Below are 57671 nucleotides of genomic sequence, written 5' to 3'. Positions count from 1 at the left end.
AACGATTCTGGAAAAAAGTCTAACCAAACTGGAAGGAAAGGCAAAAGAAGAAAGATCTTCTCTAGTTAATTCGTACCAAACGGATAGCCTCGCCCTATTGGAATACAATCGAATTAGAATACGAAATAAAGGAGTGCCTGCTCTAGTTTAGGACCGCTTCTTCCTTTAGGATTTTCCAGGATCAGGCTTTCTTAATTCATAACGAAATGCTCTCGAAATCCTTAGATCGATCTTAGGATAACATTAAGTTATTATAACTATCCTAAGATCGAATCCAGATTGGATCTGGCGGAACTGGTTCCCAATACTTGAATTCTGTCCGACTCCACAAGGAAAGTCCCTTTCTTTCCGGACCAGGCCAGATTCAACATAGCCTTTGCCACAGTCTTTCCCTGAATGGATCTATATTTTCGAATCGGCCCGAAGAGCAAAGGATTGATAAGAATCGCGAGGACCTGGCCGATCTTTTCGCCTAATCGGAACTCCTTTCTGTCCCCATCCAAAAGCGATGGCCTAAAAATTCCCAAAGAAGAAAAACCGATCTTACGAATTTCCGTCTCGGCTTCCCCTTTCACCCTATTATAAAATATGAGAGAATGAGGATCCGATCCCAGAGCCGTGACGATATGAAAAGAATCCGCACCCGCATTTTTAGCAGCCTTTGCGTAAGAAACCGCATACTCGTAGTCCACTTTACGAAAATTCTCCTTGGAGCCGGCTTGAGAGATCGTAGTTCCTAAACAACAAAACGCATCCGTGATTCCGGCGGGAAGAGCGGGAAAACGATCCCAATCAATAAGGATCGTTTCCAATTTGGGGTGAGACCATTCCAGGGGTCTTCTCACAAGAACATAGACTTTGGACCAGGTAGGATCTATCAATAATTCCTGGAGTAATTCCCCTCCGACGAGCCCCGTAGCGCCGGCAATAATTCCGATTCGATTATTCATTTCCCATCATCCTGTATATAGCCTCGGGACCTCGGATCTTATCAAAGGTTCCATTTGTTTCGTAACAGACGAATAGAATCCGTAAGCCGATTCCCGCATTTCCTTTTACAAAACAATAAGAAACGATTGAAGTCAAATTGGAAAGGAGTATTTTGAGCGACTATGCCCATTGAACAATATCTACCGAAATTTCTTTGTAATATACTGAACACGACGGATCGCAAGCATATGAACGATTCGGTTCGGAAGGTACTCGAAAACGAGGAACTCCTGGGTGCTTATGTTTCCAATGTGTTTCGCTATATTCTACTTCTTTTCTTCGCTCTGCAAATCGCCGCCAATTGGAAAAGCGGAAGTATGCTTGCCAACGGAATAGGAATCGCATTCTTCGCATTGATCACCGTGGGTCATTCCGTCGTCATTCGCACTTGTCCCACCTGGGCGATTAAAGTATACGCGTATCTGGCCCTATTCGCCGATTTCATAATCATAACGGCAATACTGTTATATTATAGTCTGCACCAGAACACTTTCGACTTGGGATTCGCGATCAAGAATCCAATGATGAATTTCTTTCTATTTCCCCTCGCCTTTTCCTTGATACAATTTCGCCTTCGATTCGTACTTTTGAGCATCGTGCTCTTTTACTCGATCTATTTCGGAATACTCGGATACGCAGTCGCTTTCGATCGGATCAATTTCGCGAAGGACTGGGGGGACTACGTGATGGGTCCGAACGTTCTACTCTCCGATATCCTATTCGGTAGACCCGTTATATATCTGATCTTAGGTTTCTTCTTCTGTTTCGGAATCCTTAGGACGCTTATCATGATACGAAGAATAGGAGAAGGAGAAGCGCAACGTTCCCTTCTATCCAGATATTTCTCTCCCGGAATGGTGGAGGAAATGATGTCCAATCCCGACGTTTTAGAAGGTAGAAGACAGACAGCCACCATACTCTTCACGGATATCCGTAATTTCACCGCGTTGTCCGAAAATATGGATCCTCTGGAACTGAGCCGTTTTCTTTCTTCCATTAGAGAAACATTAACCGATTGCGTTTTTGAATTCGGAGGAACCCTGGACAAATACATCGGGGACGCGGTTATGGCCACATTCGGAACTCCCTATCCATCGGAAGATCCCGCTTCGGATGCAATTCGAGCCTTGCAATGCGGGCAACGTATGTTGGAAAAATTAGGAGAATTCAATAAGGCAAGAGAAGAAAGAGGCCTGGAACCGGTAAGAATCGGAATAGGAATCCATACCGGAGAAGTATTTTCCGGAAACATAGAAACCAGCCAAAGAGCGGAATTTACAGTGATCGGAGACGCAGTCAATACTGCTTCCCGAATCGAATCCTTGACCAAGAATTTCGGAAAAGAGCTTTTGGTGTCCGAAGACACCTGGAAATTAGCGGGAGCCAATTTCAGGGGAGAAACCCTTCCTCCAGTCCAGGTAAAAGGAAAGGAAAAACTCGTTACGGTAGTCGCGGTAGGAGCCTAATTGGATCTTAAAAATGAAATCCAAAAGTTTAAAGGACTTCGGTGGTTCTTTTTAGCCACCGATATCGGGTTTATTCTCTACTGGGCCATCACTTTGGTGCATGCCATTCCGGAAGAATATCTTTTCAAGGATTACGATAATCCGATCCTGTCCGCTTGGAACTGGTCCTTTCTACCCCTGGATCTATTCATATCTTTTACCGGACTGACTAGCCTTTACTTTTCCAAAACGGGAAAAAAAGAATGGAGAGCCTTGGCGCTCGTTTCCTTGGCTCTTACATTCGCTTCCGGCCTCCAGGCTCTCGCCTTCTGGACGATTCGATCCGACTATAATTGGAGCTGGTGGATCGCGAACGGATACCTACTAATCTATCCCTTATTCTATTTTCCTAAACTTATCCGACATTAGTCAACCGGCCTCGATCCGGAACGTATCCACCACTCTGTGCATGCGAATCGTTTGCCCGCTAAGCATCAGGCTCATCTTCTGTAGGTCTTCCAATAGATTTCCGATTCGAACGGCTCCGTCCTCCAACTCGCCGAAAAAGTCCCGCATTCTATTAAGTTCCGCATAACGTTTTTCCATATCCCCCGCGACGGATTCGCTTAAGCCCGCCACCCATTGTATGGACTCCTCCAATTCTCCCGATTTGGAAGAATAGGAAAGAACGGACTCCAAAGCGTTTTTCATATTTTTGGAAAGTTCGGGGACCTTGCCCAGGATGGATTTAAAGGAATCCACTGTGACGGAAAGAGAGGATAAGGAACCGTTTACAGTATCCCAGATTTCTCTCAAATATTTATTCGCCTGCTTGGCGTTACTGGAGGTCTTTTCGGCCAAAACGGATATCTGTTCGGCGACTACGGCAAAACCTTTATCACCTCCTCTCGCGGATTCGATGGACGCATTGATGGACAACATGCCGAGCTGCTCTGCGATCTTTTGCAGAATCACTACGAGCTCCTCGACTTTCTTCGCGGAACCGTTCAGGCCTTGCATACTCTTCACTGTGTTTTCCAGAGTTTTTTCGCCCGCAAACGCGATATCTTGGATGGAATTCGCGATCATACCGGAAGAACGGATTTCTTGCTGGAGTTCCTTCATTCCTTCGGACATTTCTTCCGACATTCTTCTCATTTCTCCGGATCTCTTTCTTTCCTCTCGGACCAGATCCAGGACCGCCTTTAAGGATGACTCCAAGAGATCGGAGGTATTCCTTACGGTTTCCGTCCTTTCCTTCTGCTTTTGGATCTCCTTCGTGATATTTAGTGTGGAGGTGTCCAATAACTCGGATTCGCTTTCTATCTTATCCGAATTCTCCTTAACTACGGAAATGATTTGAGTCAGACTCAAGAGAAGCCGATTGAAAAGCTCGGCTACGGCTCCCGATTCCATACCGCGATCGACTTCGATCCTTTTTCGTAGGTCCTTGGAATCCGCAACGTATTTCATGGCGTTCATTAGATCCAACCATACAGTCTTGGCCCCATGTTCGGATTCGTTCAGACCGATTTCCTCTTCTTCTGAACTCACCCGAATGGAAATCGTGAATTTCATTAAGAAAAATAGTACGAGCCCCATAGAAAAGGCCCAAACGGCGCATACTGCAACTCCGACCAATTGCACCTGCCACTGATCCAAACTTCTTAAGGATTCGTCCTTGGCAAAGATGCAAACCGCAATCGTTCCCCAGATTCCTCCCATACCGTGAACTGGGAAGGCACCGACAACGTCGTCCAACTTGAGCCAATTTTCCATCGCATAAACGGTGAACTCCACAAGCAGGCCCGAAATAAATCCCACTATAAGAGAAGATGCGGGACTCAAGACGTCGCAACCCGCTGTGATGGCAACGAGCCCTCCCAACACTCCGTTGATCGCTCCTCCCACATGAGGCAATCCCTTCGTAATATAATCGAAGGCGATCGCGGAACAACAACCTGCACAGGCAGCCAAACTAGTATTAACTATAATGCGAGGAACGTCGTCCGTGAGAGAAAGAGTACTGCCGCCGTTGAACCCGAACCAACCGAACCAAAGGATAAAAGTTCCTAAAACGGAGAAAGGTAGATTGTGACCGTACAATTCCCTAGGTTTACCGGAAGAATCGAAGCGATCTTTTCTAGGACCTAAAACGATGACTCCAGCCAAGGATACCCAAGCACCCACGGAATGGACTACGGAACTTCCCGCAAAATCGTGAAAGCCTGCCTGCCCGAGCCATCCCCCTCCCCAAGTCCAATGCCCGAATACGGGATAAATGATAAGAGATACGAATAAGGAACAGATCAAATAAGCCTGAAATCGGATCCTCTCCGCTACAGCACCCGATACGATGGTTGCAGCAGTTCCCATAAAAGTGACCTGGAATAGGAAGAAAGCGAATTCTTTTCCGGTTTCCAAGCCCTCGAGTAGGAACAAATCCTTCCCTATCCAACCGTTCCAGGAGGTTCCGTACATGAAACCGTAACCTAGAAGGAAGAAGCAAATCGTTCCGACCACGTAATCCAAAAGATTTTTGATCGCTACGTTGATGGAGTTCTTGGAGCGTACCAGGCCCGATTCCAAGAGAAGAAAGCCCGCTTGCATGAAAAACACGAGAGCGGAAGCGAATGTGATCCAAAGTACGTCCACATTCTTTGCCAAAGCCTTTGCGGCGGGTAAAACGGAATCCAAATAAACCCCCAGGTCTCGCGGGCAGAGTAAAAGGAATTTCCACCTTGAGAAGGAAAAAAAGAAATCGTGCTTAAGAATTTCGAATCCGGACTCGAATAACGCAAGCGGTAATAATGTCCAATAACGTACTTGTTTAAGAGAAAAGCCTATTCCTTAAATGGTGTGAATTCTTTCCATCCCCCAAATGGGGGAAACAAATACGTTAGGATCCGTTAGTTAGTATGGAGCATTCGGAAATTCATCAAAGAGGAGAACGAAAAGGAGAGAAGGCAGGAATCCTTCCGAAGTCGATGGAGAGCTCCGGAAGAATCGAAGAATTCAGGTGGGAACTATTTTGCTATTTTACTCCTGCCTTTTGGAGTTCTTTGTCCAACTGTCCGGTGATTGTGCAGAAGTACATTCTCCAATCGCTGACAAAGGACTTAAACGGGTAGATGAAGGTGGCAGGACGATTCTTTTCCAGAAAAAAGTGACCGATCCAAGCGAAGAAATATCCGCTAAATAGGGCCGCCAATAAGTACCAAGCGTTCAGAAAAACCAGGGAAGAAATGATAAAAATCAAAGCGCAGGTCGTTCCTATGAAATGAAACACACGATTCATTTTATTCGAATGTTCTCTCAGATAGAAGGGCCAGAATTCCTGTAATGTTTCGTATTTTTTGTTTTCGGACATTGTCATCCTCCGGATTACAGAATATACCAAGGAGAAGATTTCGCAAGCCTTTCTCTTTCAAATCAAATAACGTTCGTTATGCAAAAAGACCCGGCTCCTTCTTCCCTTCTAAGGAATGGATAAAATCCAGATAGGGCTTGAGTTTAAATTTCTTGGCCGCGGATTCCGAAGACATGTAACGGACCGTCCCGAAAATTTCCCTTTCCGGAAACCAGGGTCGATCGAAGGCCCCGAAACACCATAAAATCCCGGTATAGGAATTCGGATCCCGACCGTCGTACGCGTATTTGTGATTCAGATCTTCTAATATGGAAAAAGCTTCCTCGGGAGAACGAGTCCATTCTATCACCTTTTTTCCCCAAAGCATTCTTAAGTAATTCTGCATGGAGCCGGTTAGAACTAATTCCTTCTGGGCGGCGTTCCAAATAGGATCGTGGGTTCTGGCGTTTTCCAACTCTTCCTTGGAATAAACGTATTTTCTAGGATCCGATTTATGAAATTCTAATGTCTTCTTAGCCCAATCGGGTAGAATGGAAAGATCCTTTCGAAAGTCGGGAGACTTATGGAAGAATAGAAAACCCAATTCTCTCCAAGTTAATAGTTCGTCCAAAAAGGAATTCACATTTGGATTCGGATGGAAGAATCCTTCGTTCTTTCCTCTCTGAGAATGGTTGATCGTTTCGGGAGTCCAGGTAACCCTAGGATCCGATTGTAGTGCCACAAGAGTCAATTCTTCGGAAGAAATCATCCCGAAATGCAGATAGGGAGAAAGCGACGAAGACCGGGAAGTCTCCGGAGGGCGGGGTTCGCTCCTTTCTTCCGAATAAAAGGGGAGGCCCTCTTTTAAGAATTTCGCCATAAGTCGAAGCGCCTCTTTTCTACCTCCGATCCGATTTGTATAAGGTACTACATCAGGACACCTGGATTTCATCCGGGCCAAAACGGAATCTATGTCTTTCCGATCTGTAGAAAATAGATATTCCGGAGGTTTTAGAGCATCGGAAGAAGGGATTCCTTTGGAATTCGGTTTCGGATCGGAATGAAATGCAAAGGATTCCAAAAACCGGTCGTGTAACCTTGGCCTAAGTACCCTGGCATACACGTAAGAGGCCTCGTAAGCGGTAAGGGGTACTACTGAATTCGAGTCCACCAGAAGAAACTTGCAATCCAAGGTGCGGGATAGTTCTTCCGCATGCGCCGGGAGAAAGAAACAGGGAAAATCGTCCGTAACGACGAGGGCCGAACGACTTAAGGTAGAAGGTACTACATTCTTCAAAGAGACCTCTTCGGTCTCTATGAATGCCCAGTAGGTGAAGCCCTTTTTTTTGGCTTCCTCCGCAGTATCGCAAATTCCTTCCAAAAGAAAACGATGGAGCCTAGGGGAACTCCATTCGAAGTCCATCCTTACGGATTCGAAAATCACCAGAGGCTTTCCAAACTTCTTAGCCAAATGGATGGAATAATCCAGACTGTGATTCCATGCCAGTCGTCGGTTCGCCCGGATCCAATACAGTACGAATTCTCCTTCTTCCCGAACCGGCTTCTTATTTCCCTCTCTCACTCGAATCAAATTCTTCTCTGAAAACAAAGCCTATCCCTTCTCATCCAATGTAGTACCTTCTACCCAAGACTTATACCTATAACCCCAGGGGCCCGTCCCGAGTGATTTATGCCTAGGCATAAATCGTACCGAGGAGGAGGCGATTAGACTCCCCAATCTGAAAATCGGGAAATGAAAAATTCCCTACCGAACCGGGTTTTTAAGGCGGGAATTAGCACTCTCCGCTTGAAAGTGCTTGACCGCCTACCCCTGTTTCGTTTTTCCTGGAACTTAAATTCAAGCACTCATATACTACAAGTGCTAAGAGACTCTAAGAGGAGAAAGTCATGGCGATTAAACCATTGGGCGACCGTGTTTTGGTTGAACCTAAACAAGAAGCCGAAGAAAAAATCGGCAGCATCTTCGTTCCTGATACGGCTAAAGAAAAACCGCAAGAGGGAAAAGTTGTAGAGGTAGGAAGCGGACGTTATGAAGACGGAAAGCTTGTGCCCCTGGAAGTTAAACCCGGTGACGTCGTTCTATACGGCAAATATTCCGGAACTGAAATCAAATCCGACGGTAAAGAATACTTAATCATCCGCGAAAGCGACATTCTTGCCATCGTGAAAAAGTAATCGGCCGAGGAAAGAAAAATGGCAAAAGTTATAGAATACGACGAAACAGCGAGACGTAAACTCCTAGAAGGCGTCAACAAACTGGCGAACGCTGTAAAAGTAACCTTAGGTCCTAAGGGAAGAAACGTAGTCATCGACAAGAAATTCGGTTCTCCCACGATCACCAAAGACGGGGTTACCGTCGCAAAAGAAATCGAATTAGAAGACGCTATCGAGAACATGGGCGCTCAAATGGTGAAAGAAGTTTCCACCAAGACGAATGACGTTGCGGGAGATGGAACCACTACGGCAACCATTCTCGCTCAATCTATCGTTAACGAAGGATTGAAGAACGTTACCGCCGGTGCAAACCCTATGGCACTTAAACACGGTATCGATAAAGCGGTCAATGCAGCGGTAGAAAGTATCAAAAAACGTTCCGTAAAGATCGAAAACAAAAAAGACATCGCTAACGTTGCGACCATCTCCGCAAACAACGACAAGGATATAGGAAATCTGATCGCAGATGCTATGGACAAAGTCGGAAAAGACGGAGTCATCACCGTAGAGGAAGCAAAATCCATCGAAACCACTTTAGACGTGGTAGAAGGGATGCAATTCGACCGTGGATACGTTTCTCCTTATATGGTAACCGATCCTGAAGCGATGATCGCGACTTTAAGCGATCCTTATATTCTGATCTACGACAAGAAGATCTCTTCCATGAGAGACCTTCTTCCCGTGTTGGAAAAAGTGGCTCAAGCAGGAAGACCTTTAGTCATTATCGCAGAAGAAGTGGAAGGAGAAGCGTTGGCTACTATCGTAGTAAACACTCTCCGTAAAACTATCTCTTGCGTGGCTGTTAAAGCTCCTGGATTCGGAGATCGTCGTAAAGCGATGTTGGAAGATATCGCAATCCTTACCGGTGGCCAAGTGATTTCCGAAGACCTCGGGATGAAACTGGAAAACGCAACAGTTCAACAACTGGGACGTGCTAAAAAAGTAACCGTCGATAAGGAAAACACCACCATCATCGAAGGACAAGGCGCTTCCAAAGATATCCAAGGCCGTGTAGGTCAGATCAAAAAACAAATCGACGACACCACTTCCGAATATGATCGCGAAAAACTCCAAGAGCGTTTAGCGAAACTCGCGGGGGGAGTCGCGGTGATTCACGTAGGTGCGGCTACCGAAGTGGAAATGAAAGAGAAAAAACACCGTGTGGAAGATGCACTTTCAGCTACTCGCGCAGCAGTAGAGGAAGGAATCGTTCCAGGTGGTGGATTAACTCTACTAAAAGCTCAAGAAGCAGTTGCAGCTCTTAAATTAGAGGGCGACGAGGCTACTGGAGCAAAAATCATCTTCCGCGCATTAGAAGAACCGATCCGTATGATCACTTCTAACGCAGGTCTGGAAGGATCCGTGATCGTAGAACAAGCCAAAGGTAAGAAAGGAAACGAAGGTTTCAACGCACTTACAATGGTTTGGGAAGACCTACTACAAGCCGGAGTCGTTGACCCTGCGAAAGTAGTTCGTTCTGCACTACAAAACGCTGCTTCTATCGGATCAATGTTGTTAACTACGGAAGTTACAATCACCGACAAACCTGAAAAAGACGGCGGCGGAATGCCTCCTATGGGTGGAATGGGCGGTATGGGAGGAATGGGCGGCATGATGTAATGTTGCCCTCTTCCTTTCGGAAAAGTAAAAGCCGGGGAATTTTTCCTCGGCTTTTTTATTTTTAGAATATTATTCTATTTTAAATCCCAGAATCCTACTGAACTGGGTTCCGTCTTTTCTCGTTGTCCTGCTATATAATATGTTCAGAATGGAATATCTGCTGTAGCTAGTTCTCGTCTCGTATTCCCAATCCCATAGAAGACCTCCCATAACCGGAAGAGCTAGGATTCCCATCGAATGCAGTCCCATCGCCGTCGGAGTCTGTTTATAATAGAACAATCCCGGACCCACGAGCATCAAATCCTCTTCCTTAGAAATTCTCTGGTTCCTATAATAAAGAAGACCAAGGCCCAGCATATCGAATCTTCCGTCTTTCTCGGAAGAGAAATATCCGAGTATCGGAGGCACTAAGGCCGCAGTTCCATCCGCGTCCCTATGATAATAGTAGACTGGAAGGAAATTCGCGAGAGTATCCCCCGGAGAGGAACGGTATCTCAACCAAAGAAAATTCGCGTCGGAATAATCGGGACGCCCCTCGTATCCTCCGAGTATTCCGCCCAAAATCGCCACTTGCGTCCTGGATTCCTCGAGTTCCGTATGGATCAATCCTAGGAATAGATTCAAGTTCCTACGCTTACGTTTCGACTCGTAACTTGTATCCACAAGACCTGCGAATCCCCAACGATTCTCCTCGGAGTCGGAATAACCGTAGACCCCCAAAGCGAACCAGAAAGAATAATCGACTTCTTTCTTTCTAAACACCAAAGGTAGAACGCCCCAAGAATTGGAATTGGTATCGTTTTGCCAGAAGGCAAGAGGAAATATTCCGAATGTTCTGGAATTCGCCTCCGCAAAATGGAAGAATGGCCCGAGGATAAGTCTGGAGCTCTTGGTAACGGATTCGCTCGAGTAATCCGCAAATATTAAGAAATTAAGATGAGTTTTGGACTGGTTCGCCAACGATTCCCTACCTAACCAGAAAAGAGGGAAAATATAATACTGCGACTCCGATCTCAAACCGCTTTGGGTCGGATAAGTCTCCGATTTTCCGGACGCGAAAAGGAAAGCCGAAAACTCGGTCTTGTCCACTTTTCCTTCCTTGGTATCTTCCCTACTTTTATAAGTTATCAATTCCAGAAAACTCAGCTCACGATTCACGATTCCAAGAGGAGAAACACTCTTTTCATAATACAAAGTGGGAATCGGTAAAAACCAAAAAACAGTATCGGTTTGGTAGGAATTATGATTGGAACGAGTAAACACTCCCAGAGGATTCACGGAAAGAGAATTGGAATTTCCTCCCACATATTCCGTTTTGTCGTAATAAAAAGGAATCCCCCAAACCGTTCTGGTCTGGAAATTTTTCGATTTCGTATCCGTAATCGAAACGAAAGGATACAAAGCGAACGATTCTTCGGTCTCCGATTTTGTTCCGTTTAAAAGGCCCAGAACATTCCAACTACTACTTTCTCCTTCACGAGAAGAATGGTACAGAATCGGAATCGTCCTAGAACTTCTCAACTCCTTCTCTCCTTCTTTTTCCAAACTGGAGAAATAGAAAGGAACGACCTGGAATGATTCCTTCGTTCTGCTTCCCACATGGAAATCGTAAGAAGAAATCAGCCCGAGGAAACTAGTCTCGCCGGAGTATTCCGTCCTTTCCCTATAAAATCCTAATAGGAAGAATGTGGACTCTTTAGGGCTCCTCTCCCAATACAAACCGGGAATCAAATAAAAATCCAGCTTGGTTGCATTCTCCTCCGGCTCCCCTCCCCTTAAGAATCGATAGGAATAATAGAACGGAGACAGAAAACTAGTCACCGAAGTTCCGTTCGATTCTTTACGGCTTTCGTATTTTGCCAACGGAGTGTAAACGGTCCGAATCTCTGTGATCCCTTGGGGAGAATTCTCCGTTTGGGAAATTTTATAAAAGAACGGAAGAAAAGCGAAGGAATCCTCCGAATCGGAACTGACGGAATTCAAGAATCCTAATATATTCAAAGAGCGTTTATCTTTCTCCCGACTCCAGCTGAATAGGATCGGCACGGTCGAATATTGGCTCAAGATCTTATTCCCATCCGTCTCCTTACCGTAGAAATAGAACGGAAACATTCTAAAAGAGCTCTCGCTGCGAGTTCCCGTCCTAGTCTCGGAAGAGCTAACTAGTCCCAGAAAAGTAGTATAATTAGAGACTTCCGTTCTTTCCGAATAATAACCCAAAAGGAAGAATTTACTCGAAACGGAATCCCTTTGCCAAAACGCCCAAGGAATCGGAAGAAAATCGAATTTTTGGGCTTCTTCTTCCGATTGCCCCGCCTTTCTCTCCCTGGAAAAATAATAAAGCGGAGAAATGAATTCGGAAGAGGAAGTTCCGTCCAAACGATTCGCGTGTTTGTATCGGGATAGAAGAGTATAGACTTCTCCGTATGAGAATACTCCGCTCGCGGTCTTAGTGACCGTGGAATTTCTGAGATAAAAGGGAAGGAACATATCCGTTCCTTTCTTCCAGGTCCCCTCGTCCGTGGTAGTGGTCTCATAATTATAATGAATCAGAGGTAAAGCTATACTATGAAAGGAACTCGTGGTCACGCTCCCTTCGGTGTTTAAATTTCTATAATATAACAGAGAAAGAGTGCGAGTGCCCGCCTTTGTCTCCTCGTGAGAAACCAGAGGAAAGAATCTAAATCCCCAAGAATCCGGGGAATAATACAAACGAGTAAGAGGCCAAAGAACGGAATAATCCCTAGTTTCCCCTTGTTTGCTTCTTAAGAATCCGAGCAAAAGATAGGATTCCAGATAATCCTCCGACTGGCTTTGTCTTCCGTAAAACGGAAAGACTAGCAAATAGGATTCGTCCGCGATGCGGCTATAAAAGAAAAACGGAGCCGCATACACCTTATTGTCGGAAGTTTTGGACCAAGAGAACCAACTCAAAGGCAAAAGACGCAAATGACGTCTATCGTCCCCCTCTTCGTAACTGAAAATTCCAAATAAAGCGCTGACACCCCAGAAAGAACGGACATTCTCCCGCAAAAGTCTATGATATCGATTGATTCCGACCTTCTCTTCCTGCTTTACTCCGGAAGAAACCGCCGGGACGGGACTCTCCTTCGTAGGCTCCTCTTCCGGATGATTTTCCCTCCACCAAAGCAATTGGTCCTTGGGAATAGCAGTCCTCTTGGATATGCTAAAAAGATTATAGAAGATTCCCAGGTCCGTATCGATGAAATATTCCTTATCATTGGACCCGACACCGGCGGACCCTCCGAAATTACCCAGGGATTGGGAATAAGAATATGCTAAAACCAATTGTAAGGACTTATCCGCTTCCTCGTAATTCAGGTAAAAAGGAAGAAGTATGTCTCCCTTGCTCCTGGGGGTATTCCAATTCCAATATAAGGGGAACCAAGTAGTGAAATCCTCCTTACGTACCTTGTCCACATTCGAGAACCACAACAGAGGCCAGATCCAAGTATTATCTTTCTCCGGAGATCTATTCCAATAATGGAATATTCCGAAATGCCTATAGTGCTTCTCGTCATATCCTAAACGAAAGAAAAACGGAATAAACAAGCGATAGCTGTCTTTTTTATAGAAGTATAAGGGAAAGGCGTAGCTATACTCGGCGTCCCCTTCCTTGCCGAAACCTCTCCCTGCGATCCCCAGGAAGTTCCAATAGGAACCTCTGTCATCCGAGCCGGAAAAATAAAACGGATAAACCCTACGAGTGGATTCTTTTTTTGACTCGAAGGTCTCGTAAAGGAAGTATAAGGAATAATCCTTTTCGGAAGAATGATACGAATAGTAAAGCGGAGCGACCGTCTTCGTTTCCGAGGAATTTATCGCACGATAGAAAAAGGGAAAAAGAAGATAACTTCTCTCCTCTTCGTTCCTGGTATAGGACCAGAACGGAAAGATAGTCACCCGACGATAATCTCCGGACTTGGAATCCTTTTTGAGATACGTATTCGCAACCCAAAGTCGATCTTCATCCCAATAGGTAAGAAGCGCCGGGAGTAGAGTGTATTCGTTCTCCGTTCGATTTCCTTTTATCAGAAAAGGAAGTAGTGAAAAATAATCGTTGGACTTATAAAACAGTAAGGGAAAAAAGACCGCACGATCCAGTTCTCCGGATTTATTATAGGACCAATACGAATTCAGAATATAATTCTTGGAGGAAAGTCCATCCGAATTCCTATAAAAGGCCGGAGCAAACGTGGTGTTCTCCGATCCGGTATGGGACCTATAGAAAAGGGGAAAAAACAGAAAACTCCAGTCCCCGTTCTTATCGGAAGAATAGAGCATGTTTAAAGCATAAGTGCGAGTGCGATAGGAATCGTCGTAATGATAGAATGGAAACGGAAATAGACCGAATTTTTCCCTGCTCGTATCGAAATATACGGGAAAAATATGAAAGTATTCCTTAGATTTATAATATAGTAACGGAAAGAAGATCCCTCGATCAAACTCTCCCTCCTGATTCCAAGAAAGGTACGTATTTACGAAAAGAGTTCTAGAAGACTTTCCTTCCGTATCCCTATACCAAATAGGCCCGAAATTCGTATATCCGTCTCCTTTTTGCGAATGAGCGAATAAGGGGAAGAATAGAAAACTCCAATTCCCGTTCTTTTCCGCTTCCCAATAAGAATTCAAGAAATAGGTAACCGCACGATCCTCGGTTATGTTTCTATAGAATAGGGGCGCAACCGTAGTCCTCTCTGAAAGTTTTACGTTTCTATAAAACAGAGGAAAGAACAGAAAAGTGGATTCTTTCCAATCCTTAGAATAATAGGTATTTAAAATATAAAATTGGGAACTGGTGGCGGTTCTATAATAATAGAAAGGAGCCGGAAGAATCCCGAATTTTTCCTTACCTAAATCGAAGTAAGCGGGAAATAGAACGAATTTCTCCCCCTTTTCGTGGAATAGAAACGGAAAGAAATAGGAAGACTTATAATCCCCTTTCGCATCCGAATTCCAACCTCCGAGAACGAGTAGATTCGTATTCGTTCCCGCGTCCTTTTCGAATTTTCTATAAAAAAGGACCGGAATAAAGGACCTATATCTTTTTAACTCTCCGTTCTCTCGGATACTATTTCTAAAGTAAGGAAGAAAGTAACTGAACCTTTCCTCTTCCGTATTATCCACGGTCACTCGGTCCTTCCAAACCTGGCCGAATAAGGGAGTCAAAAAGGATCCTTCCCGACTGGAATCGTTGGAATCGTAATACCAAAGAGGAAAAAAACTTAAATGCCTACGATTGTTTCCGGACCCCCAAAAGAGAAACGGAAAGATAGCACCATAGGAAGAGTCCCGATCCTTCCCTGAATGAAAGAGTAGAAATTGAGTCCAATTCGTTTCGGGCGAGCGCTTCTGGAAGAATAGAAACGGAACCGCATATCGGAACGTAGTCTCTTGACCGTTTAGTACCGAATTCTCGCCTCCGAATAAAGGAAGAAAGGACGGAAATCGAACGGACTCCTCGGAGAAATTCGCTCCCGTTTGGTACTGTCGATAGTGCAAAAGGGAAAATTGAAAGCCGGAGACTCCGCTCGCCTCTTCTATCCTTTGGGAGTAAAAAAACGGAACGAGATAATGCCGATAAGAATCGCTTTCTTTGGCCCAAAGCCGATTGTAAAAGGGAAAGAATGAGACTTCTTTAAACCTAGGATAATTCGTGTAAGAAAATAATGCTAGAGTCTGGACGGAAAAATGCGGTCCCCAACTTTCCACGCTAGCGAAGGGAGGAAATCGAAAGGCATACTTATCTTCCTTTTCGCTTCCTAAGATGGGCTTTCTTTCCGACGTTAGATCGTCGAAATAATTCTTAGATTGGGAGAATATGCCGGAATTGAAGAGTAGAACGGCAAGTAGTCCGATAATCCGAACCGACCGAGAAAAAGAGAAGGAATATTTGCACGAAGTCTTAATCATCTATCTCTAATATCTTGAGTCTACTTTTCTCGCCCCGCACTAAGCGTACCCGCGACTGTGGGAGGTCCAACTCGGCCGCCACAGCCCGAATTAGAGCGTTATTGGCCTTTCCCTCCAGGGCAGGTTCTCTTACCGCGACGATCCAAATTCCATCCTCTCCCTTTTGCACGAAAGGTTTCTTGGAATTCGGCTTTATCCTAACTTGGATTCTCATCGTTTCCGAAAATGTCGGACAAATCTATCTTTTACGAAAAATTTTTCCAGTGATTAATCTTATCTCTTCCAGTCCGAAAAGCAGACTCGATCCGAAAAAAATCGCAGCCGCGGGCAGAATCGCAAGGATTAGGCAGATTCTGGAGGAATTGGCATAACTAAAGCCCTTGTCCTCGAAGAAAGAGAGCGCCGCCGGATAAACCAAAAATCGAAACACGACCAGAAATCCCCCCATGAGAAAAAGGGGACCGAGTAACCGAAGGACCTTTCCGATGAATCCTCTCCAAGGAAAATGAATGGAATGTTTCTTAACGTTAGAGGAAAGGACGGACCAGGTGACCAGGGTGGAGACGGCGGAGGAGAGAGCGATCGCCGAATGTTCCAAATAAGGTACTAAAAGATAATTTAATATTACGTTCAGACAAAACGTGAATGCTTGGACGAGAAGAGGGGTCGTAGTATCCTGAAAGGCGTAAAATGTGGAAATGAGTACCTTATTCATACTATAAAAAGGGACGGCCACCGAATAAAAAATCAAAGGCAGCGCCGCGGTTTCCGTCGCTATATGATCCCATTTACCTCCGTAATAGATGGAGTCCAGAATCGGAGAGGCAAGTATCCCGATACCCAAAGCCGCTGGAGCCGTCAAAAAGGAAGCGAAGCCTAAAACTCCGAGCATTTCTCCCGGGACTTCCGATTGTCGATTCTCCCGCAAAGCCCCGAGTAATGCAGGTAACGTGGTAGTGGCAAGGGCCACACCGATGATCCCGGTAGGCAACTGAACGAGCCTTTGGGAATAATCCAAACTCACCACCGCTCCTAATCCCGGATGATTGTTTTGGACCCAGTTGGCCCAAAAAATGTCTATTAAAAGACCCAATTGGTAGAATCCCCCGCCTATCGCGGCAGGAAGCATTAAACGAAAAATCTTAGCGATAGCGGGATGCTTATAATTCCAGGAAAAGATCGGCCCTTCTCCGTTTCCGGAAACGTATCTGGCCTGCACTATCAATTGGATCACTCCTCCGCTTACGATTCCGAAGCAGAGGACTCTGGCTTTGGTTACCATATCCCAATCTACGAAAGGGAATACTCCCAGAAATATCGTAAGGTAACTCAGATTCAGGATGATAGGAGAAAGAGAAGGAACGAAGAATCGATTCTTTACGTTCGAGATCGCCATATAAATGGAGGAAAGACTGGAGGTAATGATGAGAAAAAAAAGAATATAAGTGAACTCTATCACTAATCCGGAATATTCTAAACTTCCCCCCACAATGATCGGAAGCGCCCAAGGAGAGAATGTGAATACGAGGGCCACCAAAGCGGCGAGAACCACGAAAAGAAAACTCAAGACTGCGCCACTCATTCTTCTCGCGGCTTCCTCCCCCTCTTTGCCGAATTGGGAATACAAAGGCATAAAGGATTGGGAGAGGGTCCCTTCCGCAAGAAGGTTGCGGAACATATTCGGCAGACGATAAGCCACCGAAAAAGCGGAGGCTACCATACCGGTTCCGAAGGAGACCGCCATGAAATGGTCTCTGAAGAGACCTAAAATGCGGGATAAAAGCGTATAAAAGGAAAGAGCGAAACTTCTTTTTGCGGCTTGGGACAAGAGATCCTACACGACCGGTTCTACCGGAAAGAAACTAATCGAGTAGCTTCTCCAAGTAGCGAACTCCGCCTGTCCTACTCACGTCAAACTGAATTCCGCAACTAGGACATTGGTGTCGACCGATGCTCTTGATCCTCAAACGAGAACGGCAAGATTCGCAAAATAGAATCTTTTCCTGGAAGACTGCCTTCTCCCGTTCCACGGAAGCTTCCAAGGAATTGCTCTTGAGTCTCTCGGTCTCTTTGGAAGAGTCTTCCCTCCCCGATTCGGAAAGAGGAACCGAGCTGAGTTCCGGCACATAGACGTCGGAGTCCGGAGCCTTCGGAACGGAAGAAGCGTAGAATTGAACCGGTTTAGTCTTTCTTAACTGAGAGATACTTTGATAGCTCGGTTCCGGTTTTGTCCTAAGATCTTCCACTTTCAAAGAGGAGAGCCAGACTTCCGCTTCTTTCTCTTCGGAAAAGAATCCTTGTGCTTGGTCCAAACCGAATAATCCTAGAACGAGTCTATTTTCTTCATTCCAACGATAGAATGCTATATTCCCACCGTGCTTATCGAAAAATACTCGAAGCTCGTTTAAGGCGGAAATTCCTTCTTCTTCCAAGTATTCGATTCCGGAAGCGTCCAAGAGAAAGAGTCTATCTCCTTCTTCCCATTTGGCTTTGATAAAACGTACCAAATCGAAGGAAGCGTAGGAGTCCAGGACTCCTCCGGGAGCCACCTTCGCGATTTTTCCGAGTTTAGAAGTTCGAATTTCCAAGAAAAATTATCCTAAGTAGATTGCGTCCAGTACTTCCGCCTTTTCCTTATGGGCTTCCGCTAAAGGAACCGCATGCGGGACCGGCATAGCCTTCTCCAATACTTCGTTACGAGCGGGAACCGATCTATCCGGAACGGAAGTCATTTCCTGTCCTTGCCAACGAACTGGCCCTTGAGTCGTAGCGAAATCCACCTTCTCCCAAAGAGGAGGGTTTGCAGGAGGCACCACGTATTCTCCGGAAGGAGTAAAGGAAGTGCGAATGCTTTTTATAAGTAAATGAGCGAATCCTAATATTAACGCGCAAATAAGCGCGACGATGGCGTTATTCTGCAAATTCCAAAGAAAAAGTTCCGATTGCACTCTAACGAAATGCGCGAAATTTCCCCTTTCGTAAATCATATGCAAAGAAGCGACTCGTTCCAATTTGTTTTCCTGATAGACCGCCATAGAAAGTAGGACCTCCGGTTGGAGTATCTCAGGAAAATAAGGAGAAATCGCCTTCAGGAATTTTTCATTCTCCGAAACGGGTTGCTTATCCAATAGTACGGGAACTCCGATCTGCCATTTTCTCAAACGATGGGCGGATGTATAACTAGCGGACTGGAATTTTTCCTCAGGCTTTCTCTTGGCCCTAGGAGTTTCCAGGAATTTTTCGTTGGAGGAGGCAAGCACGATCCCTGAGTCATCCACGATCGAGAGTTCGGTGATTTTAAATCCTTCTTTATCCGCGGAAGTAACCGCCACCAAACGATGGAATGCGAAATTGAGATCGGCGACTTTTTCGGGACTCAGTTTTCCTTCGCTGGATTTGGAGATCGCTCCGATCGTATCCCTGGCTCTCTGGTCGGATAGATCTCGGATCTGTTCGAAAGCCGCCAAGGAGGATTCCAGATAGGACCAGGCGGTGGCACCCACGGCGATCCCTTCGCAAATCAAAAGCGCCAGGAAGAAGAATAGTATATGTTTGAAAATCTGCACCTGAGAACCTCTCTTCTATTGAGAATCGGCCGATTTCGCTCATTCTCTAAAGAACAAAATCCGGGAAGAATAGGTTCTTAAACTACGCTCGGATGAAAATTTTCTCGGATCCGATCGGAGAATATACGGATCCACTCCTTCTTCTTCTCTTCTCCGGAAGGTAGGCCTAGCTTTGCCACGGAAGTCATGGATCTCCAATCCCCTCCGCAAGGATGGATGCATTGGAATGCGGAAAAATCGTTGGATACATTGAGAGCGATTCCGTAACTCGTGAACCAGGATTTGAATAATACTCCGATAGAGAGAATTTTCAGTCTTGGATCCGAGGCTAGATACAAACCGGGAGCCTCCGGATTCTTCACAAGTTCTAGATTCCAAACCTCTTGGAATGCCTGCTTGGCCGAACCGAGAACGGAATCCAGAAATTCCGAAATTCCTAAATTTCTTTTTTTCAAATCCAAATGAAGATACACCACGATCTGGCCCGGTTCGTGAGCGGTGAAGTCCCCTCCTCTCTTGATATAATGCAATGAAATCCCTTTTTCCGTTAGGAATTCCTGGTTTCGGAGTAGGTTTCCGATATTGTAATTGATCCCTCCGGTAATCGTAAGAGGGTGTTCTAAAAATAGAATCGATTCCCTCCTTCTCGCCCTAGATTTTTCTTGGAAGAGAACGTATCTTTCGTAAGGAACGGGAGTCTTAAAAGAAAAAGCCTTCACTAGAGGAAAGGGTCCATGGAAAAGCTGCTCGAAGTCATCTCCTTTATCCTCCAAAGATCTCCCCGAGGGAGAAATCGTCAGGAACTGGCCAAATTGATCTATTTGGCGGACGGTCTATTCTTCCAAAAATACGCCAAAGTGATTACGGAACAAAAATACATCCATTTAGAAGATTCTCCTTACCCTATGGAATTGAATCAGGCGTTACTTCATCTGAAGGAAAACCGTCTAATTGATGTGACTCCCAAATTGACGGAACAGGGGATTTCCGGATATCTACTGACTTGGGTGGGCCCCGCTCATGAAGACGAGATCGACCTGAACCGTCAGGAAAAAAGAATCCTACGAAAGATCTTGGAAAATTTTAAGGGAAGCGTTTACGACGAGAATCGGGTGTATCCGAATCTCTACGAAAACTATGTCATTACACCGCTTTTCTCGGAAATTAAGTTTAGTAAGGAAACGATTAATACCAAAATCCATTTCTTTAAGAGAAAAACGCTTTTGAATATCTCGGGCAAAATATTTAAGGTACTTTTTAGCGAGTAACCGGGTTTGAAATAATGGTCATTACTGTTTGCAAAGGCAAAATCCACAGAGCTACGGTCACGGACGCGGATCTCAATTACGAAGGAAGTCTGACGGTCGACATGGATTTGGTAGATGCTGCCGGAATGTATCCTTACGAAAAAGTCTCCGTTGTGAACGTAAATAACGGCGCTCGCTTCGAAACCTATCTGATCGAAGGCAAAAGGGGCTCGGGAGAAATCTGCCTGAACGGAGCGGCCGCTCGACTGGGAATGAAGGGAGACAAAGTCATCATTATCTCCTACGGATCCTTGGAAGAGAAAGATCTTCCTAAGGGATATAAACCCCAGGTTGTTCTAGTCGACGACAAGAACCATATTAAGAAATAAACTGCCATCCAGGATAGATTCTCCTAAAATCCCGTTCTCGAAGCGGTTTTGCCTCAATCCTAGCCTTGGAAACCGGCTGGACGAAATACCGAGCCTAAGCTACACTAAGTTTCCCCGGCATTAGGATATCCGGGAGAATTTCCTTTTTTCGTTAAAAACGAAAAAGCCGGGCTAAGTTTCCGGGTCGTTTTGTCGATATTCAATAGGAAGAACCGTACTGGGATCATTACACGCATGAAATCCGTCACTAAATACTCTTTCATCCTACTATTCCTGCTTTTGGGGACCACAGCGTCCGGCCAAAACAACGCGGAACGAGACGGAAAGCAATCCGGCTCTGAGGGCGTGGAGTTTTACCCTCTCGCCTATTACGACGATCGCCTACTGGTTAAGGATGTGTCCTTCTTCCGTAGACACTCCGACAACGGAAAAGGCGAGTTCATGGACGTGCTGGTAGAATTGGAAAACCGTGATTTCGACGCGGCAAACTTCGCCGTCTACATTCTTGCGGTAAACGAGACCTCCAAGGCGAAAGTCGACGACCATAGGGATCTGGTTCCCTTTCCTAAGTGGAGAAATTACGACGTAGAGGAAGATACCAGAGTGGTAAACTTCCATAACCTAGTTCCGGTCAAATTAGACAATAAGGCCGTCTGGGGAGAAAAACGTTACGGAGAGGTCAAGAAAGGCTACGACGATAGGATTGCTAAGGGTGAGAAAGTCAAGATGCCGAATCCTAGTCTAAATGAACTCATGCATTATCTGACCAATAATCCTAAAGATGCTCTTCCTATCGTTCTATACGGAGAAGAAGGCCCTCCAAAGGATAAGGTTCTGATCAGCAATTACGTCGCTCAGACTCCGGAAGATTTGCAGAAGCAAAAGCACGATTCCTTGAGCAAACATACTTATACGATCTACAACGCGAAATACAAGACGTCCATCTTCTCCCACCATTACACGGAATATCGTCCCGGTTATTTCACGTTCAATAAGGTTGTGGTTTTGATCTTCAACCCTCAAAAGGAAAAGAACAAATTGGTCTATCGCAAGATCATAGACATTAACGGATTGAAATTAGTGAACTAAAAATATGGACTCGCTTTCGCTCCGAATATTGAAAAAGGACTCTTAAGAGTCCTTTTTTGTTTTTAAGGGATCAGGCGCTTAGAGTGACGACTAAGCTTAAGTCGAAGGTGGACGACGATAGCGATCGATGCTGCCCGGAACGAACCGGGTGGTCCATAGGCCTCGATCGATATTTTTTTCAACCCACCCTTTTCCGTGATCCCACCTTCCGTCCGAAAGGAAATCAAAGAAGTAGGACGAATTCATATACCGATAGGAATCCATGATATCTAAAATATCTCGGCTTCCCGGTTCCTCAGGGCCCTCTTCGTAGAAGAAGTCTTTATCCATCCATCTATACCATGATTCGTCCTAGCGAAATGTCCATCTTAATTTAGCTAATGAGAAAATAATCTAGGCGATTCATCCCTCCTCTCCAGCAGCCTTGGACCCAGGTTCAGCCGAATTTCCCTCCCTCACCGGAGGGATAGGATAGATAAAGGGAAGGTATCCCTGATTTTTCTCAGAATTCTCCTCTTTCCTCCGGAAACGAGAACGAGTCTTAAGTCCTGTCCGGAAATTTCGGAATTTCTCCGCTTCTTCCAATAGTCCGTTTAGACGATTCTCCAGGAAAAACTTCAGTTCCTCCTGCAAATCCCCTTCTTCCCCTTCCGGCAATCTTCCCGTATTTTTAGGATCTTCTTCCATGTTTCCGGCTCCTTAGATAGTGTAGCGATAGGCCCGGACAAATCGATTCCCCGAGACTAGGGGGTGCTTGCGTTTTTTTTCTTGCGACGAAGGCCTTCGCGCCTAATTTTGAGGGAATGCTGAACGTTCCAGAGCTTGCAGAAACTCTCGCTTCCGGAAAAGAGATCGATCTAGAATACAGATTTATCTCGGACGAGGACCACCAACAGATTTACTTACTTTTACTCCAGGCTCTAGGGAATTTGGACCGACTCTTTCTGACCGAGGTGGTTTCTACCGTATTGAAAGAGCTCCTCATGAATGCCAATAAGGCCAACGCGAAACGGATTTTTTTTCTCTCCGAAGGTCTGAATATCAACGAGCCATCCCATTATAACAAGGGGATGCGTAGATTCCTGGAGGAGATCATTCATAAATGGGACGACCAGGAAAAGGTACTCAAGGGTTCTAATTTAAGCGTCCGTCTCCGAGCAAAGATCATGAACCAGAACCTGATCTTTTTAGTAGAAAACGATGCGATTCTACTTCCACAAGAGATGGAAAGAATCAAAGCGAGATTGGAATCCGCAAGTAAGTTCAACGACCTTTCCGACGCCTTCCTTTCCATGTCGGATAGCCAAGAGAGTGCGGGATTAGGGTTAGTTTTAATCCAACTTCTACTTAAAAATTCGGGGATAGGTTCGGACAAATTCAAGATAGAATCTGACGGAAAGATAACTCGGGCAACTCTAGTGATCCCCAAGCAGATCGTTCCTCTGGATGTCACAACCAAACTCAAAGACAAGATCCTTGCGGAAGTGGAAGGACTTCCTCCTCTTCCCAATACACTCACAAGAATTATCAATCTTTGTAATAATCCGGACTCCGATCTTGGAGTCATTGCGAATGAAATAGAGAAAAATCCGGCGCTCAGCGCGGACCTATTGAAACTTTCCAACTCCGCCGGATTTGCGAGTAGGAATAAAGTGAATACCATCGTCCAAGCTGTCAAGGTGGTAGGGCTAAAGAACGTTCGAAATCTTCTCTATGTTTCCGGAGTTAGAAAAATTATGGAGGGAAGATACACCAAACTCCAAGAAGTTTGGAATCACTCCAATTTAACCAGCTATATAGCAAGGCAAATCTCTCAAAGAGCCGGGTTAGGAAAACTCTCGGACATCGCAGCAGTCGGCGCTCTTTTACACGATTTGGGAAAATTCATCCTACTCTCTTTAGATCCGAATTTGTTCAAGCGATTGGCATCCTATCAAAAACATAGGGACCTTTCCAACTCGACTATCCTAGAGGAAATCTCAACGGGGATCTCTCATCCTAGTCTAGGCGCAATGCTTGCTAGAAAATGGGATTTTCCTCCGGATTTAGTGCATATGATAGAGTTCCATCATCGGGCCTTCATGGCGACTAATACCATATATGCGGATCTGGTGGATTCCGTATATTTGGCGAATATGATGTGCGATTATCTAGAAAAGAAAGTCAGTTATTATGCGGTGGATTCCAGTATTCTGAAAAAATTCCAATTGGACGATAAACGCAAGTTCGAAGAGACCTGTGAGAAGCTCGCAAAGGCTTACGAGATCACGAATGAAGAAAACTGAAACCACTCCTCTTTTAAGTCTTCATGGAATCAAATTCTATAGTTCCGGAAACGCGATCTTGGACGGAATCGATTTGGATATTCGGTCCGGCGAGCATTGGGTCCTATTAGGAAGAAACGGAGCCGGAAAAACTACCTTAGTCAATCTGATCTACGGTTCCATCTGGCCCACCGCGGGTAGAATCAATCTTTTCGGCGAAACCTTCGGAGAAACTCCGTTGCAAGTTCTCCGGAACAAGATAGGGATTCTGGATTCTTCCCAACAAGAGAGCGCTTTGCAAAAAAGTCTGACCGTTTACGAGGTTCTTTTGACAGGCTTCTTTCATACTATCGGATTCTATAGGGAATCGGATCCTTGGGAAGAAAAAGAGGCGGAGAGAATTCTGGAAGAACACGGATTCGGAGCCAAGAGAAACCAACTTTTTCGTACTCTTTCTTCCGGAGAAAAGAAGAAGGTACTCTTTCTAAGAGCCATGTGTACTTCTCCAGAGTTCGTCATTCTGGACGAACCTTGTTCCGGATTGGATCTGACCGCCAGAGAGGAGTTCATCGATTTCCTGGACGCCTATAAGAAGAATAGAACCTTTACCTCCATCTATATCACTCACAGGATCGACGAGATTCCTCCTTTTTACGAACACGCAGCGCTTCTTAAATCGGGAAGAATTTTATATTCCGGAAAAATCCACGAGGCCTTTACGGGAGCGAGACTTTCGAATCTTTACGACCGCAAGGTCGAAGCGGAGAATCGAAACGGTACCTGGATGGCCTTAACGGAAAGGACCTAGTCCGCGTATTCCGCATAATCGCATTCCGGAAACCGGGAACAAACGTAGTACGTTTTTTTCTTAGCGGATTTTTTTTGGACCCTGTATCCTTGTTTGCAGACCGGACAGATCCCGTAAAGAGAAGTCTTGGGGATAGCCTTCCATTCTGCGGAGATTTTTTTAGCGTCGGCTTTCTTTAGGTTGGATTCCAATAAGGAATAAAAATCGCCCAAGACCCTGGAACGGGACTCTTCCCCTTCGGCTATCGAATCCAATTTGTCTTCCATCTCCGAGGTAAATTTTTCCCGGAACAATTCGGAAAAAGCGGACTGCAGGAAGAGATTCACCTTTTCGCCTAGGGCGGAAGCGAAGATTCTCCCTTTTTCGTTACTAGCATATTTTCTTTTATATAACGTTTCTAATATATTTGCGAAAGTGGAGGGTCTTCCTATCCCTTCTTTTTCCATTTTGGAAACGAGACTCGCCTCCGTATAACGGAGAGGAGGCTCGGTAGTTTTGGAAGATACATCCCAGGATTCCGGATGTAGAGAATCGCCCTTCTGCCAACTCGGAAAATTTTCCGGTAAGACCCCGTAGATTTTTTTATATCCCGGATCCAATGTAAAAACTGCTTCGCCTTTCCATTCCGTACTTCCCGCCGAAGCTTGAAAGACGATCCGGATCCATTTTTCCGATCTCATCTGGGAAGCGACCGTCCTCTTCCAGATCAATTCATATAGATTTTTTGCGTCTTTTCCAAGCCTACTCAATTCGTTCGGTTCTAAAAAAATATCGACTGGGCGGATCGCCTCGTGTGCATCCTGGGATTTTGACCCGGTCTTTTTGGATCTATAGGAAATCGCTTTCTCCGAAACAAAATCCTTACCGAAGAAGGTTGAGATCTTACTACGAATTTTTCCTACTGCCTCTTCGGACATTCGGACGGAATCCGTGCGCATATAAGTGATTAGGCCTTGGGATCTCCCCTTTCCCAGGTCGGCACCCTCGTATAAATCCTGTGCCAATCTCATGGTCTTGGATGCGGGAAATTTCAGTATCCGAAACGCCTCCTGCTGCAAAGTGGAGGTCGTAAAAGGAGGAGGAGGAAGAGTCTCCCCCTTCTTTTCCGTCCTGGATTGAATTTCCAAAACATTTGTTTTCTTTAATATATCAGATAAAAACTTCTCCGCATCGGCCTTGTTACTAAATGCGTCCCGATTTGGAAAAAAGGATAGAGTCTCTTTTTCATCTTTTCCGTATCTTACGTTCGCGGAAACGATCCAGGACTCCACAGGCAAAAATTCTCGGATTTCTTTTTCTCTTTCACAAATCCATTTCAGAGCGACGGACTGTACTCTTCCCGCGGAGAGCCCGCTTCCTATGCCTTTCCATAAGAATGGACTGACCAAATAGCCGATCAAGCGGTCTAGGATCCTCCGGGCTTTTTGGGAATCCACAAGATCCTTATCTATCGGGAGGGGATTCTCCATCGCTCTACGAATAGCATCCGGGCTAATCTCCTGGAAACGGATTCTTTGGATTTTTTTCTTTAAGCCGATCTTATCGGCGAGTATGGAACCGATGAATTCCCCTTCTCTATCCGGGTCGGTAGCGATAAGAATCCGGTCCGAAGATTTTGCCTCCTTTAGGATTGAGGACAAAACCTTCTTCTTTCCTTTTAAAAGAACGTATTCCGGTTCGAAGTCTTTTTGGATCTTCACACCTAATTTATCGGGGGGAAGATCCAAAACATGTCCGAAGGTGGCAACGACCCTGTATTCTTTTCCCAAATAAGAGGAGATGGTTTTAACTTTGGCTGGAGACTCGACGATGAGAAGAACGGACATTCGGAACCGGACCCTAAGGTCCTACCGTATGATTCTAGTGAGGGCCTAACTCTTCAATCAAATATCCGTTCGGATAAGTGGGGTTCTTTCTTTTCGTTACGTAATAAGGAGAAGTCCTGGGAGGCCATATAAAGCGAAGAATGAAGGCTCGAATCTTTAAAGTTAGGTAAGCAAGTATTGTTACGACAGGATTCGGAGAAGGAAATCCCATCGCATCCCGTAAAGGTTTGTCCATGAGAGAATATACGGAATGAAATACCAGATATCTCAGGCCGGGAATTTTTGGAAGCCTACTTGCGGCGATCTGCATAGTGGCTCTGGCAACATTCCCGGACTCGGGAGTATAACGAAAATTCTCCTTTTCGAATCTGCGGTTGAAGTCCAACATCTCCTCGTACGTTTCCGGCATATTCTTTATATTCATCAATTTACCGATCTTCTTCCAAAGATAAAAGTTCGCCAACCTCTCCTTCTCCGTACTCCTCCTCCATCCGAATCTCTCGTTCCAACGATCCGGTTCGAAGATAAAGGTGGTTAGTGTATATAGGAAGTCCTCGTTCTTGATATCGTATTGCTTGTGGATTTGATTCAATCTTCGAATCGCCTCCTTACCTCTTTCGCTTTCCAATCCGTTTTCCAGAAATTCCGCGAGAATCAATGCGGTATCGTCGTATCGTTTTTGTCCTGACTTCTCGAACTGTTTGGTTCCGTCTAAAATCTTGGAAATGGAAGGAATTGCAAAGGTTCGAAAGAAAGAGATCGCAAGAGAGATCTCTACATCCTGGGGAAAGTCGTAACTCCCCGAAAGGAAAACGATTTTCTGTGCATCTTTCTCAGGATCCAAGTCCCGAATTTGTTCTAATACTTGAAAGCGATTGGCCATAGAATTCCTACTTAAAGCCTCTTACTAATTTATCCGGATTCCCGGAGCCTGGAAGAAAATATCCACATAGGCGGAGGCGCATCTTTTTCACACAATCGTGATAAATAAGAATATCTTACAAGCAATCTTTTATTTTTCTTCAATGGTTGGATTACGAACGGTTTATAGAATCGAATACCTATTGAACAAACGTTTACCGGATACCCTTCGAGACTTGATATTTCTCAGGACACCTCGCACCCGCTCGATAGTTTTATATAAAACATATTATAAAATCAAGATATACTTTTGAAAAAGCCGGCTCTGAAAATTCCCAAGGACAAAAAAATCCCGGCAAATTGCCGGGATTTTCATTCTCTCCGTTCAAAACGGAAGCTTTTAAGATTGATTCTTAGCCGTTAGAAGGAACCGGGAAAAGTCCTTCGATGGAAAGGTATCTTTCTCCGGTGTCATAGTTGAAGGTGAGAATAGTGGATCCTTCTGGAATTTCAGGAAGCTTTTTCGCTACCGCTGCAAGAGCCGCTCCGGAGGATACTCCCAGGAAGATTCCTTCTTCTTTAGCCGCGCGTAGAGCGTATTGGAATGCCTCGTCTTTGGAAACTTGGATGACTCCGTCCAAAAGATCAGTGTGTAGGTTTTTAGGAATGAATCCGGCTCCGATCCCTTGGATTGGGTGCGGTCCGGGCTTTCCTCCGGAGATAACGGGAGAAGCCTCAGGCTCTACAGCATATACCTTCGTTTTAGGGAATTTTTCCTTCAGAACTTTGGCAACTCCGGTGATATGTCCGCCGGTACCGACTCCGGTGATGAGCACATCGACTCCGTTAGGGAAGTCTTTTAGAATTTCCGCTGCGGTCGTTTCGACGTGCACTTTAATATTAGCTTCGTTTTCAAACTGTTGGGGCATCCAAGCCTTAGGATTTTCCGCAACGAGTTGCTTTGCTCTTTCGATAGCTCCCGGCATTCCTTTTTCTCTAGGAGTCAGGTCGAATTCCGCTCCGTAAGCAGCCATGATTCTTCGTCTTTCCACGCTCATGGACTCAGGCATTACTAAAATCAGACGGTAACCTTTCACTGCAGCGACTAATGCCAAACCGATTCCGGTGTTCCCTGAAGTGGGCTCGATGATGACGGTGTCTTTTGTCAATTTTCCGGTCTTTTCAGCGTCTTCGATCATGGAAAGAGCGATACGATCCTTAATGGATCCACCTGGATTGCTACGCTCTAATTTGTTATAAACAGTGTGTTTGGAACCAAAGAGTCGGTTGATTTTTACATGCGGAGTATTACCGATCGTCTCTAAGATATTATTGGCTTTCATGGGAGATTCTTACCTCTTACAACTGGAATTTTTCCGTTTCGCTACTATATTAAACACATTTTTCAATATATCAAATGACATCAATGAAAAAACCGGTAGCCGGGCATGCAATTTCTTCCGATTCTTAAACTTCCTTCAAGACAATTCCGGAAAGAAAGGCTTCCGTTTCCGGTCCCCAAGAAACTCCTAGCCCTTTGTAAACCGCGTAAATCGTAGAGATATGTACGTTGGAATCTCCGGGAGTAGCCGCATATCCCCTTACCTCTTTTCCTAAAACTTCCAGGGCCGAAAGCGGAAAGACCGCATGGGAAAAAATCCTCCCGTACAGACCCCTGTCCCGACCGGAAGAAAAAATGGAATTGGTGGAAACCAGTTCCGAGGTACTTAAAAAAGGGTCGTTCTCGATTTTAGATATAAGCCAGTCCCTTCGGATCTCCTTTTTGAGCCTAAGCTTAAAACGGATCAAATGCATATAAGGAGAATTGATCGTGATAGATGAGGACCCGATAGGAATCCGAAATCCCATAGTATCGTACAATTCGTTCAAAAGTCTTCCGTGATGGGTCCCCGTTTCCGATTCGGGTAAAACGAGCAAGGGTCCGGTGACGTGAGGATCGTTCTTTGCCATATCGGCATCCCTACGTATAACGAAAAAATCCGCCTCTTCTAGAAGACCGGAAAGTTCTTTTGCGTGCCTTTCGTAGAATGGCCTAAGAATCCCGGCCAGCGTATGGGTATTGCAAGTGGAGATATGTAGAAAACGGGGCAGTTCCGAATCCAAAACGCGGGAATTATCGGGATAAACGAACTGGGGGCCGAACGCATGCTCGCTTCCCTGGGCGATGAAAATTCGAATATTATGATATAATGGCCCTTCGTATTCCGATTTTCTCTTATCTGCCACTCCGGGGGGAGAGGAATCGCAAAGCACGAAGCAATTTTGAAGAGCTTCTTGCTTAGAGATCCATTCGGGAAAAAAATCTCGAACTCCGTTTTCCGAATCGTCTACGAGGATCGCTCCTTTTTCCACTAGGGAAAGAATCTGAGGAAGTTCGGACTTACGAAGTTTATAAGGCTCTACAAAGACTCGGAATCCTCCGAATTTACTCTGCAGTAATAATAAGAGGGAGGCCAGGGGCCATCCGATCACACCGGTTCCTCGCAGGAATACTCCCGGCTTTCCCTCTCCGCTCACCTAAAGTTCGACCCCTGTTTATTTTCTCCCATAAACTCAGATTCGAATCAGACTCCGCTAATTCTATAAAAATAATCCTGAAGATAATTATTTTTATAGTTCACGTAATTTGCAGTGGTTTTTTCGATCATTTGCCTTTCCTTATCGGTGATCTCCCTCACTACTTTTCCGGGAGATCCCATGACCATGGATCCGGGCGGTATGATTTTTCCAGGAGTGACCATAGCGCCTGCAGCCACGAACGCGTATTCTCCCAGTTCCACTCCGTCCATGAGAATCGCACCCATTCCCACGAAAGAATTATCCCTGAGCTTGCACCCGTGAATGACCGCCCTATGCCCTATGGAAACGTTATTACCTATCTCCACCGGGTGATGATCCTTAGAAACATGTACCACCGTCATGTCTTGGATATTCACGTTTTCGCCGATTCGGATATAATTCACATCTCCTCGGATCAAAGTTTGGAACCAAATCGAAGAATTCTTGCCGACGATCACATCGCCAACGACCTGAGAACCGGGGGCAAGAAAAACTTCCTCCCCGATTACGGGACGTTTTCCCATATATTCCAGAATATTACCCGCTTTATAAACCTGTTGCATATGTTTCTTCTCCCACTTGCATACTATTTTAAAGCCTCTTGGAAGACAAACAAGTCGAAATTCGAAGCTTTCCGCTTCGGATTCTCCGAAAGAAAAACGTAAAAATCAGCGTACGAAGCTGAGAATTTCTAATTTCCAAGCGATCCTTTGTTCGGATAATCGCCAGCCTTGTCGCAATAATTCCTTTTTCAATATGGCTTCATTTCTTTCTAATCCGTCTTGCCTCATTCCTTCCAGGAGATAATACGTAACAGGCTCATATTGGATCAAATCCAAACGGGAAACCTTTCCGGAAAGGAATTTTACGAATTCCTTTTTATCTTCGGATCGGCGAATCAGTAACACTTTTTTCTCTAAAATATCTTTCCCATAAAATCCGATAATACTAGGCTCCGAAACAACGGACACCTCTCCCGATAGATTAGTTAAGACGGAATTATATTTTTGAAATTCTTGGGAGACTTTCACCTGCAAACGAAAGAAAACGTAAACCACGATGAAACCAAGAGCAAAAAGGGAAATTACCGACTTTCGCCATATCTTATCTAAGGAAGTTTTTCCGAAATCCTTACCGAAGTATAGTATCGAAACGGGAATCGTGAGCCAGGAAAGATAACGGGTTCCCCAATCTATATTGGAATCGTTAGGAGAAAGCAGTAAGATTAGAAAAATAGATATTATTGTAGCGAAAAGGAGCTCTTTCTTTTCCAAATCCCGAATGCGAAACAACAAATGCAAAATCGCAATAAGGGCCCAGGTAGAAAAAAGAAAGAATCCTACTCGACCATTTCCGTAAAAAAGGAGAGAAGCGTATTTTTCCCAATCCAAGAAGGATTCCATCCCCGTTTTATTCGCTTCAATCCGCGTTCCCAAAAAGTTTCCATATAGAACATAGTTCATCAAAAAAAAGAGGAATACTGAGAATCCGTATCCGATCAGCAGATAGAAACGTTTCGCGTCTTCCGAATCCTTCTTCGGAAACCCTGTCCTAAAGAAACGGAAAACAAGAAAAATGCTAAGAAGAAAAGGAAGAAATACCACCTCCGGCCGAAAAAAGACGGCCGACCCGCTGACCAGGCCTACCATAAAATTGGAATACTTCCCGAAAAGCGGCCTATAATAAAATCCCACCAAGACGGCAATCAGAAAGAATACGATCGCATAATCCGGAAAAAGGAAGGAATGAAAGAAACAGGGTCCGAAAGTCAATACGACGGGAATCCAAAAATTCTTTCGAATCCGAAGTGAAAGCAACCAAGTTCCCGCAAGAAAGAATAGAACGGAAATATAAACTAAATGCGTATAGTCTCCTGTCAATCGGACGAGAGCCGCAAAGAGCGAAAACGCGACCGGGAATACTCCGATTAAGATAGGTATATCTTTCCCGTTTCCTCCGGGAGAATAAGCACATCCTCCGAGCCCTTCCAATATCGAACACTTCGAATACTGAGATTGGAATCCTGTATCCAAAAAGGCTTGAGCCTGAAGTATTTTTGTCTGATTATCCGCGACCAAAACTGATTCTGCCGGAATTTTCAAAAACACAAACGAGACAAAAAGAAGACAGATCAGATTAGATAACGCAAATGGGGTAAGTTTTTCTTTCCAAAATTTCATCTAATTTTCGCAATCAAAGAGGATAGTTTCTTAATATAGCTTCGTTCGAAAAATAGAAACCGTTTTTTATAAAAATCTACTTTGACCTTTTTAAGTCGGAACGTAGTCTGGCTTCTATGTCTGGTTCCGTAAAAGGCTTCGGGGAAAAAGAAAAGAAGATCGATCGCAAAAAGTTGATTCGTATTTTCGGAATAGCGGCCTTGCTCGGATTCCTCCTCGCATTTGCGGTACGCTTTTGGATCTTATTTCCTTTCACGATTTCTAACTCCGAAATGAGTCCTACTTATCCTTCCGGAAAACGGGTTTATATATTCCGATGGATCCGTCCGGATTCCCTATTTTTGGGAAACGTCGTTCTAACCGAGCACCCCACCCAAAAAAATAAAGTGGTCTTAGCGAGGATCGTAGGAAAACCGGGAGATTCCATTTCCATCCAGGACAAGGTCGTTTATAGAAACGGGGTTTCCGAGACGGAAGGTAGCCTTCCCTTCTCCGTACAACACTCGGACAATCGGCCTCCCTTTGCTTCCGGCTTTTCCCAAAGAGATAATCTCCCTCCGGTAAGAATAGAGGATCGAAATTATTTCCTTCTTTGCGACAACCGAGACGATTGTACGGATTCCAGGGATTTCGGCCCAATCGGTTTCGATAAGATCCTAGGTAAACTACTCTAAAACCCCCATTTTTCTCGTCTGCGAACCGGCAAAAAACGGATTTTCAGGATGGTTTTACTATAAAAACATGTATTTGGACGAGCTTTTCGCTCAAACCTCTCCAGAAACAAGCAAAGGAAAATAAGGGAAGAACATGACAAGAATCGCTATCAACGGATTTGGACGGATCGGAAGACTGGTTTTTCGCTCCGGAATCAAAGACCCCAACATCGAATTCGTAGCAATCAACGACCTAGTTACTCCGGACAATCTCGGCTATCTTCTAAAATACGACTCTACCCATGGACGTTTCAACGGAACTGTGGAGCATACTGATAAAGAACTCATAGTGGACGGAAAAAAAGTTCTCTGCGTTTCCGAAAGAGACCCGGAAAAACTCCCGTGGAAAGACCTAAAAGTAGACTATGTGATCGAATCCACCGGTCTGTTCACCGATAGAGTCGGTGCAGAGAAGCATATCAAAGCGGGAGCTAAGAAAGTAGTCATCTCCGCGCCTGCGAAGGACAAGGACATCCCCACTTTCGTGATGGGAGTCAATAATGAGAAATACGATCCGAGTAAGGACCATGTGGTTTCCAACGCATCCTGCACCACCAACTGTCTCGCTCCGATCACAAAAGTCGTTCTGGACAATTTCGGAATCGAAGAAGGTCTCATGACCACCATCCACGCGACCACCGCCACCCAACCTACCGTTGACGGTCCTTCCAAAAAGGACTGGAGAGGAGGAAGAGGCGCTATGCAAAACATCATCCCCGCTTCCACGGGTGCTGCAAAAGCGGTCGGTCTTTGTATTCCCGAAGTAAACGGTAAACTTACCGGTATGTCTTTCCGAGTTCCTACCCCGGACGTATCCGTAGTGGATCTTACCGTAAGAACCACCAAAGAAACCAGCCTAAAAGAGATTTCCGCAAAAATGAAAGAAGCTTCTGAAGGTGCTATGAAAGGAATCCTGGGTTACACCGACGAGATGGTCGTCTCCAACGACTTCTTAAGCTCCACTCTGTCTTCCATCTTCGATGCCGACGCTTGTATTGAGTTGAACTCTAGATTCTTCAAATTGGTTTCCTGGTATGATAACGAGATGGGTTACTCCAACCGAGTTCTGGACCTGATCCGTTATATGGCGAAAAAAGGATAATCGATGCAATTACCCAGACTCGAAAACGAGAACCTCCAAGGAAAGCGGGTCTTTCTCCGGGTCGATTTTAACGTTCCATTAGAGAACGGTAAAGTAACGGATAAGACCAGAATCGAAAAAACCCTTCCTACGATCGAATTGCTCGTGAAGAAGGGTGCGAGGCTCGTGATCGCGAGCCATTTGGGGCGTCCTAAAGGCAAACCGGATCCTCAGTATTCCATGGAACCCGTCTACGAGGTATTCAGGGGAATGGTAAAGGCTCCGGTTTCTTTCTCTAAAGAAGTCGTAGGAGACAGCGTCACCAAACTCTCCAACGGATTGAAAGACGGTGAAATTCTAGTTCTGGAAAATCTCCGCTTCCATAAGGAAGAAGAAGAGAATGAGGCGGGCTTCTGTAAAAAGCTCGCGGCTCTCGCAGACGTTTATGTGAACGACGCGTTCGGAGCCGCTCATAGGGCCCATGCTTCCACGGAAGGGATCGCCCATCTTCTCCCCTCTTTTGCGGGCCTCTTGATGTACAAGGAGATCACCGAACTCTCTAGCCTTCTTTCCCGTCCCGCCAAACCGTTCGTGGCTATCATAGGCGGATCCAAGGTTTCCTCCAAAATCAGCGTGATCAAAAATCTTATAGATAAAGTGGATCATATCCTGATCGGGGGAGGTATGGCCTACACTTTCCTAAAGTCCAGAGCCATCCCGGTAGGAAATTCTTTAGTAGAAAAAGATTTCGAAGTGGAAGCGTTCCAACTGATCGAAAAGGCAGGAGTCGCCGGAGTGGATTTCCAACTCCCAGTGGACCATGTGATCGGAGATAAATTCGATCCGAACGCCAAGACCAAGGTTGTGGACAAAATGGGAATCATAGACGGATGGATGGGGATGGATATCGGACCCAAAACCGTCTCAAACTATGAAAAGATTATCAAGAATGCAGCGACAATCGTTTGGAACGGACCCATGGGAGTCTTCGAATTCGATAAATTCGCTTCCGGGACCATGGCAATCGCTAAGGCCGTAGCCAAATCCAAGGCCAAGACCGTAGTGGGTGGAGGAGACTCCATCGCCGCGATCAATAAGGCCAAGGTGGAAGATAAGATCACCCACGTTTCCACCGGAGGAGGGGCTTCCTTAGAATTTTTGGAAGGAAAGAAACTCCCCGGAGTCGTGGCACTCCTGAAGTAAACGAAACAGAGAATTTGAATATTCCGAAAGTAGAAAGGACTGGATATGCGCCCTAAAATCATCGCAGGAAACTGGAAAATGAATCTCTCCGAAAAGGAGGCATTGCAACTCGCCCAAGGCCTGAAGGAAAAACTTCCTTCTAAACTAGGCAGCAAGAAAGCGGTGGTTTTTCCTTCAGCGATCCATTTGGCTTCCGTAGCGAGGATCTTAGAGGGTTCCGGCGTCCAAGTAGGGGCTCAGAACGTATATCCGGCCCCTCTGACCGCCATGACCGGAGAGAATGGCCCGGACCAACTCGCAGAATTGGGCCTCGGATTCGCTCTCGTCGGTCACTCGGAAAGAAGACAATTTCTGGGAGAAACGAACGAATTCTGCAATCGTAAGATCACCTATCTAGTTCAGAGAAATTTCACGGCGGTGTACTGCGTGGGAGAAACTCTGGAAGAAAGAGAGTCCGGAAAAACTTTCGAAGTTTTAGGAAGACAAATCCGCGACGGACTAGCGTCCATCTCTAGCGACCAATTTCCTAGAATCTGGGTAGCCTATGAACCGGTTTGGGCTATAGGAACCGGAAAAGTCGCTACTCCCACCCAGGCCCAGGAAGCCCACGCGTTCATCCGTAAGGAAATCGCGGGACTTTTCCAAGGAGGAAAGGCAGTCGCAGACGTTCTACCTATTCTTTACGGAGGATCGGTAAAGGCGGATAATGTGAAGGAACTCCTATCCCAAGCGGATATCGACGGAGGGCTCGTAGGCGGAGCTAGTCAAAAGTTGGATAGCTTCCTGGCACTTTTCTAATTCTTACATATCCGGATCCGACTCTCTAAACCCCCGTTTTGAGGTTTTCGAAACGACTTGTCAGTGCAGAGCCGAACGGTAATTTGGCTTTGCAGGCGATTTTTCGTCTGAAACAAACCTTTTTCTTACCAGGAATCGACCCCATGGGATTTATCACAGGAACCATTCTAGTTCTTTTCGTTTTCGTTAGCCTTTTCTTAATTCTTCTCGTTATGATCCAGACCGGTAAAGGCGGAATGGGAGGAGTCCTGGGCGGTGGAGCCAGCCAATCCGTATTCGGATCGTCGACGGCGGATGTTTTGACAAAAGCGACTCGAGTTGCAGGCCTTCTTTTTTTAGCACTTTCTTTGATTCTTTCTTTCCTTTTTGCGAAGACTAGCGGATACAATACCACCCCGGTCTCCGATATCGCGCCTCCTCCGGCTGCGACCATTGAAGGAGCTCCGGAAAACCAAGGAGGAACAGATGCCAATTCGGCCCCAGCAGCTCCTACCAACGCTCCCGCTCCGGAAGGACAACCTAAACCGTAATTTTCGACTCTCTCCAACTGTAAAGGCGGCTCGTTCCGCCTTGTTCCTTCTGCTGATCTCCTGGATCCATTCTTCTTCTCCCGTTTTTTCCCAAAACCAAGATAGCACAAAGGCCGCTGTAGCCACTTCTACGCAAATCTTGAATCAACGTATCCTGAAGGCGTACGAAAGCCTGGGTGTTGCGAGAGAGCTCTTGAAATTCGAGAGAATGGAGGCCCTCCCTATCGGGACCCTGGTCACCTGGGTCGGAACCTATCCGAACCGCAAGGGAGTGAAAATCACTAAATTCAGCGTAGTACCTTCTTCCTCCCCGGGAGGAGTGGAAAGAGCCGAAGAGAAATCCATTCTACTGGAATTCAACGGGTCTACCTTATCCAAAGTGGTTTCGGAAATCAAAACGGCGAATTATACCACGGAAGATACTGTGCTCGTCAGAATGACCGACAATACCCCCTTGGACAATAACGTGGACGATCTTCTCATATATGCGGATCGAAACGGAAGGGAGGCGGAATATCCCCTAAACTATCTGCCCGACGAAGGAGTGAACCGGGATCGGTCGGAATTCAAAAAGGAATTTTATCTGAAATTAATTGAGGATTTCTTTATCCATGTGTTACGTCTCCAGGAAATGCAGAGCCAACATTCTTCCAAAAACCAAAAAAAATTACTGCAAAGTTATAAAGAATCACTAGAATATTGATCCGGATGTCATCCCTAATGGAAAACCTCCACGAGAGAGCGGAGGAACTCCAAGCCATTCTCGACGGAATTACGGAACCCTTGGTTTTAATCGATCCGGGTTTCCGGGTTCGTCGTGTAAATCGAGCAACTTTGGAATTCTCCAACGAGCCCGATTTTCCGACCGTGCTTGGACGGAAATGTTACGAAATCTTATACAATCGCACCGGGGTCTGCCCTTACTGTCCGATGCGAGATCACCACGAAGACGAGCCCTTCTTCGATAAACAATTCGAAGGAAGAGGAGAGATCGGTCGCGAAATCTTCCATGTAGCCAACGACCAAAAGGAGACTCTTTACCTGGATTTCTTTCCTATCCGCAAGGACGGCAATATCGTAGCCATCGTGGAAAAGATCAGCAATATCACACGAATCAAAGAGAAGGAAGAGGAAAATCTACGGATACGCAACCTTGCCTCTCTTGGTATTTTCATCTCCGGGGTGGCTCACGAGTTAAATAATCCCCTCACCGGAATGAGTCTAACATTGCAAAACCTAATGAATAATCTCTCTAGCATGGATCCGGCGTTCTTTAGAAAACGGCTGGAGATGATCAAAGAGGATCTTACTCGCGCCGCAATGATCGTCTTAGACGTAATCAGTTTCGCAAAGCCGGATAAATTAGTCACCACCGGCGCCGATATCCATGAAACTGTGATGAAAGCCAAAGATTCCGTCACCTGGGTCTATCCGGTTCTTTCCAAAAATGTGGAATGGGAAATCCTAAGCGAACCGGGTATGGTTTTCCAATTCAATCCTGTAAAAATCGAACGACTCTTTATCAATCTTTTCAAGAATTCACTCCAAGCCTACGACTATGGAGAAGGAAAAATCAGAGTAGAAGTACGTAGGACTCGAAATATGATGCACATATTCGTCGAAGATACTGCCGGTGGAATTCCGGAAGATATGCTGGATAAGATTTTCTCCCCATTCTTTACCAAAAACAAATCCGGAATCGGCACGGGGCTAGGACTCTCCATCTGCCATTCCATCGTAAGAGAGCATAGCGGAGAGCTAACGGTTCGTTCCTACGATCGCAAGACCAGATTCAAGATCTCCCTGCCTTTGGAACAACCTAAAGGGGCTTAATTTGTCCAAACGTAGAATACTCGTAGTTGAAGACATTCATTCCATACGCGAAGCCGTGAAGGACATTCTAGTCAGAGACTATGAGGTCTTCGACGCGGAAAATTACGATCAAGCGGTAGAGATCCTGGCCTCCGAGCCGGTGGATCTGGTCATTACGGACATACGTATGCCTGGGAAATCCGGTTTGGATCTGATAAAAACCATACAGAAGGATCATCCTGGAGTCCAGTATTCCCTGATGACTGCCTATAATATCAACGACTATATCAATTTCGCTTACGAACACGATATCTGGAATATCATCCCTAAGTATTCTTTTTTGGACATCAATCTCATAACCGTAATGGTTAAGAAATTGCTCTTTAAGGATATATTCGGTGTGGAGAAATATTTCGGCGCCGATTTCAGAATGTTGGAAGAAGAAGGAGAAGGCTTTTCCGTTCCTCCCGAGAACGGAGTAGTATTCCGCAAGATCCGTTCCGACCAGGAAAGGAATCATATTTGCAACCGCGTAGGTTCCTTCCTCATCGAAAAAGGGGCTCCGAATGCGGTTCATCAGATTTTGGAGGAACTCACCTCCAACGCGATGATACGTGCCCCAAGAGATTCCAAAGGAAATTCCAAATACCAATACGAACTTCCCTCTCGGGACCTTCTGGTTCCTTTGGAACATATACAACTGGCCGAAACGGATTATTTCGAATTAGGGTACGGTATCGCCGACAATTCCTATATCATCATCGTTAGGGATCATTTCGGCTCCCTAAATAAGAAGGAAATCCTAAAAAGATTAGATCGGCATATCACCGTAGACGGTCCAACGGGACTTCCCGCAGGGCTCGCAGATTCCCACGGAAGAGGCTTATATATCTGTAGGGAAATTTCGGATCAGTTGATTTTCAATATAGAAAAAGAAAGAAGAACGGAGATCATCGCCCTCATGGACAAACAGACCAATAAGGGTTATAAATCCCTATCCATTTACGAGGTCTAATTCAGCCGCATTCTTTGATTTCAGGATACTGGGTCTTTACAATAGATCCTATAAGATAGAATAGGCCTCCGATAATATGCGGAGCCGAAGCGAACTGGAATGAAAGAATATAAGCGCTAAGCCCAATATCCCCGCCGAATCCAATGTACATTCCGGTCTTAGTCCAAGGGCATTTACTTCTCGCGGTATAGGAATCTCCTTGAAGCATCTTTCGAGTTCCGGAGTATCCGGCTTCCAAAACCTGCCCCGTTCTCTCTCCGATCATAGAGATGCAGGAATAGGAAATACAAAAGCTTAAGACTAAAATAGTTCTGAGCAAAAATCTATTAATCACGGCAGGCAACTCCGAATGCGATATCTCGACTCAATTTGGAATACATATTTTCCGAAAAATCGGAAGAGATTCTCAAGCTTAAACTTCCTTATAGATCCCGATACAATACGATCTCTTTACCGCCTTCCAAGAACGCCTCCCCCATTCTACCGGAGGAAAAGAAGCGATAGGGTCTGTCCGCAGCCTTGATTTTTTCTTCTCGCAGTACGTTGCCGTCTTCTCCCAGAAAATAAAGATTTCCATCGGCCTCTCCGGCAAACCAAGTTCCAGCATGAAAGACCGTTTGGTATACCGGCCCGATCTTGGCCCTCTTCTTCTCGAAAAGTACCTTGCCTTTCTTGGAGTAGAGAACCAAAGAATCGTGAAAACCCGCTAGAACCGAACCTTCGGAAGATACCGCCAAGTAAAGTTTATGAGGGAGAACCCTTCCTAAGTTCCATTCCTCCGATTCCGTGCCGTCCTGATCGTATACGCGAATGAAATCCCGATTTCCTCTCAAGAAATGCACCGCAATCTTACTTCCGTCAACCGACACCGCCAGGCTCTTGGAGAATACGGGCTCTTTCTCTCCCATTCTATTTTGAAAAAGAAGATCGCCTTTCCCGTTCAATACGAATAATTCTCCTCCTGAGAATAATACCGCGGTTTCTCCTTGGGAAAGATTCTTGGAGGCGAATCCTAAATCCGTCAGAAACCTTCCGTCCAATTTCTTGGCCCCGAGAGGATTACCGTTGATATCCGAAACTAGGACCTGGTTATTGTCTCCGGATAAGAATAGGATGAGACTTCCGTCCGGATGCACTTTCGGATAACTCTTATACTCTTTGGTCCAAAGTAGCTCTCCCGATTCGGAGAAGAATTCTACGGAATTTCCGATCTTATTGTAAGATAGATAGCCTTTAGAGCTGAGAGGATATTCGATTCGAGAAAGATCGTCTATCGCAACGGATTCCCCGCCGGGAATTCTCACATAAGCGGCGCCCGTCTTGTATCCGTTCAACACTTTTTCCGGATCGAAATCGGAGCGTGGATCGGGAAAATTTCCCAACCTAGCTTCCTTACTCCAGGACCAGGTTTTCTGGATTCCTCTGGCGGAATCGTAGGGATTGCCTATAAAATAAAAAAAAGCAAGAAAGAAGATTACGCTCAATCCTAGGATCCTAAATAACATTATGATTTCCTTAAGCGATTATAGAGTATATATAGCGAAGTGGCCGATACGACGTCCCGAAAAAGTTCCCTTTGAAAAGGAAGATAAAGCTCCTTTACTTCAGTTTCCTTTCCCTTAATATGAGTTCCTATGAATACGGTCCCGACCTTTTTACCGGGAGTCCCTCCGCCGGGTCCCGCAATACCCGTGATGCTAATGGAGAGATCGGTTCCCAAAATCTCTGCCGCCCCGTCCGCCATTTCTCTAGCCACAGGTTCGCTCACCGCTCCGTATTTTTCCAAATTTTCGGAGCTCACTCCTAATATCTCGGCCTTAACCGAATTTGCGTAGGAAACCACCGACCCTAAGAAGTATTCGGAGGAACCGGCTCTGTCGGTGACTAGTTTCGCGACGAGTCCGCCGGTACAACTCTCCGCAGTACCTAAAGTCAGTTTTCTTTCCAAAAGAAGTTTCGGCAGCTCTTCGAATAAATCTCCCGTGCAGAGCCCGGAATATTTTTCCAAAGTAAGACGAATGAGTTCGGATACGACGGATTTGTCCTGGGATTGGTAGGTTACGCGGATAAAACCTCGCTTAGCGGCGACTCCCCATACAGCTCTTCCTTCCTTAAAATGAGGAAGTAGTTCGATGAATTCCTGTTGGAAAAGGGATTCGCTCATTCCCCAAATGAAAACGAAATCCGAATACAATTCCTGGGAATTAAAATGCTTTTGCACCAGAGGAATGAGCTCCTCCCGGAACATAGCGGTCATTTCTTTAGGCACACCCGGCATACAGGCTAGAAACACCCACGGTTTCAATTCCGACCAGAATCCGGGGGCGATTCCTACGCTATTGTGTAAGACGGTGGATTTGGAAGGGATGGAAACTTGTCGGAGTGCCGTGGTTAACGCTTCTTCGAATCCCTTTCCTCTCAAACGATACAGCGCTTGCAGTCGATCGAAAGCCTTCTCATTTCGAATCGGAACCGAAGAGGTCAATTCGCATACGACCTCCAGCGTGTAATCGTCTTCCGTGGGTCCGAGGCCTCCGGTCATTACGATGAGGACCGGTTCTTCCTGGCTGCCACTTTCCGCAAAAGATTGTAATTCCTTCCGAATCAAAATCGGATCGTCGGGTAATACTACGAATTTTTCCACGGAGTAACCGATTCCGAATAATTCATTGGATATCCAAGACGCGTTCGTATCCTGACTTCTACCCGCAGTCAGTTCCGATCCGGTGGAAACGATGATGACCCTGGGTCGATTCAAGCTTCTTTCTCCAATCTTTCCGGAGCGGAAACCCCTAGGAGTCCTAGTCCCAGTGCCAAAACGATTTGAGCGGATTTACAAATTCTAGCGAGTCCCAGTTTCGTTTGTTCGTCCGCTTCCTTCAGTCGATTGTTCTTAGCGATATAAAATTGGGTGAATGCGCGAGCCAAATTTTGCAGATAATTCGTGATTCTATGCGGCTCCAAAGTCAGAGCGGAATCCAAAACTTCTTCCGAAAAGCGGGAGACCCAGAACAGAAGTCTCTTTCTTTCTTCGGTCATTTCCAGATTTTCCAAAGCATTAGCGTCCGAATCCGAACCTACTTCCCGGAAAATGGAAGACACTCTCGCGTGAGCGTATTGCAGATAGAAGACAGGATTTTTGTCCGACTCGTCCTTGGCCAGATCCAAATCGAAATCCAGGGGAGAATCCAAGGAACGCATTACGAAAAAGTAACGTGCTACGTCTCTCGCGTGTTTTCCCAGATACCCTAGAAGATCTTCCATGGTTTGGAACTCTCCGGCTCTCTTACTCATTTTCATCTTTTGCCCGCCCATCAAAAGATTGACCTGCTGGGCGATGACCACCTGAAAATTTTCCTTAGGATATCCTAGAGCCTGCACCGCTCCTGAGAGTCTTGCGATATAACCGTGGTGATCCGGTCCCCAGATATCTATGATCTTGTCGTAACCTCTTGCGATCTTGTCGTTGTGATACGCAATATCCGCGAGTAGATAGGTGGGACGTCCGTCGTCCCTTACCACTACCCTATCCTTATCGTCTCCGTAATCCGTGGAACGAAAAACCTGCTTGCCCTCTTCGGAGAAAACTTTTCCCGATTTCTTGAGATCTTCCAGGACGGCCATGACTTTGCCAGAATCATGAAGAGTAGTTTCGGAGAAGAAACGGTCGTATTCCACTCCGAAAAGATCCAAATCCTTTCTCTGCCAAGCCAGATTGGACTCGACCGCCCAGCGGGAACATTTTTCAGCAAGAGCGAAGTAATTCTTAGAGGCAAGAAGAGACTCGATCTCTCCTTTAGTATTCGGATTTTCTAATAGTCTAGAGGCGATTTCTTTTAGGTATTCGCCCCTGTATCCTTCGGAAGGAATGATATTGCGAGCGAGTAAATCCTCGATCGGGGTTCCGTCCTCGGATTCCTGAAAGCTTACGGACTCTCCTCGGATTTCCCGGATTCTCGCCAAGGCGGAAACGCCCAACAAAAAGACCTGGTTCCCGTAATCGTTTACGTAAAATTCCTTATCTACTTGGTTGCCTACTGCCCTAAGAAGATTGGCGAAAGCATCTCCGGTAGCCGCCGCTCTCGCGGAGACTATATTCAGTGGACCGGTGGGATTCGCGCTTACGAACTCCAAATTGATTTTTTTCGGAGTCTCCAATTTAGGAAAAGCGTCTCCCTTCTGGATAGTCGATTCCAAATAACGAATCAGAAATGCGGGCGAGATTCTAAAATTCACGAACCCGGGGGGAGTAAAATCCACCTTCTCGAATAAATCGGTTCTGGATTGCAGATGTCCCGCCAAGATCGAAGCGGAGTCCAAAGGCTTCTTTCCCAAGGCTTTCGCATTCTCCAAAGCGAACGATGTGGAATAATCTCCGAATGATTCCTCTCTAGAATATTCTATACGTATCCTAAGATCCTTAGGGTCCAGGTGAGGGGCGTCCTTCTTACAATATTCAGCGACGCCTTCCTGTAAGGCGTTCAATACGAGTTGCTTCAGAGTATCCGTTTCTTTCATTCTATGCGGCGGGTTTCCTATTTTTGGGAGGATTGATTTTCCCAATCCGGAAAGAGTCTTTTCTCCCGGATCGTATTCCAGCTTTTGTCCAATGCCCCCAGGACAAGATTTTTCTCCCTGAGGATACATTCAAGAGTTTGGCAGGATCTGGAATCCTCTCGGAATGCGGTCCTGGGCGGCGGATCCTTTTTACCCCAACGTTGGTCCAGGACCAAACCGAATACGAGTCCGACTATATATAAAAGTAGAAAGCAGGTTTTAAAAAACTTATTCAAGGCCGTCTCCCAAGGCTTCGTAGAGCATGGCTTCCGATTTCAGTCGCTTGCCGAGTAGTGGCTTTAAGGCCCGGTTGCTGAGACTATCCGCCTCCTTCAGGAGTTCAAGGGAAATCTTTTTCTCCTTTAAGTCCCTATAACGCAGCAACAGACAATCCTGCAAAAAACGAACCAGTCCCAGTTTGTCCGATGGAGGAGTTTGGCAATCCCCGCAAACGATTTCGAAATGACTCTCCTCAAGGCTACAGGCTTGCATTTCGGAAACGGTCTTGCCGCAACTCGCGCATTCCATCTCCCTGGAAACGAAACCTCCTACATACAGTAGTTTTAATTTGAAGAAAGGTAAAAAGACCGGACGATATCCGTCTTCGTCCAGTTCTTTTAAGGCCGCGAGAAGAAGCTTATACTCCTGAGGATGAGATCCTCCCTCCGTAAGAAAAGCGGATACCAGTTCCACAAGATAAGCGACAAGCACGGTCCCTGTATAACCGGTCTTAGCACGGTCGAAACGCTGGATGAGTCCGATCTCCTTTACGTTATAGGACTCCCTACCTTGCGTATAATAATAATCCAATACGGTAAGAGAACCCGGTTCGACGGCGGCGATGGGGCGGGTCTTACTTTTCTTAATCCCCTTTACGCGGAAACTTCCCACTTCCCCCTCTTCGGGAAGTAGTCGAAGGAAAGCGTCTCCTTCGGGAAGAATCCGACTTTCCATTACGATTCCCTTGGTTTTCTTTAAGGCCCCAGAACTAGATCCAGACATAGATCTTCCTTTTCCTTCATGAGAGCCTCGTCCGATTCTCCTCTTTCGTGATCGTAACCGATTAGATGCAAAAATCCGTGTACAAATAATCGAAAGAATTCTTCCTTTTCGCTATGACCGATTTGTTTCGCCTGTGCCTTACAGGTGTCCCAGGAGATGACGATCTCTCCCAGGCTTAAGACGGGTCCGAATTTTTTATCTGCCGTAGGGGGAAGTTCCCAAGGAATCTCGTCGAAACTCAAAGGAAAAGACAGGACGTCCGTTGCATAATCTTTCGCCCTCCTGACCCGATTAATTTCCCGCATATTAGGGTCGTCCACGAGTAACAGCGAAATCTCCGTTAGAATATTAGGAAATGCGAATCCGGTTAGAACGGAAGATCGGTCTCCAAGGAATTCCTCGTTCAACCAATCCGGGAGAGAATGTTCCGAAATATCGGAAGCGAATGAAAACAAGATTAAGAGGCCTTTCCGGCATTCTTGCCTAGAATATTCCTATTCTTCTCCTCCAGTGCCTTGGTGTCTTCCGGTTTGGGATATTTAGGGCGGGAATGAAGACTGGAGAGCAGCACTTCTTTAAAGGAGGATTTGACAACTTCCAGATCGCCGAGAGTCAGTCCGCATTCGTCCAATTGGTTCTCAGCAAGCTTGCTATTTACGATTTTCGTAATAAGTGCATCCAAGGCTTCCGGAGTGACTTCTTCCAAAGAGCGACTCGCAGCCTCCAAGCTATCCGCGATCATCACGATCGCGGTTTCCTTTCTCTGTGGCTTGGGTCCGGGATACTGGAAATCCTGCTTTCTCAATTTCTTTTTCTGAGAAGGAGAAAGTTCGGCCAATGCTTTATGGTAAAAGAACGCCATCGTGGAAGTGCCATGGTGTTCCGGAATGAAATCGATGACCTCACGAGGCAATCTGGCCTTCTTGGCCATCTCTATTCCGTCCAATACGTGATCGATCACGATCTTTGCCGCCTTGGCTGGATTATTCTTATCGATATTTTCCTTTTTAGGAATCAAATGCTGGTTCTCCACGAAAAAGCCCGCGTTCGGAATCTTGCCTATATCGTGGAAATATACTCCGACCCTTGTGAGTAACCAATCCAGTTCCAAATTTTGGGCAGCCCTTTCCGACATCGCCGCCACAAGAAAAGTATGGGTATAAGTGGAAGGCGCCTTAGTCAGGAGGCTCTGGAGAAGCGGATGTCCCGTATCGGCCAATTCCATCAGTTTGAATCTGGTAGGAATATTGAAAACGTATTCGTAGATGGGCAAAAGCAACTGGGTGAGAGTCGAGCATACGAATCCGTTCACTAAGCATAATAAATACAATTTGAATATATTCGATTCCCATAAGTCCCGCAAATAGGAACCGGAAGGAACCGCCACCCAATAATTTCGCGAATCGAAAAGATAGCCGGAAGAAGAGATTAGAATCTGGACCAAGGCCATATAGAATCCGGCCTTGATAAAATCGATCCGCTTACGCATTTTTCTTCCGTACGTGGCCGCAACCACGGTCATCACGAAAGCCAACATGAAGGAAGTGGGATTATAACGGGAAGCGGCGAACACGAAGAACGAGAGAAAGAATCCTATTGCTATCGACAGCTGCTCATCGTAGATCATGGAAAGAATGAGACAGACCATTCCCGTAGGAATGACCAAAGCGAAATAGAATACGGCGTCGTAACTGTTTTCGAAGCTATAGAACGCTTTGGACGCGAGATACGTCCAGAGTACCAAAGACCAGATCAAAGTGAATACGATAACGTTACTCGATACGTCATTCAATCTCTTAGGATTGTATTTCTTTAGGAAAGCGTAGACTATGATTACGAAAATGGATTGAATAAGAAGAATGGAGATGATGGACGCTATATTGGCCCTGGTAGCGTAACGGTTTACGATCTGAAGTTTCTTGTGGATTTCCGGAGTGATGATCTCACCCGCTTTTACTATACTTTCTCCCGCATCTATGCGACTATTCACTGGCTCCGTTCTGTCCACAATCGCCTGCTTTTGGTTCTTGGTCTCCTCCGCGTTGTAAGTACAAGCCGGATTGGAATACACGTAAGTCAGGGAAAGTTTTTGGATCACGGAAAGAAGCTGCGGATCCGTAGCCTGCAATTTCTCAGATGCCAATCGATTCAACGCCTCGACGGTAGCATTGTCCCTGTATAAATAAGTCCTCGGAACCACTAGAGTTCCTTCCAAGGAGGAAATCTGTTCTTTGTTTCCGATGGCTCCGGAATTACGAACCTTAGCTTCTGCGGCTCTCATGGAGTTATAATCCGCCGGCGCGTCCCTAAGCACGCAGAAATTGGAAAAGATCAGATTGGTGTATTGCTGGACCAGATCCCGGACCCTGGATTTTCCGGGCGTCTTCAAAAGAAGCTCCAGATCCTCCTTGGACCTATTCTTCCAACGAGGAACCGTGGTAAGAAGTTCCGCGGCATTCTTCGCTTCTCCGCTTGGCTTCAAGGATCTGTAATTTTCCATATCCTCTTGGATAGCGGGACGGATGATATCTATGAGAATACGATAGTCCCGATCAAAATAATTGGGAGCCGCCTGATACGCTTTGAGTTTCTTTGCCTTGGTTTTTTCTTCGTCCTCGTAGACGATTTCCTTCAGGGAAACCACTTTTTCCAAAGCGGTCTTACCTTCCGAATAAGGACCGTCCGGAGAAAGATCGATCTTATCCTGACCGAAGAAAGGAATCGCAAGCATCCAGGTCACGATGATGAGAGTGATCGCGGTCAATATGACCTGAAATTTTCGAACGAAAGAAATGGGACGGATCTTGGTTAAAGTATCCGTAATCCAGGCCATTCCTCTCTCTAATAGCGATCCCAGGGGAAACATTACAATTCCTCGAACTTCCTCACTATCGTTTCTACCAGAGGATGTCTCGTGATGTCCTCTTTTCCGAAGAATACCTGTCCGATACTCTCCGTGCTCCGGAACAAGTTTACCACACGATCGAAACCGGATCTACCGTGTTCCAAATCGATTTGGGTCACGTCTCCGGAAATACACATGCGAGAGTTCCTACCCAATCGGGTCATAATCATCTTTAATTGGGAGAGGGTGCAGTTTTGGGCCTCGTCCAGAATGATAAAACTCTTGGAAAGTGTGCGCCCCCTCATAAATGCCACGGGAGCGATTTCTATTTTAGTGAGAGCTATATACTCCTGGGTCTTTTCGAAGCCGATACATTCGTTCAAAGCGTCGTATACGGGACGAAGATAAGGATCCACTTTTTGGTTCAGGTCTCCCGGAAGAAATCCAAGGTTCTCCCCCGCTTCCACGGCGGGGCGAGTAAGAACTATCTTATCAACGATACCGTTCTGTAGGAAACGACATGCCATTGCGACGGAGAGAAAAGTCTTTCCGGTTCCCGCAGGACCGATTCCAAATGTAATCAAATTATTTAAGAAAGATTGAATATACTTATCCTGATTCTTGGTCCTAGGATAAAGATGCTTTCCTTTATAGGTGGTGAGAATCTTTTCGCTGGGAGTAAAAGGAAGGTCTTCGGATTTTCTCTCTTCCTTTTTCTTTTCCCGGGTCGCTTGTTTGAGAAGATAACCGAAATCGAAGGAATCCGTGAAATCCCTGTCGGGTCTATCCCGGTAATTGGTTTCCAGCAGATTGAAAAAATCCAAGGCAAAATCTACCTTTGGGGAACTGCCTTCCAATTGGAATCCGTTTCCTCTCGGAATCAGATCCAGTTCCAATTGTTTTTCCAGATTCCGAACGCCTGCATCGTTGATCCCGCAGATCTTACGATACAGGTCTTGGTTTTCGAAAGTAAACTGTTCTTTCCTGATACGATTAAACCTTTATCAACCTAAGTTTCAGTTCTTGGAGCTGTTTTTCCTCTACCTCGGAAGGGCATTCGCTCATGAGGCAAATCCCTTTCTGGGTCTTAGGAAACGCGATCACATCGCGAATCGATTTTCCTCCGGTCATGAGCATGAGGATCCTATCGATTCCGAAGGCGATCCCTCCGTGAGGAGGAGCGCCGTATTCCAACGCTTCCAATAGGAAGCCGAATTTATTCTTCGCATCTTCCGGTCCGATTCCGAGAGTGGAGAATACTCTATTCTGCACTTCTTTGGAATGGATACGAATGGATCCGCCTCCGATCTCCACCCCGTTCAAGACCAAATCATAGGCCTTAGCCAGAGCATTTCCAGCTTCCTTCTGCAATCTTTCCTCGGAGGAAAAGATTTCCAGACTGGAGTCGCTAGGAGAAGTGAACGGATGGTGCAAGGAATCCCAGCGTTTGCTGTCCTTGTTCCATTCGAACATCGGAAAGTCGACGATCCAGGAAATATGAAAGCTTCCTTCCGCAGGTTTGTCAAATCTTTCCGATAACTTTAGACGTAGCGCCCCGAGAGAATGGTTCACGATCTCCCTCTCGTCCGCTCCGAAAAAGACCATGTCTCCTTCTTTGGAACCGACAGCGTTTGCGATTCCGGACAAAGCCTCCGGAGTGAACCGTTTCGTAATAGTGGACTCGAGACCTTCCGGCCCGTGCTTCATGTAGGCGAGGCCCTTGGCTTTGTAATCCCGATTCAACCAAGCGGTGAGTTCTTCGATTTCTTTTCGGGAAATAACGGAACCGCCCGGAACGCAAACCGCCTTCACTACTCCCCCGGAAGCGACTGCTCCGGAAAAGACTTGGAAATCGCTGTTTTTTACGATTTCCGAAACATCCACGAGCTTCATTCCGAAACGCAGATCCGGTTTATCGGAACCGTATTCTTCCATTGCCTGTTTGTAAGGCATACGGGCAAAGGGGCCTTGGAATCCGACTCCGAAGACTTCCTTCATGATTTGGGAGAATAGTCCCTCTATTTCGGAGAGAATTTCCTCCTGGGAAACGAATGCGAACTCCATATCCAGCTGGGTGAATTCGGGTTGGCGATCCGCGCGAAGGTCCTCGTCTCGGAAACATTTCACGATCTGGAAATATCTCTCCATTCCCCCCACCATTAGAATTTGCTTAAATATCTGGGGAGATTGAGGAAGAGCGTAGAAAGAGTTGGGATTCAAACGAGAAGGTACTAGAAAATCCCGAGCACCTTCCGGAGTGGACTTGTTCAGGATAGGAGTCTCTATCTCCAGGAATTTACGGGAATTGAGATAATTGCGAATCGCGAAGATGAACTCATGGCGTTTGATCATCCTATCTTTGAGTTCGTCCCTACGAAAATCCAAGTATCTGTATTTCAAACGGTGTTCTTCGGAAGTATCGTCGAACTCGTCCAGAGAGAAAGGAGGGGTCTTGGATTGGTTGAGAATCGAGAGTTTCTCGACCACTAACTCCACTGCACCGGTCGCCATCTTGGGATTCACGCTTTCCGGATCCCTTTTTTTGAGTTTCCCCTGGACTGCGATCACATACTCGGAGCGGATTTTTTCGGCCAAAGAAAAGGAATCCCCCAGGATTTCCTTGCGAAGAACGACTTGTAGGATCCCGGTTCTATCTCGGAGATCCACGAAAATGACCCCGCCCTGGTCCCGGAATCGGAACGACCATCCGAACAACGTGAGAGTCTTTCCTTCTTGGGCGACACTCGCTTCTCCCGCCCAAAATCTACTTTTATAATTTTCTAAAATCCAATCTTCCAAAGAAATACAGTTCCTTACTTCGTATTATAAGAGCTCGCTTTCGAAACTTAATTCGAAACGGACAAAACTTGAGCCGACATTTCGATTCACAAATACGGCCGTGTAAAATCCCTTTTGCGGGACTATACGTTATCAAATCTGGAAAGTTCGGGTCGGAAGGCAAGTGGAAAAGAACCCGTAGGCCCCGACCTGTTTTTGGCGACGATAATCTCCGCCATTCCTTTCATACGAGGATCTTCCTCCTCGTCCTTTCCCTTCTCTCCCCTGTAGATGAATGTAACGATATCCGCATCCTGCTCGATGGCTCCCGACTCCCGTAAGTCGGCGAGCTGGGGTCTTTGGTCCTTCGACCTCTGTTCGATGGAACGGTTCATCTGAGAAAGTGCGATCACCGGACATTTCGCTTCCTTGGCGATCTGTTTTAACGTTCTGGATATGGAGGAAACCTCTTGTTGGCGTCCCCCGTCCCGGTTTTTGGGATCACTCATGAGCTGAAGGTAATCCACGATGATGAGTCCCAGAGTTTCGTTGGTAAGAAGTTTACGTACCCTTCCTTTGAAATCGTCCACAGTCAGTGCGCCTGAATCGTCGATATAGATGGGAGAAGAAGTCACCTTCACGATCGCATCGATAAGCTTCGGAGCGTCGGAACGAGTGACTTCGGATCTTTTTAGTTTGTTCGATTCCACCTGGGCGTAGGAACAAACCAGTTTCAGAAGCAATTCCATCCGGCTCATCTCCAAAGAGAAGATGACGACGGGACGATTGTGTATGAGAGCCACGTTCGAGGCTATATTCAAAGCGAGGGTCGTTTTTCCGTTACCGGGACGAGCCGCGAGCACCATAAGCTCGTATTCTTTGAGGCCAGAAGTCATCTCGTCGAACTGGGTAAAATTAGTGCGAAGCCCCTTGATTTGGCCCCTGCTTTCCATAATTTCCCGGATATATTCGGAAAGAGCCGCCTTGTCCTGGGCGACGGGAAGAAGTCCCTTAACGTCTGTGGCCCGAGATATCTCCGTCAGACTCTGCTCGATACGGTTAAAAACGGATTCGTTTTCCCCCGGTTCTTTCTGGATCAGATCCAGGGCGTTCATCAATAATTTGGAATATTTTCTTCTCTCGGAAAGACGCTTGATTCTGTCCGCATAGTATCCCAAGGGATGGGAAACCACGGAATCCTTATATAAGGAGTAAATGTATTCGTATTCCCTCTCCGGATCTTTGAGTAGGGAATTCTCTTTTAAGTAGTTCAGGACCGAGACAGGATCGACTGCGGTGCGCTTATCGACCAGGTCAATGATGGCCTTATAGACTCTTCTGTTTGTGTCTTGGTAAAAATCCTCAGGAGCGAGGGGGATGTCTATGAGGTTATCCGCCCCCTTGAGGAGCAGGAATCCAAGAAAGGACTTCTCGGATTCCAGTTCGTACAAGGAGTCGGCTTGCATGCGATTTTACTGGATCAGCCTGCGGCGGGAACTTCTTCCTCTTTCTTCACGTTGATAGTGATAGTAGGGAGGATACCTTCCGCGAGACGGATTTTCAGCTTATAGGATCCAAGGCTACGGATCGGTTCAGGGAACTCGATCTTACGCTTGTCCAACTCGAAACCTGCCGCTTTTAAAAGAGCCGCAACGTCCGCAGGAGTTACCGCTCCGAAAAGCTTGTCTCCGCCACCGGTTTTCACGGAAATTTCGAATTCCTTTCCGTTCAATCCGCCGGACACGGATTCCATGTCCTTCTTGCGTTTTTCTTTTTTCAGGTCGGCGAGTTTCTTCTGATGAAGAGCCATTTTGGTCTTACCTTCGGAAGCGCGAACCGCAAGTCTATTAGGGAAAAGGTAATTACGTGCGAATCCATCCGCAACGTCCTTGATATCTCCCGCATCGCCCAGATTGGAAACGTCTTTTTGCAAAATTACTCTCATTCGTTTCCTCCTCAGTTTACCTTGAACGGTAGTAAGCCGATGCTACGGGCTTTGCGGATTTCTCTCGCGAGAATCCTTTGGTATTTAGCGGAAGTTCCGGTGATTCTACGAGGAATGATTTTACCACGGTTGGTTATAAATCTCTCGAGGAGTTCCGTATTCTTATAATTGATTTGTTTCGCAAGTTCAGGGTCCGCAGTGAAACGGCAAACCTTCTTCTTGTATTTATTTTGTTTCTTAGGAGGGCGACCGCCTTCTTGGTCTAAAGGCATGCCCTCTGCGGTAACTTCCTTACCTGCTGTTTCTTCTTGGGTTTCGTTCTCTGACATCTATCGTGTCCTCATTAAAAAGGTATATCGTCGTCCATAGCGGAGCCGCTCATCTCCTCGTGTGAGGAGGAATAAGAGGAGCCGCTATTGGCGGAAGAACCGTATTCTCCGCCGCCGTTCTCTCTAGCTCCGATCATCTGGAAATTTTCCACGACGATACGGATCCGAGAGGCCTTCTTGCCTTCCATGGTTTCCCAGGTGTCCTGCTTCAAGCGTCCCTCGATCACGAGTTGTTTGCCCTTCTTGCAGTATTGCTGGATGATATCCGCGCCTTTTCCCCAGGCTTCGCAGTCGAAGAAATGAGTTTCCTCCTTCTTCTCTCCACCGGTCACATAGGTGCGACCGTTCGCTAAGGAAAAATTCACCAGGGAAGTCCCGTTGACCGTTTTGAATTCCGGGTCACGGGTCAGGCGACCGACAAGGGTCACCCGATTGATATCGTTAGCCATTGAGGCGGACGATCATAGAGCGGAGCAGATTTTGGTTCAAACCGAAGTCGCGCTCTACCTTTTCTAAGGCGGATTGATCAGCACTCACCTTGAAGTGGGTGAAGATGCCGTAATCTTGGTGTTTAATGGGATGCCAAAGTTTTTTCTGGCCCCAATCTTCTTCTGCGGTTACGTTGATGGAATGCTTTTTGAAGATCTCAACGACCTCGCTTTTAGCGACTTCCTTCGCGGTAGAACGCGTGATTGTGGTAATCTCGTAGTTTCTCAAAAGTTTCTCCTATGGGAAAATGCCCGCCTACGATCCGTGGCGAGCAGAAGAACCGGATTTTGCCCTATTTTCGGCCGCCTCGGTCGCCGGTCAAGGCCATAATTGGAAGGAGAAAAAGAAGGGATTCTGAAAGAATCCCAAAAGAAGAGTCACAAAACGGATTAGGCAGATCCGATATAGTCCGATTCCTCCAGGAGCCGGGATCTTGTTAGAAACCGAACTCCATACGGGGCCTCCACGCTGAAACTCGCCCCTCTTCCCGGTACCAAATCCAGGATCAGATGAGTATGACGCCAATATTCGAATTGTTGGCCTCCCATATAGACCGGGACGCCCTCCACTTCCCCGAGAAATACATCGTTTGCGCCTATGATAAAGTCACCCGCCGGATAACACATGGGTGCGGAACCGTCACAGCATCCCCCCGATTGGTGGAATAGCAGCTCGCCCTTCTCCGATTTTAATTTCCGGATCCAAGACTTAGCTTCCTCGGTGGCAGAGACCCTATTTATAATTTGCATTTCCCCTCCCAGGAGAAAAGCCCCCACTTGGGGGCTTTTTCGAATTTTTAGAAGAACCCGAGGGCCTTGGTGCTATAACTCACTAAAAGGTTCTTGGTTTGCTGGTAATGGTGGAGCATCATCTTATGAGTCTCTCTACCTATTCCGGATTGCTTGTATCCTCCGAAGGCCGCGTGAGCCGGATACGCGTGATAGCAATTCGTCCAAACCCTACCCGCTTGCAGTCCTTTACCTATGCGGAAAGCCCGGTTCATATCCAAGGTCCAGACTCCGGCTCCTAATCCGTAGAGAGTGTCGTTCGCGATTTCCAAAGCTTCCTTCTCGTCCTTGAATTTGGTAACGGAAACCACCGGTCCGAAGATCTCTTCTTGGAAGATTCTCATCTTATTGTTTCCGGTGAATATGGTGGGCTGCACGTAATATCCGTCTCCGATGCTTCCTCCCAGATTCGCTCTTTCTCCTCCGGTCAACACTCCTGCACCTTCTCTCTTTCCTATATCGATATAGGAAAGAATCTTTTCCAATTGGTCCACGGAGGCTTGGGCACCGATCATCGTGGAAAGAGAAAGAGGATTTCCTTGCTCGATTTTCTTGACTCGGGCGACGGCAAGGTCCATAAATTTTTCATAAATCGATTCCTGGACGAGAGCGCGAGAAGGACAAGTGCATACCTCTCCTTGATTTAAGGCAAACATCGCGAAACCTTCCAATGCCTTGTCCAAATATTCTTCTCCTCTTTGAAAAACGTCTTCAAAGAATATGTTCGCGGATTTTCCTCCCAGCTCCAAGGTCACGGGAATGATATTCTCGGAGGCGTATTGCATGATAAGCCTTCCCGTAGTAGTCTCTCCGGTGAAAGCGATCTTAGCGATCCTCTTACTTTGAGCCAGCGGTTTTCCCGCCTCTATCCCAAACCCGTTGACGATGTTCAGAACTCCCGGAGGAAGAAGATCCGATATCAATTCGGCCCAGTACAAAATACTAAGAGGAGTCTGTTCCGCAGGTTTTAGTACGACGCAGTTTCCTGCAGCCAAGGCAGGAGCGAGTTTCCAAGTAGCCATAAGAAGAGGAAAATTCCAGGGAATGATTTGCCCAACGACTCCTAACGGCTCATGGAAATGATAGGCTACCGTTTCATGATCCACTTCTCCTATGCTTCCTTCTTCCGCGCGGATACATCCCGCAAAATATCGGAAATGGTCGATAGCCAAGGGAAGATCCGCGGCCAAAGTCTCCCTTATCGGTTTACCGTTATCCCAGGTTTCAACGGTAGCGAGAGCTTCCAAATTCTCCTGCATGCGGTCTGCGATCCGATTCAAGATCAAGGAACGTTCCGCAAAGGAGGTCTTACCCCAGGCTTCTTTGGCCTTATGAGCAGCATCCAAGGCCAACTCGATATCTTCGGAACCGGAACGAGCGACCTCGCAAAGTTTCTTACCGGTCACCGGAGTAATATTATCAAAGTATTGTCCTTTTACCGGTCGAACCCATCCTCCTCCTATATAATTTTCGTACCTCGCCTGAAGTTTAATCTTTGCTTCCTTCTCGCCTGGCAAGGGATACACTTTCGTAGCAGTCATCGGACTTCTCCTTACTAATCTACCGAAAGATTGCAAAGAATGTGCCAAAGCGATTCGTCCTAAATATGTAGGAATTCCTACTCATTAACCTGCGTTTTATCAATTACTGTTCCAGTACATTGATCCATTTTGGAACAAGGGAACGTTCTTTTTTGTAAAAAGAAGTGGAAGGCAAGCGGAAAGAGAGTATTGTATTTCTCACCGTTATGGAATCCATTTCTCCGGAGAATCGAATCGTACAAGAATCCAGATCGAGGTCCAAGGATTTCGGACTCGATTCCGAATCCCCTATCGTACGGGATATTATGAGTTCTTCGGTTCTCCACCACACTCGTAGCGAAAATTTTCTTTTGCTTCGGTATGCCGTTCCGGTATTGGAGAGAATTTTTCCCAGACTTTCTCCCTACGGATATGTTGCCATTCTCTCGGACCAAAAAGGAAATATTCTACACAGCATAGGAGATCCGGAGTTCCTAAAGAAAACGGAACGAGTCTGCCTGAAACCGGGAGCCAATTGGGGAGAAGGAATCAGGGGCACGAATGCAATTGGAACCTCTCTCGCGATAGACGCTCCCGTCAGAATCCACGGAAGCAATCATTTCATGGAAAAGAATTCCTTTCTATCCTGTGCCGCAAGTCCCATCCATTCTCCTGAAGGCAAATTATTAGGAATTCTTGATATTACCGGACACTATAAGGACGAAATCCCGCATTCTCTTTCTTTGGCTTGCCTCGCGGCGGAATCGGTGGAGACAAGGCTTCTCCTGGATAGATCCCGCCAGGAAAAACTGGAGATCCTAAAAGAACTGGATGCGATATCCTCCGCCGAGACAAGAAGCATCGTCTCCTTAGACGAGTCTCGAAGAGTCGTATATCTAAATCGAAAGGCAAAACAACTCTTGGGAGAAGGGACGCTCGGAAAAGATTGGACGGAAGTTATCGAGTCTCCCGATTTTCCCGGAAATCCGAGATTCCATACGATCTATACCGGCAGAAAGAGAGTCTGGGGATTTTTAGATAAGCAAAAACCGATCTCTAAAGAAACCAGATACACGTTCGGGGATCTATACTGCAATTGTCCCAAAATCCAAAACCTGATCGGTCTTGCGAAAAGAGCGGCCGAGCACCATTTTCCGATTCTGCTATTGGGAGAATCCGGAACCGGAAAAGAAGTCTACGCGCAATCCATTCACAATCATAGCTCCAGAGCCGGAAAACCTTTCATAGCGGTTAATTGCAGTTCCATACCCGATTCATTGATAGAAAGCGAATTATTTGGCTATGAAAAAGGAGCCTTTACCGGAGCGAGTAAAGAAGGAGGGATCGGAAAATTCCAGGCGGCGGACGGAGGAACCATCTTCTTGGATGAGATTGGGGATATGAATCCTAGAGCCCAATCTTCCCTACTTCGAGTATTGCAGGAAGGAAGCGTAAATCCGGTGGGTAGTTACAAATCTCATAAGGTGGATGTGAGAGTGATCGCCGCGACTCATAGGAATCTCTGGAAGGAAGTGCAATCCGGAAAATTCAGAAAGGATCTGTATTTTCGACTAAAAGGAATCGTTCTCTACATGATTCCGCTTCGAGAAAGAACCGATATCATAGGATTATCCAAGGACATTCTAAAGAAAATCGGATCCGAGGACCGAGTATTTTCCAAAGAATCTCTCAAAAAAATTCTAAACTACACATGGCCGGGGAATATTAGAGAATTGCAAAGCGTTTTGCAACAGGCAGTCTTCTTATCTTCGGATAAAAAGGAAATAGAAGCCGAGTCGCTTGTCTGGGAAGAAGACTCCCTGGAAATCCCTTCGATTTACGCCTTGGAAAGCGATGGTCCGGAAGATATGGAATCCGCTTCC

54 protein-coding genes (2 of these 54 running past the window's edge) are annotated in these 57671 nt (G+C 46.1%); 19 read left to right on the top strand and 35 right to left on the bottom strand.

Annotated features, from left to right (window positions below):
- Positions 1–151, top strand: the 3' portion of a protein-coding gene (locus LEP1GSC061_RS01110) for an acyl-CoA dehydrogenase family protein (RefSeq protein WP_016543658.1). The gene continues 1604 nt to the left of window position 1, outside the view; only the last 151 of its 1755 coding nucleotides appear in the window; its start codon lies beyond the left edge, outside the window; the stop codon is at positions 149–151.
- A gap of 106 nt (positions 152–257) precedes the next feature.
- Here the strand turns inward: LEP1GSC061_RS01110 and LEP1GSC061_RS01105 are convergent, their stop codons facing one another.
- On the bottom strand, positions 258–950 hold the full coding sequence (locus tag LEP1GSC061_RS01105) for an oxidoreductase (protein ID WP_016543510.1): 693 nt from the start codon (positions 948–950) through the stop codon (positions 258–260).
- A gap of 228 nt (positions 951–1178) precedes the next feature.
- On the opposite strand from LEP1GSC061_RS01105, the gene LEP1GSC061_RS01100 reads away from it, so the two are divergent.
- Positions 1179–2456 carry an adenylate/guanylate cyclase domain-containing protein gene (locus tag LEP1GSC061_RS01100; RefSeq protein WP_016544131.1) on the top strand — a complete coding sequence of 426 codons (1278 nt, stop codon included), beginning with the start codon at positions 1179–1181 and terminating at the stop codon, positions 2454–2456.
- Entirely contained in the window at positions 2457–2864 is a 408-nt protein-coding gene (locus tag LEP1GSC061_RS01095; protein ID WP_016543991.1) for a DUF5360 family protein, read from the top strand.
- On the opposite strand, the gene amt is transcribed toward LEP1GSC061_RS01095, so the two are convergent.
- The 3 genes from amt to LEP1GSC061_RS01080 form a co-directional block, all read right to left on the bottom strand.
- Positions 2865–5132: an ammonium transporter gene (gene amt / locus LEP1GSC061_RS01090; protein WP_016544085.1), complete on the bottom strand. Its 2268-nt coding sequence runs from the start codon at positions 5130–5132 to the stop codon at positions 2865–2867.
- Positions 5133–5469: 337 nt separating this feature from the next.
- Positions 5470–5811 carry an Mpo1-like protein gene (locus tag LEP1GSC061_RS01085; protein WP_415751818.1) on the bottom strand — a complete coding sequence of 114 codons (342 nt, stop codon included), beginning with the start codon at positions 5809–5811 and terminating at the stop codon, positions 5470–5472.
- 70 nt (positions 5812–5881) lie between these two features.
- Complete coding sequence (locus LEP1GSC061_RS01080; protein WP_016543937.1) at positions 5882–7393, bottom strand: deoxyribodipyrimidine photo-lyase; 1512 nt, start codon at positions 7391–7393, stop codon at positions 5882–5884.
- Between the two features lie 299 nt (positions 7394–7692).
- Between LEP1GSC061_RS01080 and groES the strand changes: the two genes are divergently transcribed.
- The gene (groES, locus tag LEP1GSC061_RS01075; protein WP_016544064.1) at positions 7693–7980 is read left to right on the top strand and encodes a co-chaperone GroES; all 288 of its coding nucleotides are present in this window, start codon (positions 7693–7695) and stop codon (positions 7978–7980) included.
- A gap of 18 nt (positions 7981–7998) precedes the next feature.
- Positions 7999–9639 carry a chaperonin GroEL gene (groL, locus tag LEP1GSC061_RS01070; protein ID WP_016543729.1) on the top strand — a complete coding sequence of 547 codons (1641 nt, stop codon included), beginning with the start codon at positions 7999–8001 and terminating at the stop codon, positions 9637–9639.
- Positions 9640–9708: 69 nt separating this feature from the next.
- On the opposite strand, the gene LEP1GSC061_RS01065 is transcribed toward groL, so the two are convergent.
- The 6 genes from LEP1GSC061_RS01065 to LEP1GSC061_RS01040 all read right to left on the bottom strand — a co-directional run bounded on the left by LEP1GSC061_RS01065 (position 9709) and on the right by LEP1GSC061_RS01040 (position 19858).
- Positions 9709–15573 carry an LA_1737 family protein gene (locus LEP1GSC061_RS01065; protein ID WP_016543860.1) on the bottom strand — a complete coding sequence of 1955 codons (5865 nt, stop codon included), beginning with the start codon at positions 15571–15573 and terminating at the stop codon, positions 9709–9711.
- Positions 15566–15787: a DUF167 domain-containing protein gene (locus LEP1GSC061_RS01060; protein ID WP_016543474.1), complete on the bottom strand. Its 222-nt coding sequence runs from the start codon at positions 15785–15787 to the stop codon at positions 15566–15568. Before LEP1GSC061_RS01060 ends, LEP1GSC061_RS01065 begins: the two co-directional genes overlap by 8 nt.
- Before the next feature lie 24 nt (positions 15788–15811).
- Positions 15812–17401: a murein biosynthesis integral membrane protein MurJ gene (gene murJ / locus LEP1GSC061_RS01055; protein WP_016543647.1), complete on the bottom strand. Its 1590-nt coding sequence runs from the start codon at positions 17399–17401 to the stop codon at positions 15812–15814.
- 34 nt (positions 17402–17435) lie between these two features.
- Positions 17436–18161 carry an STAS domain-containing protein gene (locus LEP1GSC061_RS01050; protein ID WP_016543432.1) on the bottom strand — a complete coding sequence of 242 codons (726 nt, stop codon included), beginning with the start codon at positions 18159–18161 and terminating at the stop codon, positions 17436–17438.
- 6 nt (positions 18162–18167) lie between these two features.
- The gene (locus LEP1GSC061_RS01045; RefSeq protein WP_016543334.1) at positions 18168–19139 is read right to left on the bottom strand and encodes an LIC_12071 family protein; all 972 of its coding nucleotides are present in this window, start codon (positions 19137–19139) and stop codon (positions 18168–18170) included.
- Positions 19140–19216: 77 nt separating this feature from the next.
- Entirely contained in the window at positions 19217–19858 is a 642-nt protein-coding gene (locus LEP1GSC061_RS01040; protein ID WP_040507860.1) for a lipoyl protein ligase domain-containing protein, read from the bottom strand.
- A 15-nt stretch (positions 19859–19873) separates the two neighbouring features.
- On the opposite strand from LEP1GSC061_RS01040, the gene LEP1GSC061_RS01035 reads away from it, so the two are divergent.
- The 3 genes from LEP1GSC061_RS01035 (at position 19874) to LEP1GSC061_RS01025 (ending at position 21864) form a co-directional block, all read left to right on the top strand.
- Positions 19874–20407: a type II toxin-antitoxin system antitoxin SocA domain-containing protein gene (locus LEP1GSC061_RS01035; protein ID WP_016543745.1), complete on the top strand. Its 534-nt coding sequence runs from the start codon at positions 19874–19876 to the stop codon at positions 20405–20407.
- A gap of 14 nt (positions 20408–20421) precedes the next feature.
- Positions 20422–20775 carry an aspartate 1-decarboxylase gene (gene panD, locus LEP1GSC061_RS01030; RefSeq protein ID WP_040507536.1) on the top strand — a complete coding sequence of 118 codons (354 nt, stop codon included), beginning with the start codon at positions 20422–20424 and terminating at the stop codon, positions 20773–20775.
- Between the two features lie 234 nt (positions 20776–21009).
- Positions 21010–21864 (top strand): hypothetical protein, encoded by an 855-nt coding sequence (locus tag LEP1GSC061_RS01025; protein WP_016543515.1) that lies wholly within the window; start codon positions 21010–21012, stop codon positions 21862–21864.
- A gap of 96 nt (positions 21865–21960) precedes the next feature.
- Here LEP1GSC061_RS01025 and LEP1GSC061_RS01020 read toward each other — a convergent pair whose 3' ends face one another.
- Positions 21961–22194 carry a hypothetical protein gene (locus tag LEP1GSC061_RS01020; RefSeq protein ID WP_016543340.1) on the bottom strand — a complete coding sequence of 78 codons (234 nt, stop codon included), beginning with the start codon at positions 22192–22194 and terminating at the stop codon, positions 21961–21963.
- Positions 22195–22266: 72 nt separating this feature from the next.
- The gene (locus tag LEP1GSC061_RS01015) at positions 22267–22551 is read right to left on the bottom strand and encodes a hypothetical protein (RefSeq protein WP_016543444.1); all 285 of its coding nucleotides are present in this window, start codon (positions 22549–22551) and stop codon (positions 22267–22269) included.
- 116 nt (positions 22552–22667) lie between these two features.
- Between LEP1GSC061_RS01015 and LEP1GSC061_RS01010 the strand changes: the two genes are divergently transcribed.
- Positions 22668–24149 carry an HDOD domain-containing protein gene (locus LEP1GSC061_RS01010; protein ID WP_016543904.1) on the top strand — a complete coding sequence of 494 codons (1482 nt, stop codon included), beginning with the start codon at positions 22668–22670 and terminating at the stop codon, positions 24147–24149.
- Complete coding sequence (locus LEP1GSC061_RS01005) at positions 24136–24936, top strand: ABC transporter ATP-binding protein (RefSeq protein ID WP_016543715.1); 801 nt, start codon at positions 24136–24138, stop codon at positions 24934–24936. Before LEP1GSC061_RS01010 ends, LEP1GSC061_RS01005 begins: the two co-directional genes overlap by 14 nt.
- On the opposite strand, the gene topA is transcribed toward LEP1GSC061_RS01005, so the two are convergent.
- The 6 genes from topA to LEP1GSC061_RS00975 form a co-directional block, all read right to left on the bottom strand.
- On the bottom strand, positions 24933–26762 hold the full coding sequence (gene topA / locus LEP1GSC061_RS01000) for a type I DNA topoisomerase (protein WP_016544013.1): 1830 nt from the start codon (positions 26760–26762) through the stop codon (positions 24933–24935). The genes LEP1GSC061_RS01005 and topA overlap by 4 nt on opposite strands.
- A 34-nt stretch (positions 26763–26796) precedes the next feature.
- On the bottom strand, positions 26797–27645 hold the full coding sequence (locus tag LEP1GSC061_RS00995; protein ID WP_016543807.1) for an oxygenase MpaB family protein: 849 nt from the start codon (positions 27643–27645) through the stop codon (positions 26797–26799).
- Positions 27646–28036: 391 nt separating this feature from the next.
- On the bottom strand, positions 28037–28966 hold the full coding sequence (gene cysK / locus LEP1GSC061_RS00990; RefSeq protein ID WP_016543786.1) for a cysteine synthase A: 930 nt from the start codon (positions 28964–28966) through the stop codon (positions 28037–28039).
- Positions 28967–29090: 124 nt separating this feature from the next.
- Positions 29091–30161: a hypothetical protein gene (locus LEP1GSC061_RS00985; RefSeq protein WP_016543960.1), complete on the bottom strand. Its 1071-nt coding sequence runs from the start codon at positions 30159–30161 to the stop codon at positions 29091–29093.
- A 47-nt stretch (positions 30162–30208) separates the two neighbouring features.
- Positions 30209–30766 carry a gamma carbonic anhydrase family protein gene (locus tag LEP1GSC061_RS00980; protein WP_016544088.1) on the bottom strand — a complete coding sequence of 186 codons (558 nt, stop codon included), beginning with the start codon at positions 30764–30766 and terminating at the stop codon, positions 30209–30211.
- A 105-nt stretch (positions 30767–30871) separates the two neighbouring features.
- On the bottom strand, positions 30872–32383 hold the full coding sequence (locus LEP1GSC061_RS00975; RefSeq protein WP_016543945.1) for an LA_3751/LA_3752 family putative glycosyltransferase: 1512 nt from the start codon (positions 32381–32383) through the stop codon (positions 30872–30874).
- A gap of 116 nt (positions 32384–32499) precedes the next feature.
- On the opposite strand from LEP1GSC061_RS00975, the gene lepB reads away from it, so the two are divergent.
- The 8 genes from lepB (at position 32500) to LEP1GSC061_RS00935 (ending at position 39535) form a co-directional block, all read left to right on the top strand.
- Complete coding sequence (gene lepB / locus LEP1GSC061_RS00970; protein WP_016543806.1) at positions 32500–33057, top strand: signal peptidase I; 558 nt, start codon at positions 32500–32502, stop codon at positions 33055–33057.
- Between the two features lie 133 nt (positions 33058–33190).
- A complete protein-coding gene (gene gap / locus LEP1GSC061_RS00965) occupies positions 33191–34198 on the top strand; it encodes a type I glyceraldehyde-3-phosphate dehydrogenase (RefSeq protein ID WP_016543728.1) in 1008 nt (335 codons plus the stop codon).
- 3 nt (positions 34199–34201) lie between these two features.
- Positions 34202–35380: a phosphoglycerate kinase gene (locus LEP1GSC061_RS21785; RefSeq protein ID WP_016543611.1), complete on the top strand. Its 1179-nt coding sequence runs from the start codon at positions 34202–34204 to the stop codon at positions 35378–35380.
- A gap of 45 nt (positions 35381–35425) precedes the next feature.
- Complete coding sequence (gene tpiA, locus LEP1GSC061_RS21780; protein WP_016543684.1) at positions 35426–36178, top strand: triose-phosphate isomerase; 753 nt, start codon at positions 35426–35428, stop codon at positions 36176–36178.
- A gap of 143 nt (positions 36179–36321) precedes the next feature.
- Entirely contained in the window at positions 36322–36708 is a 387-nt protein-coding gene (gene secG, locus LEP1GSC061_RS00950; RefSeq protein WP_016544143.1) for a preprotein translocase subunit SecG, read from the top strand.
- A gap of 40 nt (positions 36709–36748) precedes the next feature.
- Positions 36749–37411 carry an endostatin-like outer membrane lipoprotein LenA gene (gene lenA, locus LEP1GSC061_RS00945; protein ID WP_016543461.1) on the top strand — a complete coding sequence of 221 codons (663 nt, stop codon included), beginning with the start codon at positions 36749–36751 and terminating at the stop codon, positions 37409–37411.
- Positions 37412–37416: 5 nt separating this feature from the next.
- The gene (locus tag LEP1GSC061_RS00940; RefSeq protein ID WP_040507533.1) at positions 37417–38541 is read left to right on the top strand and encodes an LIC_12097 family sensor histidine kinase; all 1125 of its coding nucleotides are present in this window, start codon (positions 37417–37419) and stop codon (positions 38539–38541) included.
- Between the two features lies 1 nt (position 38542).
- Complete coding sequence (locus LEP1GSC061_RS00935) at positions 38543–39535, top strand: response regulator transcription factor (RefSeq protein WP_016543978.1); 993 nt, start codon at positions 38543–38545, stop codon at positions 39533–39535.
- Between the two features lies 1 nt (position 39536).
- Here LEP1GSC061_RS00935 and LEP1GSC061_RS00930 read toward each other — a convergent pair whose 3' ends face one another.
- The 17 genes from LEP1GSC061_RS00930 to adh form a co-directional block, all read right to left on the bottom strand.
- Complete coding sequence (locus LEP1GSC061_RS00930) at positions 39537–39869, bottom strand: hypothetical protein (protein WP_040507531.1); 333 nt, start codon at positions 39867–39869, stop codon at positions 39537–39539.
- A gap of 88 nt (positions 39870–39957) precedes the next feature.
- On the bottom strand, positions 39958–41040 hold the full coding sequence (locus tag LEP1GSC061_RS00925; protein ID WP_016544059.1) for a hypothetical protein: 1083 nt from the start codon (positions 41038–41040) through the stop codon (positions 39958–39960).
- On the bottom strand, positions 41040–42293 hold the full coding sequence (locus LEP1GSC061_RS00920) for a nicotinamide-nucleotide amidohydrolase family protein (RefSeq protein ID WP_016543923.1): 1254 nt from the start codon (positions 42291–42293) through the stop codon (positions 41040–41042). The genes LEP1GSC061_RS00925 and LEP1GSC061_RS00920 overlap by 1 nt, the downstream gene beginning before the upstream one ends.
- Positions 42290–44053, bottom strand: a complete 1764-nt coding sequence (gene argS / locus LEP1GSC061_RS00915; RefSeq protein WP_016543627.1) for an arginine--tRNA ligase — start codon at positions 44051–44053, stop codon at positions 42290–42292. The genes LEP1GSC061_RS00920 and argS overlap by 4 nt, the downstream gene beginning before the upstream one ends.
- A 17-nt stretch (positions 44054–44070) precedes the next feature.
- The gene (locus tag LEP1GSC061_RS00910; RefSeq protein ID WP_016543719.1) at positions 44071–44328 is read right to left on the bottom strand and encodes a hypothetical protein; all 258 of its coding nucleotides are present in this window, start codon (positions 44326–44328) and stop codon (positions 44071–44073) included.
- A complete protein-coding gene (gene recO / locus LEP1GSC061_RS00905; RefSeq protein ID WP_016543369.1) occupies positions 44321–45094 on the bottom strand; it encodes a DNA repair protein RecO in 774 nt (257 codons plus the stop codon). Before recO ends, LEP1GSC061_RS00910 begins: the two co-directional genes overlap by 8 nt.
- Positions 45067–45399, bottom strand: coding sequence for an rRNA maturation RNase YbeY (gene ybeY / locus LEP1GSC061_RS00900; protein WP_232218358.1), 333 nt, complete (start codon positions 45397–45399; stop codon positions 45067–45069). The genes recO and ybeY overlap by 28 nt, the downstream gene beginning before the upstream one ends.
- Before the next feature lie 152 nt (positions 45400–45551).
- On the bottom strand, positions 45552–47960 hold the full coding sequence (locus tag LEP1GSC061_RS00895) for an HD family phosphohydrolase (protein WP_016544081.1): 2409 nt from the start codon (positions 47958–47960) through the stop codon (positions 45552–45554).
- A complete protein-coding gene (locus tag LEP1GSC061_RS00890) occupies positions 47960–48928 on the bottom strand; it encodes a PhoH family protein (RefSeq protein WP_040507527.1) in 969 nt (322 codons plus the stop codon). The genes LEP1GSC061_RS00895 and LEP1GSC061_RS00890 overlap by 1 nt, the downstream gene beginning before the upstream one ends.
- A gap of 4 nt (positions 48929–48932) precedes the next feature.
- On the bottom strand, positions 48933–50738 hold the full coding sequence (aspS, locus tag LEP1GSC061_RS00885) for an aspartate--tRNA ligase (RefSeq protein WP_016543894.1): 1806 nt from the start codon (positions 50736–50738) through the stop codon (positions 48933–48935).
- A 122-nt stretch (positions 50739–50860) separates the two neighbouring features.
- Positions 50861–52183: a replicative DNA helicase gene (gene dnaB, locus LEP1GSC061_RS00880; RefSeq protein WP_016543994.1), complete on the bottom strand. Its 1323-nt coding sequence runs from the start codon at positions 52181–52183 to the stop codon at positions 50861–50863.
- 14 nt (positions 52184–52197) lie between these two features.
- Positions 52198–52662: a 50S ribosomal protein L9 gene (rplI, locus tag LEP1GSC061_RS00875; RefSeq protein ID WP_040507523.1), complete on the bottom strand. Its 465-nt coding sequence runs from the start codon at positions 52660–52662 to the stop codon at positions 52198–52200.
- Positions 52663–52673: 11 nt separating this feature from the next.
- The gene (gene rpsR, locus LEP1GSC061_RS00870) at positions 52674–52991 is read right to left on the bottom strand and encodes a 30S ribosomal protein S18 (RefSeq protein WP_016543426.1); all 318 of its coding nucleotides are present in this window, start codon (positions 52989–52991) and stop codon (positions 52674–52676) included.
- Positions 52992–53005: 14 nt separating this feature from the next.
- The gene (locus LEP1GSC061_RS00865) at positions 53006–53440 is read right to left on the bottom strand and encodes a single-stranded DNA-binding protein (RefSeq protein WP_016543491.1); all 435 of its coding nucleotides are present in this window, start codon (positions 53438–53440) and stop codon (positions 53006–53008) included.
- Positions 53433–53708, bottom strand: a complete 276-nt coding sequence (rpsF, locus tag LEP1GSC061_RS00860) for a 30S ribosomal protein S6 (RefSeq protein WP_016543603.1) — start codon at positions 53706–53708, stop codon at positions 53433–53435. The genes LEP1GSC061_RS00865 and rpsF overlap by 8 nt, the downstream gene beginning before the upstream one ends.
- 161 nt (positions 53709–53869) lie before the next feature.
- Complete coding sequence (locus LEP1GSC061_RS00855; protein WP_016543654.1) at positions 53870–54229, bottom strand: DUF779 domain-containing protein; 360 nt, start codon at positions 54227–54229, stop codon at positions 53870–53872.
- Positions 54230–54276: 47 nt separating this feature from the next.
- Complete coding sequence (adh, locus tag LEP1GSC061_RS00850; RefSeq protein WP_016543805.1) at positions 54277–55809, bottom strand: aldehyde dehydrogenase; 1533 nt, start codon at positions 55807–55809, stop codon at positions 54277–54279.
- A gap of 206 nt (positions 55810–56015) precedes the next feature.
- On the opposite strand from adh, the gene LEP1GSC061_RS00845 reads away from it, so the two are divergent.
- A protein-coding gene (locus LEP1GSC061_RS00845; protein WP_016543995.1) for a sigma-54-dependent Fis family transcriptional regulator crosses the window boundary here: on the top strand, positions 56016–57671 show its 5' portion. It continues 165 nt past the right edge of the window; the window shows 1656 of its 1821 coding nt (coding positions 1–1656); it begins with the start codon at positions 56016–56018; its stop codon lies off the right edge, out of view.

The organism is Leptospira wolffii serovar Khorat str. Khorat-H2 (genome assembly GCF_000306115.2).
Classification (GTDB): domain Bacteria; phylum Spirochaetota; class Leptospiria; order Leptospirales; family Leptospiraceae; genus Leptospira_B; species Leptospira_B wolffii.
Note: the sequence above shows the minus strand (reverse complement) of the source record. Positions and strands in the feature narration are given on the sequence as shown.

Excerpts from the sequence above, each read along its gene's own strand:
- adh (WP_016543805.1), bottom strand. The coding sequence starts at position 55,809 with ATGACTGCTACGAAAGTGTATCCCTTGCCAGGCGAGAAGGAAGCAAAG.
- LEP1GSC061_RS00925 (WP_016544059.1), bottom strand. The coding sequence starts at position 41,040 with ATGTTATTTAGGATCCTAGGATTGAGCGTAATCTTCTTTCTTGCTTTT.
- LEP1GSC061_RS01105 (WP_016543510.1), bottom strand. The coding sequence starts at position 950 with ATGAATAATCGAATCGGAATTATTGCCGGCGCTACGGGGCTCGTCGGA.
- topA (WP_016544013.1), bottom strand. The coding sequence starts at position 26,762 with ATGTCCGTTCTTCTCATCGTCGAGTCTCCAGCCAAAGTTAAAACCATC.
- LEP1GSC061_RS01085 (WP_415751818.1), bottom strand. The coding sequence starts at position 5,811 with ATGACAATGTCCGAAAACAAAAAATACGAAACATTACAGGAATTCTGG.
- LEP1GSC061_RS00980 (WP_016544088.1), bottom strand. The coding sequence starts at position 30,766 with ATGCAACAGGTTTATAAAGCGGGTAATATTCTGGAATATATGGGAAAA.
- lepB (WP_016543806.1), top strand. The coding sequence starts at position 32,500 with ATGTCTGGTTCCGTAAAAGGCTTCGGGGAAAAAGAAAAGAAGATCGAT.
- LEP1GSC061_RS01035 (WP_016543745.1), top strand. The coding sequence starts at position 19,874 with ATGGAAAAGCTGCTCGAAGTCATCTCCTTTATCCTCCAAAGATCTCCC.
- LEP1GSC061_RS01010 (WP_016543904.1), top strand. The coding sequence starts at position 22,668 with ATGCTGAACGTTCCAGAGCTTGCAGAAACTCTCGCTTCCGGAAAAGAG.
- argS (WP_016543627.1), bottom strand. The coding sequence starts at position 44,053 with ATGAAAGAAACGGATACTCTGAAGCAACTCGTATTGAACGCCTTACAG.
- groL (WP_016543729.1), top strand. The coding sequence starts at position 7,999 with ATGGCAAAAGTTATAGAATACGACGAAACAGCGAGACGTAAACTCCTA.
- LEP1GSC061_RS01020 (WP_016543340.1), bottom strand. The coding sequence starts at position 22,194 with ATGGATAAAGACTTCTTCTACGAAGAGGGCCCTGAGGAACCGGGAAGC.
- LEP1GSC061_RS00895 (WP_016544081.1), bottom strand. The coding sequence starts at position 47,960 with ATGTTTCCCCTGGGATCGCTATTAGAGAGAGGAATGGCCTGGATTACG.
- dnaB (WP_016543994.1), bottom strand. The coding sequence starts at position 52,183 with ATGCAAGCCGACTCCTTGTACGAACTGGAATCCGAGAAGTCCTTTCTT.
- LEP1GSC061_RS21785 (WP_016543611.1), top strand. The coding sequence starts at position 34,202 with ATGCAATTACCCAGACTCGAAAACGAGAACCTCCAAGGAAAGCGGGTC.
- ybeY (WP_232218358.1), bottom strand. The coding sequence starts at position 45,399 with ATGCGGGAAATTAATCGGGTCAGGAGGGCGAAAGATTATGCAACGGAC.
- LEP1GSC061_RS00940 (WP_040507533.1), top strand. The coding sequence starts at position 37,417 with ATGTCATCCCTAATGGAAAACCTCCACGAGAGAGCGGAGGAACTCCAA.
- rplI (WP_040507523.1), bottom strand. The coding sequence starts at position 52,662 with ATGAGAGTAATTTTGCAAAAAGACGTTTCCAATCTGGGCGATGCGGGA.
- LEP1GSC061_RS01025 (WP_016543515.1), top strand. The coding sequence starts at position 21,010 with ATGAAATCCGTCACTAAATACTCTTTCATCCTACTATTCCTGCTTTTG.
- LEP1GSC061_RS01100 (WP_016544131.1), top strand. The coding sequence starts at position 1,179 with ATGAACGATTCGGTTCGGAAGGTACTCGAAAACGAGGAACTCCTGGGT.
- LEP1GSC061_RS01005 (WP_016543715.1), top strand. The coding sequence starts at position 24,136 with ATGAAGAAAACTGAAACCACTCCTCTTTTAAGTCTTCATGGAATCAAA.
- recO (WP_016543369.1), bottom strand. The coding sequence starts at position 45,094 with ATGTCTGGATCTAGTTCTGGGGCCTTAAAGAAAACCAAGGGAATCGTA.
- rpsR (WP_016543426.1), bottom strand. The coding sequence starts at position 52,991 with ATGTCAGAGAACGAAACCCAAGAAGAAACAGCAGGTAAGGAAGTTACC.
- LEP1GSC061_RS00995 (WP_016543807.1), bottom strand. The coding sequence starts at position 27,645 with ATGGCCAATCGCTTTCAAGTATTAGAACAAATTCGGGACTTGGATCCT.
- panD (WP_040507536.1), top strand. The coding sequence starts at position 20,422 with ATGGTCATTACTGTTTGCAAAGGCAAAATCCACAGAGCTACGGTCACG.
- LEP1GSC061_RS01065 (WP_016543860.1), bottom strand. The coding sequence starts at position 15,573 with ATGATTAAGACTTCGTGCAAATATTCCTTCTCTTTTTCTCGGTCGGTT.
- LEP1GSC061_RS00975 (WP_016543945.1), bottom strand. The coding sequence starts at position 32,383 with ATGAAATTTTGGAAAGAAAAACTTACCCCATTTGCGTTATCTAATCTG.
- LEP1GSC061_RS01015 (WP_016543444.1), bottom strand. The coding sequence starts at position 22,551 with ATGGAAGAAGATCCTAAAAATACGGGAAGATTGCCGGAAGGGGAAGAA.
- groES (WP_016544064.1), top strand. The coding sequence starts at position 7,693 with ATGGCGATTAAACCATTGGGCGACCGTGTTTTGGTTGAACCTAAACAA.
- LEP1GSC061_RS00855 (WP_016543654.1), bottom strand. The coding sequence starts at position 54,229 with ATGCAAATTATAAATAGGGTCTCTGCCACCGAGGAAGCTAAGTCTTGG.
- LEP1GSC061_RS00865 (WP_016543491.1), bottom strand. The coding sequence starts at position 53,440 with ATGGCTAACGATATCAATCGGGTGACCCTTGTCGGTCGCCTGACCCGT.
- gap (WP_016543728.1), top strand. The coding sequence starts at position 33,191 with ATGACAAGAATCGCTATCAACGGATTTGGACGGATCGGAAGACTGGTT.
- LEP1GSC061_RS01060 (WP_016543474.1), bottom strand. The coding sequence starts at position 15,787 with ATGAGAATCCAAGTTAGGATAAAGCCGAATTCCAAGAAACCTTTCGTG.
- secG (WP_016544143.1), top strand. The coding sequence starts at position 36,322 with ATGGGATTTATCACAGGAACCATTCTAGTTCTTTTCGTTTTCGTTAGC.
- cysK (WP_016543786.1), bottom strand. The coding sequence starts at position 28,966 with ATGAAAGCCAATAATATCTTAGAGACGATCGGTAATACTCCGCATGTA.
- tpiA (WP_016543684.1), top strand. The coding sequence starts at position 35,426 with ATGCGCCCTAAAATCATCGCAGGAAACTGGAAAATGAATCTCTCCGAA.